Raw genomic sequence first — 57,671 nt, forward strand, 5'->3', positions numbered from 1 at the left:
GCGATGGGTGGAAACGCGATGGGCGGCACGGGGAATGGCGGGGCGCGGATTCCCGCCGCGCGGAACATGACGCGAGTGGCGGGGCGCGCCCTGCTGGTGATGGCCGCCGTGCTGGTCGCGGCATGGACGCACCTGCTCCCGGCGGCGGCGCAGGGCGCCAAGCCCACGCCCGCCTCGGCCCAAGCCGGCCAGTCGGGCCAGACGCCGGACGCCGTGGTGCGCGCGCTCTACCAGCATTATTTCGACACCGCTCCCGAGGCGGTGGTGAGCTTCGACTATAACGACCCCGCGACCACCAAGACCTATTTCGATCCGACCCTGGCGAAGCTGATGGTGGCGGACGCCAAGCGCGCCGAGCCGCGGCTCGATTTCGACCCCTTCATCGACGGGCAGGATTTCGAACTCTCCCCGGTGACCTACCAGACCAAGACGGTCTCGCCGGGCGAGGCGCTGGTGACGGCGCAATTCCTGAATTTCGACGAGACCAAGTCGATCGCCTACAAGGTGGTTCGCACCAGCGCCGGCTGGCGCATCGCCGACGTGCAATGGGGTGGCGGGCGGGAGTCCCTGCGCGCCCTGCTGGCCAAAGCCGGCAAATAAGCCTGCGACATTATCGGCCGATCTGCGCCCGCGGCCGGGTGTTTGCGCCGGCCTGCCGCGCTGCGGGAAAAATGCCTTTGCGAACAAATGGCAACAGGCGCGCGGCGCCGGGGCGCGACCATCCGGCGCGGCGCGGCCGGGGCCCGATCCCTTGACCTACGACTTCCGCTGCGTTTGACACCCCTGGCAGCGCTGCTATCACTGCCGCGCCGCGGCATCTGCCGCTTGGCTCTTGTTGCCCATAGGGCGCCCCGGGCGCCGGAGACTTGCCCCGCATGTCCAGTCGCGAACGCCATGACCGCATGGCCAACGCCATCCGCTTCCTCGCCATCGATGCCGTGGAAGCCGCGAATTCCGGTCATCCCGGCCTGCCCATGGGTGCCGCCGACATCGCCACGGTCCTGTTCTGCGACATCATCAAGTTCGATCCGGCCGATCCCAAGTGGCCGGACCGCGACCGCTTCGTGCTCTCCGCCGGCCACGGCTCCATGCTGCTCTATGCCTTGCTGCACCTGCTCGGCGTGGAAGGCGTGAGCATCGAGGAGATCAAGAAGTTCCGCCAGCTGGGTTCGCTCACCCCCGGCCATCCGGAAAACTTCATCACCCCCGGCATCGAGACCACCACCGGCCCACTCGGCCAGGGCATTTCCACCGCCGTCGGCATGGCCATGGGCGAGCGCCTGATGGCGGCCCGCTTCGGCCGCGAGGTGGTGGACCACTATACCTACGTGCTCGCCTCCGACGGCGACCTGATGGAAGGCATCAGCCAGGAGGCCATCGACCTCGCCGGCCACATGAAGCTCTCCAAGCTGATCGTGATGTGGGACGACAACCGCATCTCCATCGACGGCGCGACCTCGATTTCCGGCTCCACCGACCAGCTCGCCCGCTTCGCCGCCTCCAATTGGGCGACGACGCGCGTGGACGGGCACGACCCGGTCGCCATCCGCGCCGCGCTCGAAGCCGCCAAGGCCGCGGACCGGCCGACCCTGATCGCCTGCCGCACCACCATCGGCTTCGGCTCCCCCGCCAAGGCGGGTTCGGAAAAGGCCCATGGCTCGCCGCTCGGCGCCGCGGAGATCGCCGCGACCCGTGCCGCGCTCGGCTGGGAAGCCGGCGCGTTCGAGATCCCGGACGATGCGCGCGAGGCCTGGGCGCAAGCCGCCGCCCGCAGCGCCTCCGCGCGCAGCGCCTGGGCCGAGCGCCTCGCCGCGCTGCCCGCCGCCGACAGGGCCGAGTTCGAGCGCCGCGTCTCCGGCATCCTGCCGGCTGCGCTCGACGCGGCGGTGAAGGCCGCCAAGGCCAAGGCGGTGGCCGACGGCGGCGCCGTCGCCACCCGCAAGTCGTCCGAGATCGTGCTGGATGCCCTCACCCCGGTGGTGCCGGAAATGCTCGGCGGCTCGGCCGACCTCACCGGCTCCAACAACACCCGCGCCAAGGGCATGAAGGCGATTTCGCCCGACGATTTCGCCGGCACCTTCGTCCATTGGGGCGTGCGCGAGCACGGCATGGCCGCCGCCATGAACGGGCTGGCGCTGCACGGCGGCATCATTCCCTATTCCGGCACCTTCCTGGTGTTCTCGGATTATTCGCGCCCGGCGATCCGCCTCGCGGCGCTGATGGGGACCCAGGCGATCCATGTGCTGACGCATGATTCCATCGGCCTCGGCGAGGACGGCCCCACCCACCAGCCGGTGGAGCATCTCGCCGCCCTGCGCGCCATTCCCGGCCTGCTGGTGCTGCGCCCGGCGGACACGGTGGAGACGGCGGAAGCCTGGGAGATCGCGCTGAAGGCCAAGGACCGGCCGAGCGCCCTGATCCTCTCGCGCCAGAACCTGCCCCTGCTGCGCGCGAGCGACGATGCCAACCGCACGGCGGAAGGCGCCTATGAGATCAGCCCGGCCAGCGCGGAGGCCCAGGTCTCGCTGTTCGCCACCGGCTCGGAAGTCTCGCTCGCGGTCGAGGCCCAGAAGCTGCTGGAAGCGCAGGGTGTCGCCACCCGCGTGGTGTCGGTGCCCTCGTTCGAACTGTTCCTCGCCCGCCCGGCGGCAGAGCGGCGCGCGGTGGTCGGCAACGCCCCGGCCAAGGTCGGCATCGAGGCCGCCATCCGCATGGGCTGGGACGCGATCATCGGCTCGGATGCCGCCTTCATCGGCATGAGCAGCTTCGGGGCCAGCGCCCCGGCGAAGGAACTGTACAAGCATTTCGGCATTACGGCTGAGGCCGTGGTTGCCGCGGCCTTGGCGCAACTGCGCCAGGATTGAGCCGCACGGAGCTGTTTTAAGGAGCCCCGCGTCGTTCGCGGAGGACGCAGGGCTCCAACCGGATCGGGCGACGCGCAAGCGGGGCCTCACAAACGGCGCGGCGCATGGCGCGGCGTCTTGAATGGTCAAGATATGGCATCGGCCTGAAGGGTCGGCCAATGGAGGATGACATGACGGTGAAGGTGGCCATCAACGGTTTCGGTCGTATCGGGCGCAACGTGCTGCGCGCCATCATCGAATCGGGCCGCACCGACATTCAGGTCGTCGCCATCAACGACCTCGCTCCGGTGGAGACCAACGCCCATCTGCTGCGCTTCGACAGCGTGCACGGCCGCTTCCCGGCCCAGGTGGTGGTGGACGGCGACACGATCGATTGCGGCCGGGGCAAGATCAAGGTGACCGCGGTACGCGATCCCGCGCATCTGCCCCACAAGGAACTGGGCGTCGACATCGCGCTCGAGTGCACCGGCATCTTCACCAGCAAGGAAAAGGCCTCGGCCCATCTGACCGCCGGCGCCAAGCGCGTGCTGGTCTCCGCCCCGGCCGAGGGCGCCGACATCACGGTGGTCTATGGCGTCAATCACGAGAAGCTCACGGGCGAGCATGTCGTGGTTTCCAACGCCTCCTGCACCACCAATTGCCTCGCCCCGGTGGCGAAGGTGCTGAACGACGCGGTGGGCATCCAGCACGGCTTCATGACCACGGTGCACTCCTACACCAACGACCAGCCCTCGCTGGACCAGGTGCACAAGGACCTCTACCGCGCCCGCGCCGCCGCGCTCTCCATGATCCCGACCTCCACCGGCGCCGCCAAGGCGGTGGGCCTGGTGCTGCCGGAGCTGAACGGCAAGCTGGACGGCGTCTCGATCCGCGTGCCGACCCCGAACGTCTCGGTCATCGACCTGAAGTTCGTCGCCAAGCGCGCGACCACGGTCGCCGAGATCAACGAGGCCATCAAGCGCGCCGCCGAGAACGAGCTGAAGGGCGTGCTGAACTATACGCTGGCCCCCAACGTCTCCATCGACTTCAACCACGATCCCCATTCCTCCACCTTCCACATGGACCAGACCAAGGTGATGGACGGCACGCTGGTGCGCGTCCTTTCCTGGTACGACAATGAATGGGGCTTCTCGAACCGCATGGCGGATACGGCGGTCGCGCTCGGAAAGCTGGGCTGACCGGCGGCTGGGGGAGGCATCATCATGACCGCCATCGCCGACGCCGACATCACTGCCTTCCGCACGCTCGACGACGCGGACCTCACGGGGAAGACCGTGCTGGTCCGGGTCGACCTCAATGTCCCCATGGACGGGGACCGGGTCACCGACGACACCCGCATCCAGGCCATCATGCCGACGGTGCGGGACATCACCCGCAATGGCGGGCGGGCGATCCTGCTGTCCCATTTCGGCCGGCCCAAGGGCCGCGACGAGAGCCAGTCCCTCGGGGCCGTCATGCCGGCGGTGCGCGAGCGGCTCGGCGCCGCGGTGGGCTTCGTGCGCGACTGCGTGGGCCCGGAGGCGGAGAACGCCGTCGCCAGCCTGCCGGCGGGCGGCGTGCTGGTGCTGGAGAACACCCGCTTCCACGCCGGCGAGGAAAAGAACGCGGCCGATTTCATCGGCGCGCTCGCCAAGCTGGGCGATCTCTATGTGAACGACAGCTTCTCCACCGCCCATCGCTCCCATGCCTCCACCGAGGGGCTGGCCCACAAGCTGCCGGCCTATGCGGGCCGGGCCATGCAGAGCGAGATCGAGGCCCTCACCAAGGCGCTGGAAGCCCCCGAGCGCCCGGTGCTCGCGGTGGTGGGCGGCGCCAAGGTGTCCACCAAGCTGGAATTGCTGGGCAACCTCTGCCGCAAGGTGGACGTGCTGGTGATCGCCGGCGGCATGGCCAACACCTTCCTGGCCGCGCAGGGCCATGCGGTGGGCAAGTCGCTGTGCGAGCATGATCTCGCCGCAACCGCGCGCGACATTCTGGAAAAGGCCAAGGCGCGCGGCTGCGAGATCGTGCTCCCGGTGGACGCCGTGGTGGCGAAGACCTTCGCCGCCCATGCGCCCCATCGCGTCGCCGACATCGACGACGTGGCCGCCGACGAGATGATTCTCGACGCCGGCCCGGCCACCATCGAGCTGGTGAAGCGCAAGCTGGGCACGGTGAAGACGGTGGTCTGGAACGGGCCGTTCGGCGCCTTCGAGCTGGCGCCGTTCGATGCCGCGACGGTTGCGGTGGCGCAGGCGGTCGGCAAGGCCACCAGCGAGGGACGGCTGATCTCGGTCGCCGGCGGCGGCGACACGGTGGCGGCGCTGAACCACGCCGGGGCGGCGGACGACTTCTCCTATGTCTCGACCGCCGGCGGCGCGTTCCTCGAATGGCTGGAAGGCAAGTCGCTGCCCGGCGTTGAGGCGCTGCGTCGCTGAAGCGCGTTTGCTAAGATCAATTCCAGGGTCAAATCGGCTGCGAAAAGCGGCTTTTCAGATGGGTGGACTTAAATGATGACGGCTGAGCTTGACGCGATCGCACAGAAGATGGTGGCCGACGGCAAGGGAATCCTGGCCGCCGACGAGAGCACCAGCACCATCAAGAAGCGGTTCGACGCCATCGGCGTCGAGAACACCGAGGACAACCGCCGCGATTATCGCGAGCTGATGTTCCGCACCAAGGAAGCGATGCAGGATTATATCTCCGGCGTCATCCTGTTCGACGAGACGATCCGCCAGAAGGCCAAGGACGGCACGCCCCTGGTGCAGCTGATCCAGGACGCCGGCGCGATCCCGGGCATCAAGGTGGACGCGGGCGCCAAGCCCCTCGCCTTCTGCCCCGGCGAGACCATCACCGAGGGCCTCGACGGCCTCGGCGGCCGGCTGAAGGAGTATTACGACCTCGGCGCGCGGTTCGCGAAATGGCGCGCGGTGATCGATATCGGTGCCGGCATCCCGAGCTATACCGCGCTGCGCGCCAATGCCCATGCGCTGGCCCGCTACGCGGCCCTGTGCCAGGAAAACAAGATCGTCCCGATCGTCGAGCCGGAAGTGCTGATGGACGGCGACCACGGCATCGACCGCTGCTACGAAGTCACCGAATGGGTCCTCAAGACCGTGTTCGAGGAACTTTATTATCAGCGCGTGCGCCTGGAAGGCATGGTGCTGAAGCCCAACATGATCGTGCCGGGCAAGAAGGCCCGCACCCAGGCTTCGGTGGAGGAGGTCGCGGAAAAGACCGTGCGCGTGCTCAAGAGCTGCGTGCCGTCCGCGGTGCCGGGCATCGCCTTCCTCTCCGGCGGCCAGTCGGACGAGGACGCCACCGCCCATCTCGACGCCATGGTGAAGCTGGGCGGCCTGCCCTGGAAGCTCACCTATTCCTACGGCCGCGCGCTCCAGGCCGCGCCGCAGAAGGCATGGTCCGGCAAGGCGGAAAACGTCGGCGCCGCCCAGGCCGCCTTCACCCACCGCGCGCGCATGAATTCGCTGGCCGCCCTCGGCCAGTGGTCGAGCGCGCAGGAACAGAAGGCCGCCTGAGCCTGTCCGTCCCGCTTTTGAAAGGCCCGTCCCCGCCGGGGGCGGGCCTTTTTCGTGCCCGGCGCCGGGCGATGATTTGAGGGAAATGCCGGGAAACGCCTTCGCGCGCCCTTTGGCGGCGAGCGCCCCTTGCTTTTTCCCGCCCGCTGGGACTAGAGCCTGATCCGATCGGGTTGAAACAACCGGATCGGTGAATCAGTCTCTAAGCATTTATGAGAGAACGCGTTATCCGGTCAGCTTGCGATGCCAGCCGACCGGCGCGTGCCCGAGCCATCCTGCGCGGCCGCGTTCCTCGGCCGTGTTTTCGCCCGCTTCTTGGCAGACCGATCGGACCCATGTCGAACACACAGCAGGCGCAGGGCGCCCGGCTCATGCTGATCCTTCCCGCCGCGCCGGCCCTCGGCCGCAGCGCCGTCGCCGCGCGGGTGCGCGCCGGCGACATGGCCGCCGTCATCGCCCGCATGGGCGAGGGCAAGGGCGAGAAGGACCGGCTGCGCGGCCTGATGGCCCCGGTGCAGGAGGCGGATGCCGCCCTGATCGTCGATGGACGCGCCGACGTGGCGATCGACATCGACACCGACGGCGCCCATCTCGTGGGCGTCGCGGCGCTGAAGAAAGCCATCGGCATCCTCAAACCGGCGCGGATCGCGGGTGCGGGCGGCCTTGCCTCCCGCCACGACGCCATGGAGGCGGGAGAGGCCGGCGCCGATTACGTTCTGTTCGGCGGCTGGGAGGCGGATGCCCCGCCGTTCGAGGATGTGCTTGAGCTGGTGGCCTGGTGGGCGGAATTGTTCGAGGTCCCCTGCGTCGGCGTCGCCACCTCGGCCGAGGAGGCGGAAGAGCTGGCGCGCGCGGGGGCCGATTTCATCGCCGTGTCGGGCGACTGGATCACCGGTGCGGACGCGGAAGCCCGCATCGCCGAGATCGCCGCCCGCGTCGCCGCGGTGGAGAGCACGCCTTGAGGCGGCCGCCCGCGTTGAACCCTCTTCTCCGGCCCGGCACGCGCCCCGGGGAGCGGGACCTTGCTTTCCCGGGCGGAGAGGCGCGCCAGGCCGGCCATCCGCCTGGGACCGGCGATTCCCGCCCGGGCCGGACGCCGGCCCTTCGCATCGCCGTGGCCGGTCTGCTGCTGATGGGCCTCGCCGCGCCGCTGCCCGCCCGGGCGCAGACCGGCGAGAAGCCCCCCGTCGCGAACGGCGCCAAGACCGGCACCGGCGCGAAGACGGGGAATGGCGCCAAGCCCGCCGCCCCGTCGGCGGGGACGCCCGCTCCCGCCACCACGGCACCCGCCGCCGCGGCGCCGGCGCCGAGCGGCCCGGTGGATGTGGCGTTCGGCGCCTATCAGGCGGGCAATTACCTGACCGCCTATAAAGAAGCCATGAAGCGGGTCGAGGCCGGCACCGATCCCGCCGCCATGACGCTGCTCGGGGAATTGTACGCGCGCGGCTACGGCATCCCCTACGATCCCGCGAAGGCCACGCAATGGTACGAGCGCGCCGCCAAGGCCGGGTCGGGAAACGCCATGTTCGCGCTCGGCATGATGAACCTGACCGGCCAGGGCAAGGCGGTGGACGAGACCGCCGCGCAGAAATGGTTCGAGCAGGCGGCCAAGACCGGCAATCCGGCGGCGGCCTATAATCTCGGCCTGATCTATCTCCAGGGGCGCGGCGTCACGCAGGATTTCACCAAGGCGGCGAGCTATTTCAAGCAGGGCGCCGACGGCGGGGTCGCGGACGCGCAATATGCGCTGTCGGTATTGCTGAATGCCGGCAATGGCGTGCCGGTGGACAAGGCGGCGGCCATCAAATACCTGACCGCCGCCGCGCAGCAGGATCACGTGACCGCGCAGGTGGAACTCGCCATTGCCACCTTCAACGGCAATGGCGTGCCGAAGGACGAGACGGCCGGCGCCGCCTTGTTCCACAAGGCCGCCCTCGCCGGCAACCCGATCGCCCAGAACCGCTATGCCCGCGTGCTCTCGGCGGGCCGGGGGGCGCCTCAGGACAAGGTGGCCGCCGCCGCCTGGCACCTCCTCGCCAAGGCGCAGGGGCTGGGCGACCCCTATCTGGACGGGGTGGTGGACGGCCTTTCCCCCGACGAGCGCAGGAAGGCGGAAGCCATCGCCCGCAGGTGGATCGCCCTCACCCCGAACGCGGTGCAGCCTTGACGCAGCCGTGCGGGACGGGCAGAGGATCGCGCTCAATTCAATTGACGGCCGCAGGCGCGGCCTCCTTTTGCAGAACCGGCCTGGAGCGAAGTGCCTTCGCGCCGCCGGGTCTGCGCCCTCACAGCGGCACGGCCGGCGCATCGTCCCTGATGGACGGCGCCGGGGCCCGTGCCGCATGGCCGGAATGGTTTTTCGCACAATGATCCGCTCTCCGCTCATCACCGTCATGGTCCAGGCCGTCCGCAAGGCCGCGCGCGGGCTCACCCGCGATTTCGGCGAGGTCGAGAATCTCCAGGTGTCGGTGAAGGGCCCGGCGGATTTCGTCTCGGCGGCGGACCGCAAGGCCGAAGAGATCCTGTTCACGGAACTTTCCCGGTCCCGCCCCGGCTTCAGCTTCCTGATGGAGGAGCGCGGCCGGGTGGAAGGCACCGATCCGGCGAACGAATGGGTCATCGATCCGCTCGACGGCACCACCAACTTCCTGCACGGCATTCCCCTGTTCGCCATCTCGGTGGCGCTGGTGCGCAACGGCGCGCCGTTCGCCGGCGTCATCTTCAATCCCGTGACCGATGAGTTGTTCGTCGCGGAAAAGGGCCAGGGCGCCTATCTCAACGACCGCCGCCTGCGTGTCGCGGGCCGCCGCAAGCTCGCCGAATCGGTGGTGTGCTGCGGCCTGCCGCACATGGGCCGGGGCGATCACACCCGCTTCAATCGCGAGCTGGCCAAGGTGCAGACCCAGGTCGCCGGCCTGCGCCGCACCGGCGCGGCCGCGCTGGACCTCGCCTGGGTGGCGGCGGGGCGGTTCGACGCGTTCTGGGAGCGCAATCTCTCCGCATGGGACATGGCGGCCGGCATCCTCATGGTGCGCGAGGCGGGCGGCTATGTGTCCGATCTCGACGGCGGCGACCAGATCCTGGAAAAAGGCGACGTGATCGCCGGCAACGAGGACATGCGGCGCGACCTGCTGGCGCTTCTCAAGGCGGCCTGAGGCCGGTCGCGCGCGGCGCCGTGCCGATCCGCCACGGCCACGCCCTACCTTCACACCGCTCCAATTTGCCCGGCGCGTGCCGGGCGCGGTTCCATTTGCGGCCATCTGTGCCATAGTCCCCCTTCAGGGGAACGGCCTGCGGGAGCGAAAATGGCGCGTGTCGTTGATCCGTACGTGAAGGTGTCCTCGCCCCGCATCTTCCTGGTGCGGATGGTCATCTTCCTCCTGCTCTGCGCCGCCCTCGCCGCGGTGCTCTACCAGCAGATCCAGGCCGCCTTCCTGAACAATCCGGGCCTGAACGCCGTGATCTTCGGCGTGCTGGCCTGCGGCATCATCCTCGCCATCCGGCAGGTGTCGCGGCTGTTCGCGGAAGTGGAATGGGTGAATTCCTTCCGCCTCGCCGATCCGGGCCTCGCGGTTGCCCGCGCGCCCACCCTGCTCGCGCCCATGGCGGCGCTGCTGGGCGACCGCATGGGCCGCATGGCGATTTCCCAGGCGACCATGCGCTCGATCCTGGATTCCATCGGCACGCGGCTCGACGAAGCGCGGGACACGGCGCGCTATCTCACCGGCCTGCTGGTGTTCCTCGGCCTGCTCGGCACCTTCTGGGGCCTGCTGGAGACCGTCTCCTCCATCGGCGGGGTCATCTCCTCGCTGGAGGTGCGGCCCGACAGCGGCTCCATGTTCGACGAGATCAAGCGCGGCCTCTCCGCGCCGCTCGCCGGCATGGGCATTTCCTTCTCCTCCTCCCTGTTCGGCCTTGCCGGCTCGCTGGTGCTGGGGTTCCTGGATTTGCAGGCCGGCCAGGCGCAGAGCCGCTTCTATACCGACCTTGAGGACTGGCTCTCCACCACGGTGGAGGATCTCGGCGATCCGGTCGGCCCCATGCCGCGGGAGCGGGCGCCGGTGCTGTCCGCCCTGCCCCCAGGCAGCGGCGCGGCCGCCCTCCCCCTTGCCCTGCCGCCCCCGCCGCCGCTGGATGTCGCGCCTTTGGTGGACGCCATGGCGAAGCTGGAGCGCACGTTGAACGAGGCCGGCTCCCAGCGCGTGACCTCGGCGGTCGCCCAATTGGCCGAGAGCCTTCAGGGGCTCGTCACCCACATGCGCTCCGAACAGGCGCTGATGAAGCAGATGATCGAGGTGCAGACCGGCCAGCAGGAGGAATTGCGCCGCATCGTCGACCGGCTGGACCAGACCCTGGACGCCTATGACGGGGGCGAGCCGGGGCCGGGCCGCGGCGGCCGGGGGGCCTGAGCATGGCCCTCGGCCGGCGCAGCCGCGAGCGCACGATCGATTACTGGCCCGGCTTCGTGGACGCCTTGTCCACCTTGCTGCTGGTGTTCATCTTCCTGCTCTCCGTGTTCATGATCACCCAGTTCTTCCTGACCCAGGACATCTCGGGCAAGGACGACGCCATGCAGAAATTGCAGGCGCAGATCCGCCAGCTCACCGAGCTTCTGTCCCTGGAACGGGCGACCGGGCTGACCGCGGAAGGCGAATTGAGCGCCCTGCGCGCCAATCTCGACGCCGCCACCGCCGAACGCGACCGCCTCAAGGGCCAGTTGAGCGCCGCCCCGGCCGCGCCCGACCCCTCGCGCGAACAGGCCCTGTCGCGCGAAGTGGACATCCAGAAGGATGCCGCCTCCCGCGCGCTCGCCCAGATCGAATTGCTGAACCAGCAGATTTCCGCTTTGCGGCGCCAGATGGCGGCGCTGGAAGAGGCGCTCAACGCCTCCGAGCAGCGCGACAAGGAAAGCCAGACCCGCATCGCCGACCTCGGCCAGCGGCTGAACGTGGCGCTCGCCCAGAGGGTGCAGGAGCTGAGCCGGTTCCGCTCGGAATTCTTCGGCCGCCTGCGCGAGATCCTGGGCAACCGGCCGGACATCCGCATCGTCGGCGACCGCTTCGTGTTCCAGTCCGAGGTGTTCTTCGACCGCGGCTCCGCCACCCCGCGGCCGGAGGCCCTGGCCGCCCTCGACCAGCTCGCCGGCGCCATCCTCGATCTGGAAAAGCAGATTCCGCCCGATATCTCCTGGGCGTTGCGGGTGGACGGGCACACCGACAACCGCCCCATCTCGACCCCGCAGTTTCCCTCGAACTGGGAATTGTCGGCCGCCCGCGCCATCGCGGTGGTGCAATATCTGATCGCCAAGGGCGTGCAGCCGACCCATCTCATCGCCGCCGGCTTCGGCGAATACCAGCCGCTCGACCCCGGCACCACGGACGATGCCCAGGCCCGCAACCGGCGCATCGAATTGAAGCTGACCGAGCGCTGAGGCGCCCGACCGGCGCGCTCGCGCTTTCGGATATTTTGCGCAGGCCGATTGTATGGCGGCGGGGAGCCCGAGCATTATGCCGTATGCGACCGGAGCAGGCGGTCTCAGATCGGGGGGGCATATCGGCCATGCTGTTCAAGAACGAGTTCCATGAGGACTTCGGCACGTGGCCGCTGGCCTATATCCCCTATGGCGGCGCCGATTTCGGCGAGGTCAGGGCCGTGGCGGACGCCGTCGGCGATGGCGACGACGGGGCCTTCCATGACGCCTTCGTCGCCGCCGGCGACCGGCTCAAGGGACAGGGCGACGAGGCGCTCGCCAAGGGCCATGAGGCCAGCGCCCGCGAATCCTATCTGCGGGCGAGCACCTTCTATGCCGCCTCCTTCCATCCCATCTTCGGCGCGCCCGTGGATCCGCGCCTGCGCGCGGCGTTCCGCAAGCAGGTGGAAGCGCTCGACGCGGGCCTGGCGCTCGGTCCCCATCCGGTGCGGCCGCTGAGCATCCCGTTCGGGGCGACGCCCATGCCGGGCTATTTCATTCCCGCCCATGGCTTCGAGACCGAGGTACGTCCGCTCCTCATCCTCAATAACGGCTATGACGCCACCATCACCGACACCTATTTCGCCTCAGCGGTGGCGGCCTCGCGGCGGGGCTATCACGCCTTGCTGTTCGACGGTCCCGGCCAGGGCGCCATGCTCATCGAGCAGGGCGTTCCGCTGCGGCCCGACTGGGAGGTGGTGATCAAGGCGGTGGTGGACTATGCGCTGACCTTGCCGCTGGTGGATCCCGCGCGCATCGCGCTCTATGGCTGGAGCCTCGGCGGGCATCTCGCGCCCCGGGGCGCCTCCGGCGAGCCGCGCCTCGCCGCGCTCATCGCCGATCCCGGCACCTGGAGCATTTCCGATGGCTTTCGCAAGGTGGTGGTGGGCAAGTTCGGCGTCGCCCCCGAGGCGGCGGCCGATCTCGGTACCCTCGACCAGGCGGTGATCGACCGGCTCGACGCCATCATCCGCAAGGACCGCGTGCTGTATTGGAAAATCGTCCAGCGCGGCTTCTGGGTGCACGGCGTGGACAATCTGCGCGCCTTCTTCGCCTCCGCCGAGCCCTTCACCATGAAAGGGCGGGCCGGATTGATCACCTGTCCCACCCTGATCACCCAGACCGAGGGCGATGCGCTCGCCGAGGATGCCGGCGCCTTCCTGGACGCGCTGAGCTGCCCCAAGACCCTTCTGCGTTTCACGGCTGCCGAGGGCGCGGACGGGCATTGCGAGATGCAGAACCGCTCGCTGCTCAACCGGCGGGTTTTCGACTGGCTCGACGAGCAGTTCGCCTGACGCGCCTCACGCCTCGGTGGCGGGCGCCGCCCGGAGCGAAAGGCGCAGCGCGGCGAAGGCGGCGAGGCAAAGCGCGATCACGGCGGCGGTGACGGCGAAGCCGCCGGCCGCCGTCAGGCCGAACAGGGTGGTGGCGCCAGAGGTGAGGATGGGGCCGATCGCGGTGCCGATGTCCCCGGCCGCACGGTTGGTGCCGGTGACGGCGCCGGTCTGCTCGGGCGGAATGTCTTCCAGCGCCACGGTGGCCGCCGCCGTCACCAGCGCGCTGGTGCCGATCATGACGAAGGCCGTGCCCACCCACAGCGCCCACTGCACCGGCGCGAGCCACATCAGCACCACGCCGGCGAGTGTCAGCACGCTTGCGGCCAGCACGGTGCGGCTGGCGCTCCAGCTGTCGATGAGGCGGGCGTTCAGCGGCAGGAACACGAGATTGAGGGCGGTGCCCACGCCGATGATCAAGCCGTAATGCTGCGGCGACAAAGACAGCATGGTGGTCGCCACCGCCGGAACCACGACCCAGGAGACCGTGATGCGGGCGAGGAAGCCGGCGAAGGTCATGACCGTGCCGCTGGCGAGCCCGGCGGTGATGCGGATGGCGCCCACCGCCTTTTTGGCCGCGCCGGCGGCCTTCGGCATCAGCAGGGAGATGGGCAGGGCGAGCAGGCGCAGCAGTGCTTCCACCATGAAGGGCGCGCGTGGGCCGAAGGCGCCGACCACATAACCGCCGACCACCGGCCCCGCCGAATAGGAGAGCAGCAGCGCGCCCTGGAACAGGCTCTGCGCGGTGCCGCGCCCCTTCGGCCCGAAGATGTTGATGAGGGCGGTCATGGCCGCCGTGGAGAAGATGGCGATGCCCGCGCCCTGCACCACGACTGAAGCCATGAGCATGCCGTAGCCGAGGTTCGGCAGCCCCAGGAGCGCACCTGCGATCATGATGCCGAGGCCGATCACCGAGGAGAGGCGCGCGCCCACGCGGTCGATCGCGAAGCCCGCGGGCACTTCCACCAGGATGCGCGCGAACGCGAAGGCGGAGATGAGGGCGCCGTGCGCCACGGCCGGCAGGCCGGCCGTCAGGGCCGGGATCGCGGGGATCAGCATGCCGATGCCCAGCGTCGCGGCAAAGGCGGCGATGATGATGGCGAAGACCGGCGTGCGGTGTTCCGCGGGAATCATGGGACATCTCCACCTTCTGGCGCGATGCAAGACTAGCATGCGGCAGCGGGCGCACCATCGGCGCGCCCGCCGTCCGCTTTCCCTCGACGGTCCGGCTATTTCTGGCCGTACCGATAGATGACGGTCGCCGTGGCGAGGGTGTGATAGTGGAGCGCGAACCCGACCAGCGCTCCGGAGGTGGTGTTGTCCACCGGCAGCCGGTCCGTATCGACGGCGTGGAGCGTGAAGATGTAGCGGTGCGGCGGGTCACCCGCCGGCGGTGTCGGGCCGAAATAGCCGGCGACGCCGGCATCGCCGAGGCCGAACACGGCGCCCGCCGGCAGCCCCGCCCCGCCGACGGCACCGGCCCCTTCGGGCAGGCCTTCGGTCGAAGGCGGCAGATTGGCGACCAGCCAGTGCCAGAAGCCGCTGCCGGTCGGCGCGTCGGGGTCATAGACTGTCAGCGCCAGGCTCTTCGCCGATGCAGGCACGCCGCTCCAGGTCAGCGGCGGCGAGATATCGCCGCCGGTGCTGCCGAAGCGGTTGCCGACAAAGCGTTCCGGGATCAGGCCGTTGGCATCGATCGCCGGAGAGAGGATCGTGAAGGGATTGGGCATTGGGATACCTCGAAGGTCGATGGAGGTGCAACGCGATGACCGGCGATGGAGGGGCGCACCGTCTCCGGTGCGCGCCCTGTGTTGCGGCTCAGCTCCGGACGAAGGCGAGCAGATCCGCGTTGAGGACGTCGGCATTGACCGTCAGCAGGCCGTGGCCGTAGCCCGGATAGGTCTTCAGCGTGCCGTTCTTCAGCAGCGGGGCCGAGAGCCGGGCGCTGTCGTCGATCGGGACGATCTGGTCGTCCTCGCCGTGCAGCACCAGGGTCGGGACGGTGATCGCCTTCAGGTCCTCGGTCTGGTCGGTCTCCGAGAAGGCCTTGATGCCGTCGTAATGGGCCTTGGCGGAGCCCATCATGCCCTGCCGCCACCAATTGTTGATCACGCCCTGGTCGATCTTCGCGCCTTCGCGGTTGAAGCCGTAGAAGGGGCCGGTCGGCACGTCGAGGAAGAACTGGGCGCGGTTGGCGGCGAGCGCGGCGCGGAAGCCGTCGAACACCTCGATGGGCAGGCCGCCGGGATTGTTCGCCGTCTTCACCATCAGCGGGGGAACGGCGCTCACCAGCACCGCCTTGGCCACCCGGCCCTGGGGCTCGCCATGGCGGGCGACATAGCGGGCGACCTCGCCGCCGCCGGTCGAATGGCCGATGTGGATGGCGTTGCGCAGATCGAGATGCTGCACGACCGCCGCGGCGTCGGCCGCATAATGGTCCATGTCATGGCCGTCCCACACCTGGCTGGAGCGGCCGTGGCCGCGCCGGTCATGGGCGACGACGCGATAGCCCTTGGCGAGGAAGAACAGCATCTGCCCGTCCCAGTCGTCCGAGGACAGGGGCCAGCCGTGATGGAACATGATGGGCTGGGCATCCTTCGGACCCCAATCCTTGAAGAAGATTTCGGCGCCGTCGGTGGTCTTAACCGTGCTCATGATCTGCGCTCCTGGCTGTGCCGGGCTCTGTCGTCCCCGGCGGCTCATTTGATGGGGAGACACTAGGCGTCCGCGGCCCGCTTTCGGATTGGCGCGAGCGACAGATTTCAGGCCATAAGTGACAAATGACGAAACCGACGCCCTTGGCGGAAATCGCCGTCCTGATCTATCCCGGCGCGCAGCTCGGCGCGGTCCATGGGCTGACCGACCTGTTCTCGGTCGCCAACCTGCTGGTGAGCCGCCGTGTCGGCGCCGCATCGCCGCGCATTCGCATCAGCCATTGGCGCGGGCGGGAAAACGGCGCGGGCGCGGAACGCGTCTTCGACAGCGATCCGGGCGCTTCCGGCGAACCGGATTTCATCATCATGCCGCCGGCCGTCATCGCGCCCATCACGTCGGACGAGGCGGCGCCGCTGGCGCTCTGGCTGCGCGAGCGCCACGCGCGCGGGGCGACGCTCGCCTCGGTCTGCGCCGGCGCCTTCCTGCTCGGCGAAACCGGCCTGCTTGCGGGCCGCGCGGCCACCACCCACTGGTTCTATGCCAACGATTTCGCGGAACGGTTTCCGAACGCCCGGGTGGACATCGACAAGCTCGTCATCGACGACGGCGATCTCATCACGGCGGGCGGCCTCATGGCCTGGACGGACCTGGGGCTCAAGCTCGTGGACCGGCTGCTGGGACCGACCGCGATGCTGGAGACCGCGCGCTTCCTGCTGGTCGACCCGCCGGGCCGCGAGCAGCGATACTACAGCGTGTTCTCGCCCCGGCTGCGCCATGGCGACGAGGCGGTGCTGAAGGTCCAGCACTGGCTGCAGGCGACCGGCGCCCGCGACGCGACGCTTGCCGCGATGGCGGACAAGGCGGGGCTGGAGCCGCGCACGTTTCTGCGCCGCTTTCACAAGGCGACGGGGCTGAAGCCGACCGAATATTGCCAGCACCTTCGAATCGGCAAGGCGCGCGAGATGCTGGAGACCACGGCGCGCCCGGTCGAGCAGATCGCATGGGATGTGGGCTACGAGGACCCGGGCTCGTTCCGAAAGGTGTTCGTCAAGATGACCGGGCTGAGCCCCCGCGACTATCGCCAGCGGTTCGGGATCGCGGCCGGTCGCGAGGGCACCGGCGGGGAATCGGCGCTGCGGGAGGCCTCGACGACCGGCACCCCCTCGCCCCTCGCGGCCCCTCGTCGAGACCGGTAACGCGAAGCGGCGCTTCAAGGACGCAAACCCAACGCGGCCACGCTCCTTCCCCGATCCCGCGTGCCCCCCTGTGCGACACGCTTGACTCTCCCGCGCCGTTCCGGAATCTATAAGAACAAATAGGGAACAAGCGAGCCCTCTCCGGAGGCGGCTCGCGCGCTCCCTCGAACCCCCGGCATTTCGCGCGGGCGGCGGCGTTTGCGTCGCTCGCGGGGATGCGGCCTAGCGAAACGGACGGCCCATGTCCAATCCGAGCGCGACTCGCGCTGCGGGCGAGCTTGCGCGCCTGCGGCGCTGCATTTCCGCCATCGAGCGGCGCGTGGACGCCCCGCCGACCCGCCCCCCCGTGCCCTGGTCGGCGGGCGAGGCGGTGGAATGGGACGAGGAGGCGCAAAGCCAGGAAATCCGAAGCCAGGAGATCGGGAACCAGGAGATCTGGAACCAGGAGATCTGGAGCCAGGAGATCTGGAGCCAGGGGAATTGGACCGGCGGCGATCGAGGCCAGAAAAGCCGGGATGAGGAAGGCCGGGATGAGGAAAGCCCGGCCGGCGCGGCGCGGGCGGGAGCGCGAGCGTCCGCGCGCGGGATTTGCGTCCCGGCAAGGCCGATCCCGAGCGGCTCCGCCGGGGCGGCGCGCGCCCCCTCTGCCCCGTCTCCCCCGCAGACCTCCGGCGGCAATCCGGCGCCCGGCGGGAGCGAAACCGGCGCCCCCGTACAGGACCAGGCGCCGCTCGATGATGCCGGCCCCGCCCTTGCCCCGCCCCACCCGCTTCTGCCCCTCGGCATCCCCCCGCTGGATGGGGCGCTGGGGGGCGGGCTCGCCCTCGGCGCGCTGCACGAGGCCGCCGCCCGCGGCCCCGGTGCGGAAGGCGCCCTCACCGCCTTTGCCCTCGCGCTCGCCGCCCGCGCCGCGTTCCAGCTCAAGCGCCCGGTGCTGATGGTGCAGCACGAGCTGGCGGAGCTGGAGGCCGGCAGCCTCTATGCGCCCGGCCTCGTGGAACTCGGCCTGTGCGACGGCGCGCTGGTTCTGGTGCGGGTGCACAAGGCGCAGGACGTGCTGTTCGCCATGGAGGAGGGCCTCAAATGCGGCGGGCTTGCCGCCGTGCTCGGCGAAGTGGGCACGGCCTTTCCCGAACCCCTCACGGCGACCCGGCGGCTCTCCCTCGCGGCGCGCGCGCACCCGGTGCTCGGCCTGCTGCTGCGCCAGAGGCCGGACGGCGCCGCCTGCGCCGCCCTCACCCGCTGGGCGATCGCCCCCGCCGCCAGCACGCCGCGCGATTCTTATGGCGGGCTCGGCCTGCCGACCCTGGAGGCCGCCTTGACGCGCAACCGCCTCGGCCCGCTGGGACGCTGGACCCTCTGCCTTGCCGGCCCCGCCTTCCTTTCGGCCGCGCCCAGCCCCGCGCTTCCCCGCCAGGCCCGCGAGGCCGGATCATGACCCCGTCCCCCGCGCCCGGCCGGCGCTATCTGTGCCTGTGGCTGAACCACCTTTCCACCGACCGCATCGCGCGCAGCTTGCCGCTGGAGCTGCGCGCGGCCCCGCGCGCCACCCTGGTGCTGGAGAAAAGCGCGCTGCGGCTCGCCGCGCTCAACCCCGCCGCGCGCGACCTCGGCCTCGTGCCCGGCCTCTCCCTGGCGGACGCCCGCGCGCGCCATCCCGAGCTTCAGGTGGCGGACCATGCACCCGAGGCGGACGCGCGCCTGCTCGGCCATGTGGCCGACGCCTGCGAGCGCTATACGCCGCTGCTCGCCCTCGATGCGCCGGACGCCCTGATGCTGGATGTGTCCGGCTGCGCCCATCTGTTCGGCGGCGAGCGCGCTCTGGTGGGCGACCTGCGCGCACGCGTCGGCGCACGGGGCTATGCCACCCGCGCCGCGCTCGCCTCCACCCTCGGCGCGGCCTGGGCCCTCGCGCATTTCGGCGCCCGCCCGGCCCTGGTGGTGGAAGAGGGCGCCGACCTTGCCGCTCTGCTCGCCCCCTTGCCGCTCGCCGCCCTGCGGCTGGAGGCGGGCGCCCTCGCCGCCCTGGCCCGGCTCGGCTTCACGCGGATCGGCGATCTCGCCGGCAAGCCGCGCGCGCCGCTCACCGCGCGCTTCGGCACCGATTTGCTGCGGCGGCTCGACCAGGCCACCGGCCTCGCGCGCGAAGCGGTGGAGCATCGCTTTCCCCCGCCGCGCTTCTGCGCCGAGCGCAGCCTCTCCGACCCCATCGAGCGGACGGAAGACGTGCTGGGCCTCGCCCATCATCTGGCGACCAAGCTGGCCCCCGCCCTGGAGCGCGCGGGCAAGGGCGCGCGGCGCCTGGAACTGACCCTGTTCCGAGTGGATGGGCAGGTGACACGGCTGACGGTCGGCGCGAGCCGGCCGCTGCGCGATCCCCTCGCCATCCGCCGCCTGTTCGCGGAGAAGATGGCGCAGGTGGCGCATCTCGACGCCGGCTTCGGCTTCGATCTGCTGCGCCTCGGCGTCACTTTGGCCGAGGACATGGCGCCCCACCAGCACGGCTTCGATGCCCGGCAGGCGGAGGAAGCCGCGCTGGACGGCCTCGTGGACCGGCTTTCCGCCCGCTTCGGCGCCGCGCGGGTGCAGCATCTCGGTGTTCTGGACGCGCATCTTCCCGAAGAGGCCGGGCAGGCGACCGCCCTGGCGCGCCGGCGCCTGCCGTTCGATGCCGGCGCGCTCGCCGACCCGGCGCGGATTCAGGCGCAGATCCTGGCCGGGAGCGAAACCCTGGAAGCCGGGCCAGGCCAAGCTTTTGCCTCCATCGACAAAACCACCCCGCCCCTGCCGTCGCAGGGCGCGCCGGCGCCGGGCGGAAGGCAACGAGAGCAAGGGGGAGGAGAGTCGCAAGGGGAAGACAGCGGGCAGGACGAACGGGCGGGGCAGGCAATCCCCTTCCCCGCGCGCGCCCGCTCCGCTTCGCCCCCCGCCGATGGGGATCGCCCGTCCCCCGTCCTGATCCCCGTTTCGATCCCTTTGCCCCGCGCGTCCGCCATCCGGACCGGGGCGGCCGAAACGCGCCCGCCGGCCCCGGCAAGGTCCGCAGCAGCCGGGGGCGCTCGGGAAAGTCGCGCACCGCAAAGCCCCGCCGGCGCTCTTTCTCTCACAGCCGATGTCCCCCAGCCGAAAGACCCACCGGAAGACCCGGCGATGCGCCCGCCCGCGCATCCCCCCTTCGCCACGCCGCCGGCCCGCTCGGAAACCACCGGCGCGCACCTGGCGCCTTCTCCTCCCACCCTCAGGGACCGGGACCCGGCGGCGGACGTTCCCCTCGCTCCGGGCGCGATCCCGCCGGCGCGGGCGGCAGCGCGGCGCGCGCCGGCGCCTCCCGCGCCGGCCGAGCGGCCCGATGCCGATGGCGCCGTGCGGCCGCAGCGCCTGTTCGCCGTTCCCGAAGCGGTGGAAGCCGTGGCCGAGGTGCCGGACGGCGCCCCCGTGCGCTTCCGCTGGCGCCGCCGCCTCCACCTTGTGGCGCGCGTGGAAGGACCCGAGCGCATCGCCGCCCCCTGGTGGCGCGAACCCGCCCTGCGCCTCACGGGACTGCCGCCCGCCGCGGAGCCCGGCGCCGGGCGCCAAGGTGCGCTTTCCACTCCGACCCGGGATTATTTTCGCGTGGAAACAAAAGAGGGGCTGCGCCTCTGGCTGTTCCGCGCCGGGCTCTATGGCGCGGAAACCAGCCGCCCCGCCTGGTATGTGCACGGGCTGTTCGCATGAGCGGCGATCTTCTCACCCCCGCTTTCGCCGGCCGCTCCGGCCCGAGCGCCGCCTCGCCCGCCCCGCCGCCTTATGTGGAGCTGGCCGCCACCAGCAATTTCTCCTTCCTGCACGGCGCCTCGCACCCGGAAGATCATGTGCGGCAGGCGCACGCGCTCGGCCATCGCGGCATCGGCATCGCCGATCGCAACACATTGGCCGGCGTGGTGCGGGCCCATTCCATGGCGAAGGCGCTGGATTTTCCCCTCGCCATCGGCGCCCGGCTGGTGTTTTGCGACGGCACGCCGGACATCCTCGCCTATCCCGTCGACCGGCCCGCCTACGGCCGGCTCTGCCGCCTGCTCACCACCGGCAATATGCGGGCGGAAAAGGGGGATTGCCGCCTCACCCGGGCCGATCTGCTGGATTTCCAGGACGGCCTGTGCCTCGCCGTGCTGCCACCGCGCCGGCTGACGGAGGCGTTTGCGGAACTGATTAGCCAGCTAAATGAGGCCGCGCCGGACCGGACATGGCTCGCCGCCGCGATCGCCCATGGCGGGGATGATGCCCGCCGCCTCGCCCGCCTCGCCGACTTCGCGCGGCGCGCGCGCCTGCCCGTCCTGGCGGTGGGCGACGCGCTCTATCATGCGCCGGAGCAGCGCCCGCTGCATGACATCCTCACCTGCATCCGCACCCATGTGACGCTGGATGCCGCCGGCACGCGGCTCGCCCCCAATGCCGAGCGCCACCTCAAGCCGCCCGCCGAGATGGCGCGCCTGTTCCGCGCCCTGCCGGGGGCGATGGCGGAAAGCCTCGCCTTCTTCTCCCGGCTCGATTTTTCCCTGGACCAGCTCAAGCCCACCTATCCGCGCGAGGCGCGCGACGGCTTCGCCTCCCCGCAAGAAGCGCTGGAAGCGCTGGCCTGGGCGGGCGCGCGCACGCGCTATCCCGAAGGCATACCGGACAAGGTGAATACCACCTTGCGCCACGAACTCGGCCTGATCGGCGAGCTCGGCTATGCGCCCTATTTCCTCACGGTGGACGAGATCGTGCGCTTCGCCCGCGGCGCCGGCATCCTGTGCCAGGGGCGCGGCTCGGCGGCCAATTCCGCGGTGTGCTTCTGCCTCGGCCTCACCGAGGTGGACCCGATGAAATCCGCCCTGCTGTTCGAGCGCTTCATCTCCCGCAACCGCAACGAGCCGCCCGACATCGACATCGATTTCGAGCACGAGCGGCGCGGCGAGGTGCTGCAATTCGTCTACCGGCGCTATGGCGCGGCCCATGCGGGGCTCGCCGCCACCACCATCACCTATCGCACCCGCTCGGCGGTGCGCGAGGTGGGCAAGGTGCTCGGCCTCTCGGAGGATACGGTGGGCGCGCTCTCAGGCTCCATCTGGGGCTGGTCCTCCGACGGGGTGAAGGCGGAGGAGGCGGTGCGCCTCGGCCTCGACCCCACCGACCGGCGGCTGTCGCTGACGCTGGAACTCTCCCGCGCGCTGATCGGCTTTCCGCGCCACCTCTCCCAGCATGTGGGCGGCATGGTGGTGACCCACGACCGGCTGGACGAGACCGTGCCGCTCACCCGCTCGGCCATGGACGAGCGGCCCATCATCGAATGGAACAAGGACGATCTGGAAGCCGTCGGCCTGCTGAAGGTGGACGTGCTGGCGCTCGGCATGCTCACCGCCATCCAGAAGTGCTTCGCCTTGCTCAACGCCCGGTACGGACACGCTTTCAAGCGCATCTGCGACATCCCGCCGGACGATAAGCGCGTCTACGCCATGCTCCGGCGGGCGGATTCCATCGGCGTGTTCCAGGTGGAAAGCCGGGCCCAGCAGACCATGCTGCCGCGCCTGAAGCCGGAAAAATTCGAGGATCTGGTGGTGGAGGTGGCGATCGTGCGCCCCGGCCCGATCCAGGGCGGCATGGTGCATCCCTATCTGCGCCGCAAGCAGGGGCTGGACAAGGTGGTCTATCCCTCGCCCGAGCTGAAGGAGGTGCTGGAAGGCACGCTCGGCGTGCCGCTGTTCCAGGAACAGGCCATGCAGATCGCCATCGTCGGCGCCGGCTTCACGCCGGAGGAGGCCGACAAGCTGCGGCGCGCCATGGCCACCTTCAAGCATGTGGGCACCATCGACACGTTCAAGGACAAGCTGATCCGCGGCATGCTGGCCAAGGGCTATGAGCGCGCCTTCGCGGAAAGCCTGTGGCAGCAGATCAAGGGCTTCGGCTCCTACGGCTTTCCCCGTTCCCATGCCGAGAGCTTCGCGCTGCTGGTCTATGTCTCGGCCTGGATCAAGTGCCATTATCCCGATGTGTTCGCCGCCGGCCTGCTGAACGCCTGGCCCATGGGCTTCTATGCCCCCGCCCAATTGGTGCGCGACGCTGCCGAGCACGGCGTCGAGATCCGCCCCGCCGATATCAATTCATCGCACTGGGACCATACGCTGGAAGCGGAGGACGGCGCCGCTGCCCTTTCGGCCCCTCCCGCAGAGGCTGTCGATCACGGGCTCTCCCTCCTCAAGGCTATGCCCCCCCTCTCCCGCTTGCGGGGGAGGGCTGGGGAGGGGGAAGAGGGAGGACGTGCAGAATCGGAACGGCCCGGAGGAAGAGAAGGCGCACCGGTGTCCCGCCCGCAAAGCCCCCATTCCCCTCCCGCCGCACGCCCGTGCCCCGAGGCGGCGTGCCCCCTCCCCAACCCTCCCCCGCAAGCGGGAGAGGGCGCAAGGGTGGCGCGCGCCGCCGGGCGCATTCATCCCCGCCATGGCGACATGGCCGGCGATGTGAGGACAACCCATGCCCTGCGGCTCGGCCTGCGGCAGATCGAGGGTCTGCACGAGGAGGCGGGCCGGCGCATCGCGGCCCTGCGCGGGCCGGGCTATGATTGCGTGCGCGACCTGTGGCTGCGCACCGGCCTGTCACCCGCCGTGCTGGAGCGCCTCGCCGATGCCGACGCCTTCCGCTCCCTCGGGCTCGACCGGCGCGCCGCGCTCTGGGCCGTGCGCGGCCTGCGCCGCGCCGGCGACAAGGACGACCTGCCCTTGTTCCGCGCCGCCGCGGCGGCCCGCGAAGAGAGCATCCGCGAGGCGGAGGTGGCGCTTCCGGTCCTGCCGCCGGGCGCGCAGGTGATTGCTGATTACCGGCATCTGAAACTGTCGCTGAAATCCCATCCGCTGGCCTTCCTGCGCGCCCGGCTCACCCGGCGCGGCGTGACGCCTAACGGGCGCCTGCCGGAGCTGGCGAGCGGGCGCCGCCTCACCCTCGCCGGGCTGGTGCTGGTGCGCCAGCGGCCGGGCACCGCGAGCGGCGTCATCTTCATGACCATCGAGGACGAGCAGGCCTTCGCCAATGTCATCGTCTGGCCCCGCGTGTTCGAGGCCTTCCGCCCGCAGGTGATGGGCGCGCGCCTCGTGGGCGTCACCGGCCGGCTGCAGAACGAGAGCGGCGTCATCCATCTGGTGGCGGAGAAGATCGAGGATTGGAGCCATCTCATCGACGAACTGGACCGCGACGGCTCGCCCATAAATCCCGCCATGCCGCCCGACGAGGCCAAACGCGGCCCCGGCCGCGATCCGCGAGAGACAAGCGGCCCCGGCCGCGATCCAAGAGAGACAAGCGGCCCCGGCCGCGATCCGCGCGACCCCAAAGAGGCGCCGCACCGCCGGCGCCCCGCCCCCCTGGTGCCCGCCAATGCCCCCGCCTTGCCGAAAGGACGGAATTTCCATTGAGGCCACCGATCGCGCGGTCGATCCCGCGGCGGCAAGCCACCGGCTGTGACGGTATCGCGCGGCCGCGAAAGGCAAAACCTAATTGACGCGGAAACGCCCCTGGGCTCACCTCCGCCCATGACCTATGTGCTGCTCCTCGTCGCCATCACGGCGGAAGTCATCGCCACCTCCGCCCTCAAGGCGGCGGAGGGATTCAGCAAGCCGCTGCCCTCGGTGATCGTGGTGATCGGCTATGCGGTGGCGTTCTATTGCCTCTCGCTCACCTTGAAGGTGCTGCCGGTGGGCATCGCCTATGCCATCTGGTCGGGCGTCGGCATCGTGCTGGTGGCCGCCATCGGCCTCGTGGTCTACGGGCAGAAGCTGGATCTGCCCGCCGTCATCGGCCTCGGCCTTATCATCGCCGGCGTGCTGGTGGTCAACCTGCTGTCGAAGAGCGTGCCCCACTAGGACCCGATCGGGTTCGGCAGCCTCAGGCCGCGCGCGAACCCGGCAGCAGCAGGTCGATCACCCGCCCCGTGGCCCGCACCTGGGCCTGGAACACGGTGCGCGAAACCCCCTGCGCATCCGCCGCCGCCTCCCGCGCCAGGGAAAGCGCCGTGGGATAGGGCGCCGTCAATTGCGCCACCACTTCGTCGGATTCGAACTTCAGGTCGGCGTCGAACTTGCGCGCGATCTGCTGCATGCGGCGGTTGTGGGCGAGGCAGTTCATATAGAGCGTGCGGATGCCGCGATTGCGCGCGGTGAGCAGGGTGCGCTCCATCAATTGGGTGCCGAAGCCGCCGTTCTGGAACGCGCTCTCCACGCTGAACGCCGCCTCGGCCTCACGCGGCAGGACGCCGGAGAAGGGATAAAGCTCCGCCGCCGCCCGCAGCACGCCGTCGATGAAGCAGCCGTGGACCACCGCGCCGGAGCGGAACACGCGCTCGGCATAATGCTCGATGAAGGATTCCGATACGGCGGAGCCGAACCGGTTGCGCCGGCTTTCCTTATCCAGCCGCAGAAGATGTTCGCGGAACAGCTGGGCCTCTCCGGCCCAGAGCTTGCGGATGATTCCAGGCGCAACCTGATCGTTCATGGTGGTCTCCTGACCTATGGTCCGGACCCCCCGGTTCCTCTGTCCGCAATCTATGTGCAATGCAGCAAAGGTCAAGGACATTGACCCATCCGCCCCCCGTCAAGCCCCCGCCGCCTCCGCCGGCAATGGGCCTAATAATTTGACATCCCTCAATTTCCTACCGCCATGCGGCGCGCGCAAACCTGCTGCGCCGCAGCAATAGCCGGGCCTTTACGCGGTTTTAGCGGATCAGGATGGCGCGGAAATCATTCACATTGGTCAGCGTCGGCCCGGTCATCACCAGCCGGTCGAGCTTCTGGAAGAAGCTGTAGCCGTCATTGTTGCCGAGATGATCGACCGCCGAAACGCCGGCCGCGCGCGCTTGGGCGAGGATCTGGTCGTCGAACCAGGCGCCGGCATTGTCCTCGGTGCCGTCCACCCCGTCGGTATCGCAGGCGATGGCGGAAATGCCCTTGGCCTCCTTCAGCGCGAGCGCCAAGGCGAGCAGGAATTCCACATTGCGCCCGCCGCGCCCGGTGCCGCGCACCGTCACAGTGGTCTCGCCGCCGGACAGCAGCACGCACGGCGCCTTCGCCGGCTCGCCGTGGGTCGCCGCGCTGAAGGAGATGCCGGCGAAGACGGTGGCCGCCTCGCGCGCCTCGCCCTCGATGGCATCGCCGAGGATGACGGTCGAAAGGCCGAATTCCTTTGCCTTCTCCCGCGCCGCATGCAGCGCCATCATGGGGGTGGCGATCATGTGCACCTCCTGCCCCGGCAGGGCATCGCCGGACACCGTGTTGGCGCGGATCACCTTTTCCATCTGCGCGCTCACCGGCACGTCATAGGCGCGCATGAGGGCGAGCACCGCCTCGGGATCCGACTTTTCCGGAATGGTGGGGCCGGAGCCGATGGCGCGCGGGTCATCGCCCGGCACGTCGGAGATGAGATAGGTCACGCAGCGGGCCGGGGCGATGGCCGCCGCGAGGCGCCCGCCCTTGATGGCCGACATGGATTTGCGCACCTGGTTCATGATGCCGATGGGCGCGCCGGACTTCAGGAGGGCCTTGTTGAGGGCCTGCTTGTCTTCCAGCGTCATGCCTTCCGCCGGCAGGGTGAGCAGGGAGGAGGCGCCGCCCGACATCAGGCAGATGACCAGATCGTCCGGCCCGGCCGAGCGGGCCAGCTCCAGGATGCGCTGCGCCGCCTTGAGGCCCGCCGCGTCGGGCACCGGGTGGGAGGCCTCCACGATCTCGATCTGGCGGGTTTCGCAGCCATGGCCGTAGCGCGTCACGATCAGCCCCTCGCAGGGCTTCTGCCAGGCGTCCTCGAACGCGCGCGCCATGCGGGCGGAGGCCTTGCCGGCGCCGATGACGATGGTGCGCCCCTTCGGCGGCTCCGGCAGGCGCCCGTCGAACTTGCCCTCGGGCAGGGCGGCCGCGAGCGCGGTCTCGAACAGAGCGCGGAGAATTTCCTTATCGGACGGCATGGCGGCTCCCTTGGCCCCCGCGCGGGAGGGCGACATCCCGCGCCCTTAGGGCTTGTGGGATTCATTATTTCATCCCGTCACTAGCGCCCCGAAAGGTCGGGATCAATGGCCCGCGCCCGCGAAATCGCGGCGCGGCCTGCGGGCCGCACCGGGGTAGGCGGTTTAGACTTTCGTCTGAGCCATAAGAAAGCAGGTGGCCTTTGCCGCCGAAGGCGCTAGCCTTCCGGGAAAAGACACAACGATATCGGAGGAGCGTTCATGAAAAGCTGGAAGATGGCTGCCCTGTCGGTCGCGCTGGCCTGCGCGCCCGTGGCGGCGCAGGCGGCGGAATTCGTCAACATCCTCACCGGCGGTACCTCGGGCGTCTATTACCCCATGGGCGTCGCCATTTCGAACATCCTGTCCACCAAGGTGGCGGATGTGCGCCCCTCGGTGCAGGCGACGAAGGCCTCGGTGGAAAATCTCATCCTGATCCAGCAGGGCAAGGGCGAGATCGCCTTCACCCTCGCCGACAGCCTCGCCGACGGCTGGGCCGGCAAGGAGGAGGCCGGCTTCAAGGCGCCGCTCAAGAAAGTGCGGGCGCTCGCCGCCATCTATCCGAACTACATCCAGATCGTCGCGTCCAAGGACAGCGGCATCAAGACCCTGGCGGACCTGAAGGGCAAGCGCCTGTCGGTCGGCGCGCCGAAATCCGGCACCGAGCTGAACGCCCGCGCCATCCTCAACGCCGCCGGGCTCAAATATGAGGACCTCGGCAAGGTGGAATATCTCCCCTTCGCCGAATCGGTGGAGCTGATGAAGAACCGCCAGCTCGACGCCACCCTGCAATCGGCCGGCCTCGGGGTGTCCTCCATCAAGGACCTCGCCACCGCCGTCGAGATCAATGTGGTCGAGATTCCGAACAGCGTCGTCGACAAGGTGGGCACGCCCTATCTGAAGACCGTGATCCCCGCCGGCACCTATACCGGCCAGGACAAGGACGTCGCCACCGCCGCCGTGCCGAACTTCCTGGTGGTGCGCGAGGACATGAAGGACGCCGACGTCTATGCCATGACCAAGGCGATCTTCGAGAATCTGCCGGACCTCCAGGCCGCCCACGCCGCCGCCAAGGCGATTTCGCTCCAGGGCGCCATGAAGGGTTCGCCGGTGCCGTTCCATCCGGGCGCGGAAAAATACTTCAAGGAAAAGGGCGTCTCGCCCTGACCTCTGGGAAGATGACGTGAACGGGCGCGCCCCAAGCCCTTGATCTGGTGGATCAATTTTTCGAAACGGATGGGCGACCATCCGTTTCGGCTGATCCGCCAGCGGTGCGCCCGTTTCCCATTCCCGCCGCCGGACGCACGGGCAGGACCCGCCGGCCGGTCCGGCCCGGACGACCCGGAGCCAGCGATTTCTGGAGCCAGTGAAGATGAGCGCGCCGAGCCTTTCCGCCGATGCCGACGTCACGCCCCCGCAGAGTTTCGCGCCCATCGACGACATGGAGCACGGCCTGCCGCCAGGGTTCGGCGAGGGGCTGAAGGGCCAGATCCTGTTCTGGATCGCCATCGCCTTTTCCGCCTACCAATTGTTCGTCTCCACCTATGCCATCCTGCCGAGCCAGGTGATCCGGGGCCTGCATGTGGGCTTCCTGTGCCTGATCGCGGCGGCGCTGATCGCCAATCACCGCAGCACGTCGCGCCTCACCCTGGCGCTCGGCTGGGGCGTCGGGCTCGTCGGCTTCTCCACCGGGCTCTACCAATGGATCTTCTATAACGACCTGATCCTGCGGGCCGGCGAGATTTCCAACGCCGACTTCGTGATGGGCATCGCGCTGATCGTCGTGGTGTTCGCAGTCTCCTGGCAGATGATGGGCCCGGCCCTGCCGCTGATCTGCGGCGCCTTCCTGGCCTATGGCCTGTTCGGCCAGTATCTGCCGGCGCCGCTGGACCATCGCGGCTATTCGCTGGAGCAGATCGTCGAGCAGATGTCGTTCGGCACCGAGGGCATCTATGGCGTGCCGATCGCGGTCTCGGCCACCTATATCTTCCTGTTCGTCCTGTTCGGCACGTTCCTGGAGCGGGCCGGCATGATCCAATTGTTCAACGATCTCGCCCTCGGCCTGTTCGGCCGCGCGCGCGGCGGGCCGGCGAAGGTGGCGGTGTTCTCCTCCGCGCTCATGGGCACCATTTCCGGCTCGGGCGTCGCCAATGTGGTCACCGTGGGCCAGTTCACCATCCCGCTGATGAAGCGCTTCGGCTATTCCTCCTCGTTCGCCGGCGGGGTGGAGGCGACCGCCTCCATGGGCGGGCAGATCATGCCCCCGGTCATGGGCGCCGTGGCCTTCATCATGGCCGAGACCATCGGCGTGCCCTACGCCACCATCGTCAAGGCGGCGATCATTCCCGCCATCCTCTATTTCGCCTCCGCCTTCTGGATGGTGCATCTGGAGGCCGGCAAGCGCGGCCTCATGGGCATTCCCAAGGACAAGATCCCGCTCATCCTGCCGGCCCTGCGCAAGGGCTGGTACCTGCTGCTGCCGCTGATCGTCCTGGTCTATCTGCTGTTCGCCGGCTACACGCCCCTGTTCGCGGGCGCCGTGGGCCTGGCGCTGACCGTGGTGCTGATCCTCGGCCAGAGCATCGCACGCGAGACCGCCGCGCCGATGATCCGCCTCGCCTTCTGGATCGCGCTCGGGCTCGTGTGCGCGGCCTTCTTCGAATTCGGCGTGGTCGTGATCGTCGCCCTGGTGGTCGCCCTGGTGGTGGGCAACCTGATCACGCGCGGCGGGCGGGCAACGCTCGCCCTGTGCCGCGACGGGCTGGCGGAAGGCGCGCGCCAGGCGCTGCCCGTGGGCATGGCCTGCGCCATCGTCGGCACGGTGATCGGCGTGCTGACCCTCACCGGCTCGGCCACCATCTTCGGCGGCTGGGTGGTCTCCATCGGCAAGGAGACGCTGTGGCTGTCGCTGCTGCTGACCATCGTCACCAGCATCATTCTCGGCACCGGCATCCCCACCATCCCCACCTATATCATCACCGCCTCGCTGGCCGCGCCGGCCCTGCTCACGCTCGGCGTGCCGCTGATCGTCAGCCACATGTTCGTGTTCTATTACGGCATCATCGCCGACCTCACCCCGCCGGTGGCGCTCGCCGCGCTCGCGGCGGCGCCCATCGCCAAGGCATCGCCCGACGCCATCGGCTGGCAGGCGTGCCGGATCGCGCTGGCCGGCTTCCTGATCCCGGTGATGGCGGTCTACGAGCCCACCTTGATGCTCCAGCAGGGCGGGGAGATCGCCGCCCAGTACGGCTATTGGGTCGAGGTGGCCTATGTGTTCGCCAAGGCCTGCATCGTCATCGGCCTGCTGGGGGCGGTGGCCATCGGCTGGCTGTTCGGGCCGCTGTCGATCATTGAACGGGTGGTGGCGGCGATCGCGGCTTTGCTGTTCGTGGCCTCGGTGCCCATGTCGGACGCGGCGGCATTCGCCCTGTTCGCCGCCTTCCTCGCCTGGCACATGATCCGGACGCGCAACGCGCCGGCCCGCCCGGCGTGAGCCTCGTCTGCCTGGCCGGCGGCGGGGTGACGCTCCGCCTCGCGGCCCTGATCACCCTGGCCTGGACCCATTCGGTGCAGAAGACCACCTGGGAGGAGGATTGGCGCGCGACGCCCGCCGGCCTGGTGCTCGCCGAAATGCGCATCGAGGGGTCCGGCGCGGGCATGGAGCCGCCCGAAGGGGCGGTGCTGAAGGACGGGCGCTATGTCGCCCATCCCGCGCTGGCGCCGCAGAAGCAGATCGTGATGCGCCGTTCCGGCGCCACGGCGGATTATCGCGTCTGCATCGACGGCGCCTGCCGGCCCATGGGGGCGCTGTTGCCGGAAAGCGCCGACCCGGTGACGCTGTCGGCCTGCGAATGAGACGCCCTGTGCAAGGCCGGGGGCGCGGGCTTATATGGCGGCCATGAGCAGCCCTCTCGTGTTCGACCGGCCCTTGCTGCGCCGCCGCCTCGCCCGTGCCGCCACCCTCGGCCCGGCCGATTTCCTGCTGGAGCGCGTCGCCGAGGATGTCGGCGACCGGCTGCTGGCGGTGAAGCGCGATTTTCCCCGCGCGCTCGATCTCGGCAGCGCCACCCCTGCCGTGGCGGAGACACTCGCGCGCCATCCCGGCATCGAGACCGTGTTCCGCGCCGCCCCGCTCGCCGCCGCGGCGGGCCCCGGCTTTCCGGCCGTGGTGGCGGACGAGGAGGCCCTGCCCTTCGCCGAAGGCGCGCTCGACCTCATCGTTTCCGGCCTCTCGCTCCAGCATGTGAACGATTTGCCCGGCGCGCTCACCCAGATCCGCCGCGCGCTGAAGCCGGACGGGCTCTTCATCGCCGCCCTCGTCGGCGGAGCGAGTCTCGCCGAACTGCGCGAAGTCTTCGCCATCGCCGAGAGCGAGACCACGGGCGGCCTTTCGCCCCGCGTCGCGCCGTTCGCGGATGTGCGAGACATGGGCGCGCTGCTCCAGCGGGCGGGCTTCGCCCTGCCGGTGACCGACGTCGACCGGGTGGTGGTGCGCTATGGCTCGCCCTTCACCTTGTTCGCGGATCTGCGCCGCATGGGGGCGGCCAATGCGCTCGCCGAGCGGCGGCGCGTGCCGCTGCGCCGCGCGACGGTGCTGCGGGCGGCGGAACTCTATGCGGAGCGCTTCGCCGATGCGGACGGCAAGGTCCGCGCCACGTTCGAGATCGTCTGGCTGTCCGGCTGGGCGCCGCACGAGAGCCAGCAGAAGCCGCTGCGTCCCGGCTCCGCGCGCATGCGCCTCGCCGACGCGCTCGGAACCAAGGAAGTGAAGACCGCGGGGGATTCCCCGTCCGGGTCGGAACAGCCAGAATAGACCGCGTTTCGCGTCGCGCGCGAACATCTGAGGGGGAGCCATGTCCGGGTTCGTGTTCAACACCACGCCGAGCATCGTCTGCGCCAGCGGCGCGGCGCTGCGGGTGGGCGATCTGTTCGCGGCGCGGGGCGTGTCGCGCATCCTGATCGTCACCGATCCCGGCATCGTCAAGGCGGGCCTTCTGGCGCCGACCCTGGAAGCCCTGCGCACGGCGGAAATCGCCCATCGCATCTTCGACCAGGTGGTGGCCGACCCGCCGGAGGACGTGGTGTTCGCCGCCACCTCCGAAGCCGTCGCCATGGGCGCGCAAGGCGTGCTCGGGCTCGGCGGCGGCTCCTCGCTCGACGTGGCCAAGCTGGTGGCGCTGCTGGCGCTCGGCCAGGAGGCACTGACCGAAATCTACGGCATCGGCATCGCCAAGGGGCCGCGCCTGCCGCTGATCCTGGTGCCCACCACGGCCGGGACCGGCTCGGAGGTCACGCCCATCTCCATCGTCACCACGGGGGAGACGGTCAAGAAAGGCGTGGTCTCGCCCTGCCTGATCCCGGACGTGGCGCTGCTGGATGCCGACCTCACCCTCGGCCTGCCGGCCCATGTGACGGCGGCGACCGGGGTGGACGCCATGGTCCATGCCATCGAGGCCTATGCCTCGGCGAGCCCGAACAACAATCCCATCTCGCGCGGCCTCGCCAAGGAGGCGCTGCGATTGCTGGGGGCGAACATCCGCACGGCGGTCCACCAGGGCACCGACCGGCCGGCGCGCGAAGCCATGCTGCTCGGCTCGCTGCTGGCGGGGCAGGCATTCGCCAATTCGCCGGTGGCGGCGGTGCATGCGCTCGCCTATCCCCTCGGCGGGCATTACCACCTGCCCCACGGGCTCACCAACGCCCTTGTGCTGCCGCACGTGCTGCGCTTCAACCTGCCGGCCGCCGCGCGCGCCTATGCGCAGATCGCGCCCCATGCCTTCCCGGACATTGGTGAAGGCACGGACGCGCAGGTGGCGGAACGTTTTGTCGAGCGGCTGGCCGCTCTCGCCATCGATCTGGGCCTGCCCCGCTGCCTGAGGGAAGTGAACGTGCCGGAACACCATTTGCCCATGCTCGCCGCCGACGCCATGAAGCAGAGCCGCCTTCTGGTGAACAATCCCCGCCCCGTCCACGAGGCGGACGCGCTGGCCATCTATCAGGCGGCCTGGGCATGAGCGGCGCGGGACAAGAGGGCAAAAGCGCGGGGCGCGAGCAGCCGGCGCTGATCTCCGCCTTCCCGCACCTCCTCACCATCACCACCCGCTGGGCGGACATGGATGTCTACGGCCACGTGAACAACGTGGTTTTCTATTCCTATTTCGACACGGTGGTGAACGAGTATCTGATCGCCAAGGGCGCGCTGGATTTCGAGAAGAGCCCGGTCATCGGCCTCGTGGTGGAAACCCGCTGCGCCTATTTCGCCAGCCTCTCCTATCCGGCGGTGGTGCAGGCGGGCCTTCGGGTGGCGAAGCTCGGCTCCAGCTCGGTGCGCTATGAGATCGGCCTGTTCCAGGGCAGCGACCAGGCGGCCGCGCAGGGGCATTTCGTGCACGTCTATGTGGATCGCACCACCCGCCGCCCGGTGCCGCTGCCGGACGCGCTGAAGGCGGCCTTGCTGCCGCTGACCTGACTCCTCCCGTGTCCCGGCCAAGTGCAGCGACGGCACAGCCAGCGCGGAACGCGAGCCGGGACCCAGCGCAAGGGATTGCCGCAGGCGCTTCAGCGCGGAGAGCGCCGCATGTCGCGGGGGCACAGGCGCTTCAACCCATAAAAGCGCGCAGCGCGTTTGTCTGCTCCGCAGAAATCTCGCGCTGGGTCCCGGCTCGGCGCTCCGGCATCGCCGTCGCTGGGCCGGGACACCTCAAGGGGATCACCTGCCGGACGATCCGAAGGCCGCCTTGCTGCCGCTGACCTGAGTCCCCCCGTATCCCGGCCAAGTGCAGCGACGGCACAGCCGACGCGGAACGCGAGCCGGGACCCAGCACAAAACACCGCCGCAGGCGCTTCAACGCGGAGAGCGCCGCATGTCGCGGGGGCGCAGGCGCTTCAACCCATAAAAGCGCGCAGCGCGTTTTGTCTGCTGCGCAGAAATCTCGTGCTGGGTCCCGACTCGGCGCTCCGGCATCGCCGTCGCTGGGCGGGGACACCTCAAGGGGATCACCTGCCGGACGATCTGAAGGCGGCATTGCTGCCGCTCGCCTGAGTCCCCGTGTCCCGGCCAAGTGCAGCGGCGGCACAGCCGGCGCGGAACGCGAGCCGGGACCCAGCACAAGAGATCGCCGCAGGCGCTTCACCGCGGAGAGCGCCACAAAACGCCGCCGCAGGCGCTTCAACCCATAAAAGCGCGCAGCGCGTTTTGTCTGCTCCGCAGACATCTCGCGCTGGGTCCCGGCTCGGCGCTCCGGCATCGCCGTCGCTGGGCCGGGACACCTCAAGGGGATCACCTGCCGGACGATCTGACGGCCGCCTTGCTGCCGCTCGCCTGAGACCCCCCGTGTCCCGGCCAAGTGCAGCGACGGCACAGCCGGCGCGGAACGCGAGCCGGGACCCAGCGCAAAACACCGCCGCAGGCGCTTCAACGCGGAGAGCGCTGCATGTAGCAGGGGCGCAGGCGCTTCAACCCATAAAAGCGCGCAGCGCGTTTTGTCTGCTGCGCAGACATCTCGTGCTGGGTCCCGGCTCGGCGCTCCGGCATCGCCGTCGCTGGGCCCGGACACGAAGATGCGGATGCGGCGAGGCCTTCCCTACGGCCCCAGCAGGTCGATCAGCGCCGGGATCAGCGGCGCGTCGGCGGGCGGCATGGGCAGGTCGCGCAGCTTCGCCGGGCGCAGCCATTTCAACCCGGAATGCTCGCGCGCCACGATCTGCCCCTCCCAGCGGCGGCAGATCCACAGCGGCATCAGCAGGTGGAAGGTCTCATAGCCGTGGCTGGCGAAGGTGAGGGGGGCAAGGCACGCCTCCTTCACACTGATGCCGAGTTCCTCGTCCAGCTCGCGGATGAGGGTGTCCTCCGGCCGCTCGCCCGCCTCCACCTTGCCGCCGGGAAATTCCCAGAGGCCGGCCAGTTGCTTGCCTTCCGGGCGCTGGGCCACCAGCACCCGGTTGTCCACATCGACCAGCGCGCAGGCGGCGACGAGGACGATCTTCACGAGCGGTAGTCGCCGTTGATGGCGATGTATTCCTTGGTGAGGTCGCAGGTGAGCGCGCGGAACTTGCCGTCGCCGAGCCCGAGGTCCACCCGGATGTCGATCACATCGCCCTTCATATATTGGGACACCGTCGCCTCGTCGTAATCCGGGTCGCGGCCGCCGTGGGCGGCCACCTGGATGTCGCCGAAGGAGATGGCGAGCAGGTCGCGGTCCGCCGGCTCGCCGGCCTTGCCCACCGCCATCACCACCCGACCCCAATTGGCGTCCTCGCCGGCCACCGCGGTCTTCACCAGGGGCGAATTGGCGATCGACATGGCGATGCGCCGCGCCGACTTCTTCGATACCGCGCCGCTCACATGCACGCGCACCAGCTTGCGGGCGCCCTCGCCGTCGCGGGCGACCTGTTCGGCGAGATCGGCCATCACGCCCTTGAGCGCGGCGCGGAAGCCTTCCACGCGCGAATCGTCCCAGCGCTTGATGGTGCCGACGCCCTGCGCCTTGGCGGCGCCGGTGGCGAACAGCAGCAGCGTGTCGGAGGTGGAGGTGTCGCCGTCCACCGTCACGGCGTTGAAGGTGCCGCCCACGGCCTTCGACAGCATCTTCTGGAGCACGTCGGCGGCGATCGGCGCGTCGGTGACGATGAAGGAGAGCATGGTCGCCATGTCGGGCGCGATCATGCCGGCGCCCTTGGCGATGCCGGCGATGGTCACGTCCACTTCCCCCAGCTTCACCGTGGTGGTGGAGAGCTTGGGGAAGGTGTCCGTGGTCATGATGGCGCGCGCCGCCTCGGTCCAGTTCTCGCTGGCGAGGCGGGTGGCGGCGTCCGCGAGGGGGGCTTCGAACTTGTCGGCATCCAGCGGCTCGCCGATCACACCGGTCGAGGCCAGGAACACTTCCGAGGGCTTGCAGCCCAGCGCGGCGGCGGCATATTCGGCCGTGGCGGCGGTGGTGTCGCGGCCGGCCTCGCCGGTGAAGGCGTTGGCATTGCCGGAATTCACCACCAGGGCCCGCGCCCGGCCGCCGCGCAGCGCCGCGCGACACCATTCCACGGGCGCGGAGGGGCACAGCGAACGCGTGGTGACGCCGGCGACCGTGGTGCCGGGCGCGAACGCCATCAGCAGCACATCCGTGCGGCCCTGGTATTTGACGCCGGCGGAGGCGGTCGCGAACCGGACGCCCCCGACGGGCGGGACATAGGGAATCAGCCGGGGGGCGAGCGGGGACAGGGGAGCGGACATCGGCATGGCCTTCCGTGAATGGCGGGCGACATGTGCCGCAGGCCGCGCCCGCAGGCAAGCGCTTCGCGCGCAGAGCGGCCCTTCGCACGCGCATTCCGGTTCCTGCATGGGCATTCTGGATGGCCTGCGTGCGGCGGCCTTGCCTCGCTGTGCCACCCATGCCACGGTCGGCGCCATCTCGCACTGCTTTCCCTCAGGGGCCATGCCACTGCTTTCCCTAACGGATCTCGCCCAGACCGATCTTGGCCCCTGGCCGGCCCTCGGCTACCAGGGCAGCCCGCTCGACCGCGCCGCCCATCTGCGCGGCACGGTGGACGACCTCGCAAAGCGGGCGGATGCCCGCTTCTATCTCCTCGGCGGCGAATGGGTGGTGCTCCATCCCGGCGAGCCGCTGCGCGACCCGCTCTTCACGGCCGACGCGGCGACCGCGCTCGGTGCCGGCAAGCGGATCTTCCTCGGCCTCGCCGACGGCGCGCCGCGCTTCGCCGCGCGGGTCGATCCGGCGGAGAAGGACCGGCTGGAGGCGCGCGGCCTGCTGGTGCCGGATCTGCGCTCCACCGCCGTGCAGGGCCTGGTGTCCACCGACCATCTGGCGGCGCTCGCCTGCGGCAAGGCCATGCTCGCCTGGCACGGGCGGCATCGCTTCTGCGCCAATTGCGGCACCCGCACCCGCGCCATCGAAGGCGGCTGGCGGCGCGATTGCCCGAGCTGCGGGGCCCAGCATTTTCCCCGCACCGATCCCGTGGTGATCATGCTGACCTATCGCGGCGATGAATGCCTGATGGGCCGCGCGCCGCATTTCGCGCCGGAAATGTGGTCCTGCCTCGCCGGCTTCGTCGAGCCGGGCGAGACCATCGAGGAAGCGGTGCGGCGCGAGACGCTGGAGGAAACCGGCATCACCACCGGCGCGGTGCGCTATCGCTGGTCCCAGCCCTGGCCCTATCCCATGTCGCTGATGTTCGGCTGCATCGCCGAGGCGACCTCGCAGACCATCACGATGGACTCGAACGAGCTGGCGGGCGCCCGCTGGTTTTCCCGTGCGGAAACCGCGAAGATGCTGGTGCGCGCGCACCCCGACGGGCTGTTCGTTCCGCCGGCGAACGCCATCGCCCATCATCTGATCCGCGCCTTCGTCGAGGGCGCCACCGTCTGAAAGAGCACCCGTGCCGGATCAACACCCCAGCTCCGGACCCGAGATCCAGAACCGGCCGCAGCAGGACGACGCACGGCCCGCGCACCCTCGCTCCCCCCGCCTGCATTGGCGCGGCGCCCTGCGCGCGGCCCTGCGGCCGGTGCGCAGGTTGATCGCCCCGGAGCGCGGCACCGCCCCCCGGCCGGTGCGCCGGCCCTCCACCCTGGTCTATGGGCTGGAGGACAAGGTTCCGCTCTCCGCCCTCATCCCCCTGTCCACCCAGCATGCCATGCTGGCCCTGACCTTCCTGATCTATCCCATCGTCGCCGCCACCGAGGCGCGGCTGCCGGAAGACCAGGTCGAGGCCATGCTGAGCGCCTGCGCCATGTGCATCGGGTTGACCACCATCATCCAGTGCGCGCGGACGCGCTTCGGCAGCGGCTATCTGGGAATCCATATTCCCGCCGCCGGCGCCATTCCGCTGGCGGTGCAGGCGCTCACCATCGGCGGTCTGGGCCTGATGGCGGCGACGACGATCCTGGTCGGCGTCTGCCAGCTCTTCATGGCCCGGCTGGTGCGGCCGCTGCGCGTGCTGCTCCCGCCCGAGGTGTGCGGCGTCGCCGTCACCATGCTCGGCGTCTCGCTGGCGAGCCCGGCCCTGCGACGCGCGCTCGGCCTGGAAACCGGCAGCACGCAGGTGGAGCTCGGGCCGCTCGCCGTCTCCATGGTGACGCTGGCGCTGATCGTGTGCGTCACCGTGTTCGCGCCGCGCCGCTTCAAGCTGTTCGCGGTGCTGGTGGGCGCCTCCAGCGGCTGGGCGCTGGCCTCCCTCAGCGGCGTCGACCCCATCGACCTGGGCGCCACGCTGGCCAAGGCGGATTTCGTCGCCCTGCCGCACCTGCAATTGCCCTCGCTGGCGCTGGAGCCGCGCCTGTTCCCGCTGGTGGCCCTGCTGGTGATGATGGGGCTGGTGGACGTGCTCGGCGTCACGGTCTCGCTGGAAAAGATGAACGATGCCGAATGGCGCCGCGCCGACATGAGCGCGGCCGGGCGCGCGGTGACCGCGTGCGGCATCGGCAACATCCTCAACGGCATGACCTCGGGCTTCCAGTCCGGCCTGTCCTCCTCGGCGGTGGGCCTCGCCTTCGCCACCGGGGCGACCGCGCGCAGCATCGGCATTCTCGCCGGCGGCGTGATCTTCGCCACCGCCTTCTTTCCGAAGGCGATCATGGCGCTGACGCTGATCCCCTCGCCGGTGATCGGCGGCATCCTGCTCTACACCTCCGCCTATCTGCTGGTGGCGGGCATGGATCTCATCCTCTCCCGCCGGCTCAGCGAGCGGCGGGTGTTCCTGGTGGGACTCTCGGTGCTGGCGGGCCTCTCGGTGGCGCTGCTGCCGCTGAAGGGGCAATTGCCGTTCTGGATCCAGCCACTGTTCTCCACCCCGCTCACCGTGGCGGCGTGCAGCGCCATCGCGCTGAACCTGCTGTTCCGCATCGGCATTTCCAAGGAAAGCTCGTTCCAGGTGCCGGAGGGGGCGAACGCCTTCCTCACCGCCCAGGATTTCCTGGAACGCCAGGGGGATTTGTGGGGCGCGCGGCGCGACGTGATCGCCGCCGCGATCCCGGTCGCGGCGCAGGCGCTGGAGGTGATCGTCGACACCGGCATCGCCGAAGGGCCGGTGGAATTGCGCGCCCGCTTCGACGAGAGCCACCTCGACGTGTTCGTCCTCTATGACGGGGAGGTGCTGGAGGTGCCCAAGGAGCGCCCCTCCCCCGAGGCGCTCTTGGGCGACGCCAAGGAGGTCGCCGGCTTCGCCGCCTATCTGCTGGTGAAGCTGGGCGACCGGGTCACCTTCGGCCGGGCGGCCGGGCGCGCGCGCATCACCCTGCGCTTCGATCATTAGGGGCGCGGACGGCGTTTCGCGAAGATTCGTGGAGCTTGCGCGGAACACGCGGTTTCTTCGCCCGAAGGAGCGCGGAACAAGGCTTCTCCGCGCGCTTCGTCTTCCCCGCGCCGATGTTTCACGTGAAACATCTGGCCCGGCCGGGCCCTAGTCGCCGCGCACGATGGTGCGGCGGAAAGGGTGCGCGGGATACACGCCGAGAATGCGTAACTCCCTGGAAAAGAACGCCAATTCTTCCAGTGCCCGCTTCACCGGGAGATCGTCCGGGTGGCCCTCCACCTCGGCATAGAACTGGGTGGCGGTGAACTCCCCGTCCATCTGGTAGGATTCCAGCTTGGTCATATTGACCCCATTGGTGGCAAACCCACCCATGGCCTTGTAGAGCGCCGCCGGCACATTGCGCACGCGGAACACGAACGAGGTCATCACCGGCCCGTTGTCCGCCGCCGCCCATTCGCCCTCGCGCGCCAGAATCACGAAGCGCGTGGTGTTGTGGCTCTCGTCCTCGATATTCTCCGCCAGGATTTCCAGCCCGTAGAGCTCCGCCGCGAGGCGCGAGGCGATGGCGGCGCGGGTGACGTCCCCCGCCTCGGCGATCTCGCGCGCGGAACCGGCCGTATCGGCTCCGATCACCGCCGTCAAACCGAGCGTGCGCAACGCCTTGCGGCACTGGCCGAGGGCCATCACATGGCTCTGGGCGGTCTTCAGCGTGGCGAGGCTCGCCCCCTTCACCGCCATCAACTGATGGGACAGCGGCAGGAAGAATTCGCCGATGATCTTCAGGCTGGCGCGCGGCAGCAGATGGTGGATGTCCGCCACGCGGCCGGCGACCGTGTTCTCGATCGGGATCATGGCGAGATCGGCCGTGCCGCCCTCCACCGCCGCGAACGCATCTTCGAAGGTGTGGCAGGGCACCACTTCGTAATCGGGATAGGTCTCGCGGCAGGCGATATGGGAATTGGCGCCCGGCTCTCCCTGGAAAACGATGCGGCGGGTCATGCCTGCGTCCTCATGCCAAAATCCTCATGCCAGATCTCCCGATGAGCGCTCCGCCGCGAGCAGCGCACGCGCCCGTTCCAGATGGGCCGGTGTATCCACGCCCAGCGGCACCGCGTCCACCACCGCCACATCGATGCGCATGCCGGCTTCCAGCGCGCGCAGCTGCTCCAGCTTCTCGCGCTGCTCCAGCGGCGAGGGCGCGAGCGCCACGAACCGCGCGAGCGCCGCGCGGCGATAGGCATAAAGGCCGATGTGGTGGTACAGCGGCCCCTCGCCAAAAGGCGCGGTGGCGCGGGTGAAATAGAGCGCCCGCAACAGGCCGGGCGCGATCGGGGAACCGACCACCTTCACCACGTTCGGGTCGGTGCGCTCCTCCTCCAGCACGATCTGCGCGGCCAGCGTCGCGATGTCCACCGCCGGATCGGCGAGCGGCGCGAGGGCCCGGGCGATGGTGGCGGGGGCGATGGTGGGCAGGTCGCCCTGCACATTGACCACGATCTGGACCCGCCCCTGCGGGTCGAGCTGCGTCAGCGCCTCATGGATGCGGTCGGAGCCGGAGGGATGGTCGGCGCGCGTCATCACCGCCTCCAGGCCGGCGCCGCGCACCGCCTCTGCAATCTCCGCGGCATCGGTTGCAACCGCGACGCGGCCGATATTGGCTGCGACTGCTCGCCGCGCCACTTCCACGATCATGCTGCGTCCGCCCACGTCGGCGAGCGGCTTGCCGGGCAGGCGGGTGGCGGCCAGACGGGCGGGGATCAACACCAGAACTTCCGCAGCGTTCATGATCGTGGCAACCTTGGGGCGGGAATGCGCCGCGACTGGCGCGAAACGTGGCATTGGGGCGCGCCTTATACGGGTTGCACGGCGCCAATCAAAGTGATTAGTGTCCGACCGGCTGCGCCTTAATTGGGGCGACGGCCCAAGTTTTTGCCGGTCGACCGCGAATTTAGGGGCTCCGAGGAGCGAAGCGCCGATGGATAGTTTCGAATTGAACAAAATCGCGGGGGCGCTGCTCGGCACCCTGACGCTGACGATCGGCCTCGGCATCGTTTCCGAAATTCTCTTCGCACCAGAAGCGCCCGCCAAGCCCGGCTATGAGATCGCCGTGCCGGAAGGCCCGGCCGGCGGCAATGTCGCGGAAGCCAAGCCCGCCGATGTTCCGATCGAGCAGCTGTTCGCCACGGCTTCCATCGAGAAGGGCGCGAACGTCGCCAAGCGCTGCGCCTCGTGCCACAACTTCCAGGAAGGCGCCGGCGCCAAGGTCGGCCCCGACCTCTACGGCGTCGTGGACCGCAAGAAGGCGAGCGTGCCGGGCTTCGCCTATTCGGCCGCCATGCAGGCCAAGGGCGGCGATTGGACGCCGCAGGACCTCAACACCTTCCTGACCAATCCCAAGGCCTATATCCCGGGCACGGCCATGGCGTTCGCCGGCATTCCGAAGGAAAGCGAGCGCGCGGACCTGATCGCCTATCTCAACTCGCTCGCGCATTCGCCCAAGCCCCTGCCGACGGCTTCCGCCGCGGCCCCGGCTGATGCCAAGCCTGCCGACGCCAAGCCTGCCGACGCCAAGCCTGCCGACGCCAAGCCCGCCGACACGAAGCCCGCGCACTGAGGCGGCCGCCATCGGTTGCGGCGCGCTAACCATGGCGCGCCGGGCCGGAGCGGCCATCCGGCGAGCGGTTCGGTCCGAAACGCTCCGGCAAGAATGCGCCGGCAAGGGCCTGGTAAAAAAGCCCAAAAAAAAGCCGGCCGCAGGGCCGGCTTTTTCGTTTCCGCTTCAGATGGCACCCATCTGGCGCCACATGGGAAGGCGATTCTCGAAGCACCATTGCACGCTTTCGGCGACGACGGCCCGGGCCTCGCCGGGGTTTTCGATGCGCTTGCCGTCGCGCATCAGCGGCACCGCGTCCGCCGCCATGCAGGCTTCCACATGGGCCAGCACCGCCGGCAATTCCGCCGCCACACCCTGGGCAAGGCCGTCATAGACCAGGGCTTCCATGGTGGTGAGGGTCAGGCCCGAACCGGTGAGCGGCGCCGCCACCACCGCCGTTTTCGCCCGCTTCTCCGCGACCTCGCGTACGGCGGCGCGGTTCAGCGCAAGGCTTTCTGCATTCGCGCCGGTCTTCAGGCCGAACGGCACGGGGAGCGCCTGCGCGCTGCCGACGAGGATGCCGGCCAGCTCCACGAGGGAAGGACTGCCCACCTGTCCCCGCAGCGCCGGCAGGTCCGCAAGCTCGCCGAGCGTGCGCGGCCGCTCGGCCAGCGCCTCGAACACCGGGCGATAGAAGCGCTCTTCCAGCTGCGCCTTGCCGGCGGGCACGTCGAGCGTGGTCTTCGTGTCGGCCAGCGGCACACTCAGGGCGAGGGCGAAGTCGCGCAGCCGTGCGTCGCGCACCGCATCCGGCATGCGGCGGGCGCCGCGCACGAAAATGTCGCGGCGGAACGGCCGGTTCACCAGATAATCCTTCACGCTCTCCCGCAACGGCCCGGCGGGCACGGTGGCGAGAATGTCCCGCTGGGCGGGCTTGAACAGCAGGTCTTGAAAATTCTCGATCAAGGTCGCCGAGCCGACAAAGCCGAGCTTGGCCTCGCCCAGCAGGCGCGCGGTGTCCATATGGTAGAGCGGCTGCCAATTGGCATTGAGATATTCATGGGCGAGATAGACCGCCTTCTCGTCGCCCGCATGCTTGGCGGAACCGGCGCGCAGCTGCTCGAACAGGGTGGACGAACCCAGCACGCCGGACCCGGCCTTCTCCAGCCGTTCGGCGAAATCCAGCGCCTGCATGGCCTGCACGTCGCTGCGCTCATGGCTGAGCGCCGCATGTTCCAGCATCAACCGCTGGAGCGGCAGAATGGCGGTCCAGCCGGGCATGGCGTTGTAGCTCAGCGACACGAGGCCGCCCGGCTTCACCCGCCGCGCCAGGAAGGCGGTGATGGCGGCGCGGTGTTCGGCGCTCACCCAGGACCACACGCCGTGCAGCGTCACCATGTCGAACGCCGGCAGGTCGGCCTTCTCCGGGTCCAGCATCTCCTCGAAGCTCAGTTCGAGGAACTCCACATTCTCGATGCCCGCCGCCCGCGCGGCGCCGCCGGCCCGGGCGATGTGGGCCGGGTTGAAATCCACCGCCACCACGCGCGCCGCCGGATTGGACGCGGCGACGACATTGGCGGTGACCCCCTGCCCGCAGCCCAGCTCGCAATAATCGAACGTATCGCCGAGCAGCGGCGGTTCGATCCCGTTGATGAGGCAGGCCAGGATCAGATGCCCCGGCGTCTGCTCCACATACATGCCGGGAAGATATTCGATGTCGCTGACATAGCCGGAAGCCCAGGAGGTCATGAGGTGCACGCTTCGATGTGAAAGGGAAGGAACGGGCCGGGATCAGTCGAGCCGGCCGGCGGGAAAGACGGCGTCGGAGCGGTCGACCGGGCTCGGCGCCGACAGGATCCAGGCGGTTTGCCCAAGCCGGGCGGCGCCGGCATCGTGCGCGGCGCTGGCGAGGCGCGCCGCCGGCACCGCGTCGGCCTTGATGATGACGTTGATGTCGAAATCGAATTCCAGCCCGCAATACAGCCGCACCAGATCCACGATGCGGTTGGATTCCGGGCCGCCGGGCAGCAGGTCTTGCAGCCCCGCCCGGTCCACCGGGCCGATCACGACGCGGAAGCAATCCTGCGCCGCCCAGGCCCGTGCCCCGAGCATGGCGCTGGAATCGAGACGGCAATGCAGGCCCTGCGGCGCGCCGGGAAACGGCAGGCGGGTCTGTTCGGACGGCGCGACGGACAGCCAGCCGCCGACAAAGGAGACGATCGACACCGGATGCGCCAGCTCGTTCACCAGCAGCGCCTCGAGCCCGGACATGGGCCGCGCCTCGCTCGAGAACAGGCCTGCGTGGTGCAGCACCACTTCGTCCGCCACCGCGAGGCAGTCGTGCAGCGCCGGCGGGCTGAGGCCGACCAGGGCGCGCAGGACGTTGGCGAAGGGATCGGGGGTCTTGGGCGTGCGCTGCTCGTGGGACGCGGCGAGCCGGTATTTGGTGGAGGCCCGATAGAATTGGGTCACCGCGCGGTGCTGGAAGATGTCCAGGAAGGCCGCAAAGGCGGAATTCTTCTCGTGCAGGCTCTGGGTCGCGAGATTCGTATAGCCATAGGGCATCACGCCCAGCGGCCCGATGAGGCCGAACAGGGCGACCGTGAGCTGCACCGGCCCGTCGCCCTCCGACGCCACTGCGCGGGTGATGGTGGCGGTGGGATATTTGAGCGAGGGCTCGGAGACGAAGCGCACCGCGTCGAGATGCACGTCGCGCTCGTCGCCGAAGGCGGACGACCAGCTGCCGCGCTGGTCGTGGTTCGGGCCCTGCTTGTCGCGCCACCGCCGCTCCAGCACGCGGACCGCCTGGATCAGGTCGAAGCTCTCCGGCGCGGCGATGAGCTGCTCGATTACAGTAGCGGACGGTATCCGGCGCGAGCGGGCCATGTGCACAGGGTTCCTGACTGTCCCTTGATCGTGGCGGTCAGCCGCGTGAAGGAATTGATGGAGGCATAGAGCCCGAAGAACTGATCCAGCACCATGGCGAAGAGGAACATGGAGCTGCCGCTGAAATTGGCGGGATCGAACTCGATGCCGATGTCGATACCGCGGCAGATGGCGTCGCCCCAGGCCACGTCCCCGGGCCGCACCGGCGCCCGGGCCGTGCCGCGCCGGGCGGTCAGTTCCACGATCCCGTCGATCAGCCGGTAGCTCTCGGCGGAATCGCGGAAATCATAGAGCCGCAGGATTTCCTTCAGCGCCTCCAGGCCGTGGGCGCCGGAAATGGACAGATGGTTGAGCAGCAGGTGCGAGACCAGCTGCCAGCGATGCCCCTGCCCGGACCCGAGGCGCAAGGTGCGCGTCGGGGGCGAAATGCAGCTGATCTCGCCCACCGTGCCGATGCCGTGCACCGGCTTGAGGTACGGATGCCCGCCGCCATAGGGCAGCTTGGAGGGCAGGTCGCGGTTGAGGCACAGGGTTTCCAGCGAGATCACCCAATCCTGCTGGCCGGTCGGGTCGCGGTCCAGATCGACGAAGGAGAGGAACACCTCGGTGCCGGGGTCGCGCCCGCCCGCGGGCCGGCGCGAGGCGGCCCAATAGGCCGGCGCGTTCACCTCGCGGCCGGCGCGGCGGCGGGCATAGAAGGGCAGCACGGGTCGCTGCTCGCCATCGGCATCGGTGCCGATGACGGAGAGGATGGAATGCACCTCCAGCACGCCCTGCCGCCGGGCATCGGGAATGACGCGATGCTCATAGCGGTTCTGCGCGAGCACCAGGGGCTCGGCGCGCTGGGGAAACAGATTGATGATCGGGGTGCAGCCGAGCGCGAACAACTCGCGCGAGACGGTGCGCTCCAGCGTCACGTCCGTGCGGTCGAAATAGAAGAACACATCCATCGCCGCGCCGGCGTCGCGCAGCACCTTGGCGGACAGGTCGATGTCGAAGAACAGGAATTTCTCGGGAAAGACGAAGAATTCGGTCAGCAGGCGATAGGCATGCTGCGACTGCGGGGGATAGGGCAGCATGTTGTCTTCGGCCGCGAACCCCACGGGCGAAACCGCGCTCGGCGGCAGGATCACCGGATTCTGGTCGCCCACCCCGTCCGCCAGGGCGATGGAGACGGTGTTGTTCAGGATGAATTGCTGGAGCGTGTAGACTTGGTGCGGCTGGCCGCGCAGGTACACCCGCAGCTTGTCGGGCTGGAGCTGGGTGAAGGTGACGCCGGGGGTGGTGCAGGCGAGGGAGAGGCGCAGCACCGCGGCCGCGCCATCGGCGGCGGGGTTGGGCGGCGCCACCAGCGGGCGCCCGGTCATCGAGGCGTCGTTCAGCACGATCGGCCAGAGCGTCACCGGATAGCGGGTGCGGAAGCGGCAGACCTCGCCCTGCACCGCTTCCGATTCCAGCTCGGTGTCGGCGGGAATGAGCTGGGGCCCGGTCATCTCCGCCTTGGGCTGGAACTGCACCGTCGCCATGGACGGGATGGGCGCGAGATAATGCGGATAGAGCACTTCCAGCAGCGCATTCACCAGCTCGGGAAATTCGTCGTCGAGCTTGCGGCCGATGCGGGCATTGAGGAAGGCGACGCCCTCCATCAGCCGCGCCACATGGGGATCGTCGATGGCATCGCCGGACAGGCGCAGATGACCCGCGATCTTGGGATTGGCATTGGCGAATTCGCTCGCCATCTGCCGCAGATAGGCGATCTCGCGGTTGTAATAGGACAGAAGATCGTCAGTCACTGCGCGCACTCGTGAGGGAAATCGTATTGCCGAGCGGGTCGATGAGGGTATCGAAGATCATGGGCTCGGGGGAGGGCTCGATCAGGATCTCCGCCTCGATGCGCATGCGCAGCGAGCGATCGCTCGAATCCACGTTGGGCACGGCGCTGACCCGCATGTTCGCCAGCCGCGGCTCCCATTGGCGGATGATCTGGCCGATTTCCTCCACCACCTGGGCGCGCCGCTGCTCCGTCGACAGATTGACGGTGGACAGGCACATGACGCCGAAATTGATCAACGAGGTGTCCAGCTCGGCGAGATCCGCCGCCCAGCCGATCACCCGCCGGTCGGTGTTGAGCAATTCCTCCAGGTCGCGCCGCAGCCCGTCGCGGAAAGCGGCCACCGTGGGCCGCTCCGTATCGAGGAGACGGTCCACGAGCGAAAGGCCGAGCGGGGCCATCTGCTCCGGGCGCTTCATGCGGCGGGGGCATCCTGCTGCGCGGAAACCGCCTGGGTGAAGGCGAGCGCGCGCAGATCCAGGATCGAGACGCTCTCCTCGCCCACCAGGAAGCAGCGCAGGCCCTCGCCGGTGACGAAGCCGGCGCGGTCCTCGATCCAGTCGGTGGCGCGGCCGAGCCGCAGCGCCTCGCGCAACGCGCCGGCGCGCACGGGATAGGTGGCGGGAACCACCACCTCGCCTTCCGGCCCGCCGCGCACGCTCATCTGAACCGTGCGCCAGGCGCTGTCGAGCGGGCGGCTCGGCGCCGTGAACACCGCTTCGTCCACCTGCTCCAGGGGAATCCAGAAATATTTGCCGGTCACGGTCATCACTTCGAAGATCCCCGCGGTGAGATCGTCGAGATCGCGGAAATCCTCGAACGGCACGCCGTTATGGGTGCCGCCGACCACCGGGCGGGCCTCCTCCGCGCGGGCGAGGCAGGCGCCGGCCTCGTCGGGGCGGCCCTCGCGCAGATGCATCAGCGCTTCCAGGCGCAGCGTCACATGCTCGGGCGGGGTGCCGGCGAATTCGGGCATGCGGCCCTCGGTCCACACCTGGCGGCGCGCCATGTCGGCGCGCACCAGCTGGCGCAGCGCGGCGACGCGCACGGCGGTGGAGGGATCCTGGGTGGAGATGGCGTCGAACTGGCGCTCGGCGCGCTCCAGATCGCCGGCGATGCACAGCAGCTCGGCCAGCAGGCTGCGTCGCTGAATGTCCTGCGGGGCGGCCTTCACCTCTTCGTTGGCGGCGGCGATGGCGTCACTCAGACGGCCGGCTTCGAAAATCTTCAGCGCGGAATCGGTCATGGGAGAGTCTCCTGGACGTCGGTTCAGCCGGTCCGCGACGCGGCGATGGCCACGTCCGTGACGAGCTTGAAGGTGGTGAAGATCTGGTCGAGTTGGAAATGCGGTCGCAGATGCATGACGCAGGCGAAGGTGCCGGGGCGGCTCGGCACCGCCTTCACCTCGACGCTCGCCTCGCGCAGCGGGAAACGGGCCTTCATGTCGGGGCCGGCATCGTCATTGCCGAGGCAATAGGAGTGCAGCCACGTCTGGAGGTCGCGCTCGCACGCCTCGGCATTCACATAGGCGCCGATCCGGTCGCGGATCTTCACCTTGGCGTAATGGGCGAAGCGCGAGACGCACAGGATATAGCGCAGCATGGCCGAGAGGCGCGCGTTCACATTCGCCGCCGAATGCCCGCCCTGCGGCACCTTCTGGATCGACGGGCTGGAATGGAACACCAGATAGGGCGTGTCCTTGCAGACATTCACCGTCATGAAGCCCATCTGCCAGAGGTCGAACTCGGTCTGGTTGGCGATCGCCAGCTCGCTGCCGAACCGGTCCACCACGCCCGGCGTATCGGTTTCCGCGCTCGGCGCCTGGATGCCGGTGACGAGCCCGTTGTCGATCTCGTCGCGCCGCGTGCCGCAGATGTCGGCGAACCAGCCATGCAGGTCGAAGGCGCGGATCAGCACCTCGCCGAAGGGATAGACCGCGCTGCCCCAGCACATGTCATCCTCGGTGAGGCCGCGCAGATCCTCGCGATAGCGAAAGCCGACGCCGGCGACCCCATCCTGGGTATAGGGCTTGCGCATGAGCACGCGCGGCAGCACGAGCCCGAGGAAGCGCACGTCGTCGGTGCCGCGCAGGCGCTCGAACCGGGCATATTCCGCCCCGCGGTACAGCCCGCTCAGGCTCGGCAGGTGGCTCAGCTCGGAAAAGCTGTCGAGGCCGAGCATGCGCGGGGAGGCGCCGAGGATCGCCGGCGCGAAGGCCGCCGCGGCGACGCCCGCGAGCCCCGCGAGCCCCGCCACATCGTCGGTGGGATGATCGAGCGTCGGGCGGTGCTGCACCTGGTAGTCGCACAGCAGCACGCCGTACGGCAGGCCGCCGGGCATGCCGAATTCCTCGTTGTAGACCTTGCCGAAGAGGTGACTCTGGTCGAAGTCCGAGGCGCGGTCGAAATCGGCGCACACCTCGCTCCAGGACAGGTTGAGCACCCGCACCACCACCTTCTGGGCCGAGGCGGCGCAGGCGCCGAGATAGGCCAGCCCGCGCCAGGAGGCTTCGAGCGCGCGGAAGCGCTCGTGGTGCAGCACCGCGTTCAGCTGGTCGGTAAGCAATTCGTCGAGAAACGCGATGTCGCGGTCGATCAGGCCGGCGAGGGCCGTGCCCTTGGGCATCTGCCTCAGATCCTCGCCGAACCACGCGATGAGCGCGCGCAGGGGATCGTCCTCGGCCAGGAACGCGGTCAGGCGCGCGTCATCGGCGCGGCCGAGCGCCATGTCGATGGCATGGCGGCGCAGGGGCGTCGGCAGCGGGGCCAGCAGGTCGAGATCCGACCGCCGCCCCGCACCCGCCATGGGACCGGGCCCGGAAGGCGAAGCCTCCGGGCCCGGTTGCAGCTGGTCCACCAGGGAGTCCAAACGGGTGTCCTCCCGTGGCGCTCAGTCGGTTCAGGACGCGGTCGGGATGCGGGCCACCATGCGCAGCGAGGTGGTCAGCTCTTCCATCTGCAACCACGGGCGCAACCAGGCGACCGCATTGTAGGAGCCGGGCTTGCCGGGGATCTCGCGCACTTCGACCTTGGCCTCGGCGAGCGGATACTTGGCCTTCATGTCCTGGCCGGCATCGGGATTGCCGTTGACGTAGTTGATGATCCAGCGGTTCAGCCACTTCTCGCAATCGCTGGCTTCCATGAAGGAGCCGACCTTGTCGCGTCCCATGATCTTCAGATAATGGGCGAAGCGCGAGGTGGCCATCATGTAGGGCAGGCGCGCCGAGATCGCCGCATTGGCGGTCGCCTCGGGGCGGTCGTACTTCTTGGGCTTCTGCGTGGTCTGCGCGCCGAAGAACACGGCATAGTCCGTGCCCTTGTAGTGGCAGAGCGGCAGGAAGCCGAGCTTGGAGAGTTCGGCCTCGCGACGGTCGGTGATGCCGATTTCCGTCGGGCACTGCTGGTCGCTGTCGCCGTCGTCGGAGACGAACACGTGGCTCGGCAGGTTCTCCACCTTGCCGCCGCCCTCGGCGCCGCGGATGGCGGTGCACCAGCCGTGCTGGGCGAACGCGTCGGTCAGGCGCACGCCGAGCACATAGGCCGAGTTCATCCAGGTGTAGTCGGAATGGTTCATGGCGCGCGGCACGCCATTGACCACCGGGGCCTCCTCATAATCGAACGCTTCCACCGGCTTGGTGTCGGCGCCGTAGGGCAGGCGGGCGAGGGTGCGCGGCAGCGTCAGCGTGACGAAGCGGGAATCCTCGCTGTCGCGGAACGAGCGCCACTTGGCGTATTCGATGGAGTCGAAGATCTTCTCCAGGTCGCGCGGCTTGGACAGCTCGGTGTAGTCGTCGAAGCCGAACAGCTTGGGGCTGGAGGCGGCGATGAACGGAGCGAACGCCGCGGCGGCCACGGAGGACATCTGCGTCAGCAGCTCGATGTCCTCGGGATGGTTGGAGAATTCGTAATCGCCGATGAGCGCGCCATAGGGCTCGCCGCCGGGGCTGCCGAACTCGGTCTCGTAGATCTTCTTGAAGATCGTGCTCTGGTCGAATTCGGAGGACTTGGTGAGGCTCTTGTAGAGCTCTTTCTTGGTGCAGTTCATGACGCGGATCTTCATGCCCGCGCCGGTTTCCGAATTCATCACCAGATAGTTCAGGCCCCGCCAGGTGCCTTCCAGCTTCTGGAAGTCCGGGTGGTGCATGATGGCGTTCAGCTGGGTCGAGATCTTCGCGTCAATGCCCTTGATGGCATTGTTGATGGTCTGCGACAGGTTCTTGGAATAGGTCACCGTGCCGGACATCGCTTCGCGGGTGAAGGTGCGCAGCAGTTCGGCGGTGCGGTCGGGATCGGTCTGCTTGGTGGCAGCAATCGCCTGGTCGAGGAAGGATACCGCGCCGGCTTCGGCGACGGCACCTTCCGGGGCGGCGCCTTCCTGGGTCTGAGCGTCGGCCATGATCAGCCCTCCTTCTTTTCGGTTTCGGCTTCGAGCCCGAGCTGGCTGCTCAGCGTCTTCAGGTCTTCTTCCTTGGTCAGGATCTGCTCAAGCAGGCTTTCCAGGTTTTCCGAACGGTCGGCCTTGGAGAGCAGGTCGCGCAGCTGGTCGCGCGCTTCCATCAGCTTGCGCAGGGGTTCCACGCGCTGCACCACGGAGGCCGGGTCGAAATCGTCCATGGACTTGAAGCCCAGCTCGACCAGCATCTGGCTGCCGTCGTCGGCGAGGGTGTTGTCCACCTTGATCTTCAGGCCGGGGGTCATGCGCGCCAGGATCTGGTCGAAATTGTCCCGGTCGATCTGGATGAACTTGCGATCGTTCAGCGGCTTCAGCGGCTCGGTGGGATCGCCCGAGAAATCGCCGAGCACGCCGACAACGAAGGGCAGTTCCTTCTGGACGACCGCGCCCTCGGTCTCGACATCATAGGTGATGTGGACACGCGGCTTGCGCACGCGGTTTAGCTTTTCGTGAATGCTGGGCATCGCGCTTCAACCCCTTGTTCTCGGCTACGCAGTTGGCGTTACGATCTCCGACATCCGGCACGGCGGCCGGGCGCGGTCAACTCTCCACTTCCGGCGCCTTCAGGCCGGAGGCGATGTAGAAATACCGCCGGGCATCGTGGTCGATGATCAGCTCGTCCAGGAGCTGGGCGAGCGGCATGCGCCCGCGCCGCACGATCTCCTCCAGCGTGTAGGAAATGGGCGAATGCGGCTCATGCTCGCGGAAATAGGCGGCGATGCGCAGGATCTGCCGCAACGCGTCCTCGCGGTTCGAGGGCGCGCCGAACGCCGCCGTCGCGCCGCCCTGGGCGGCGCCGGCGCCAGCGCCCTCTTCGCTCGGGGCGTCGGACTGGGAGGTGTGCATCTCGCTCTGCTGCGCGGCCTGGGCCAGCTTGTCGGCCGCGAACACCCGCACCGCTTCCAGCACGCCCGTGAGCACACCGCGAATGGTGCCGGCGGGCGGGGCGTCGCGACCCACATGGACGCTGAAGGCTTCGGAAAGCGCGTTCAGCGCTTCCAGGCAGGCTTCGAGCTCGGCCACGAGATTGGAATAGAAGGAGGCCGGCGTCGACTGCACCGACGCGGTAAAGGCATCGAGCGTCAGCCCGCCCGCCGCCAGCCGCGCGTCGCGCTTGGCCGGATCGGCGATGTGGACGATATCGTTCGCCTGCTCATACTGCCAGAAGGCGTAGGGCGGATCGCCCGCCGTGATCGGCAGCTTGCGCAGCGGCTGGATCAGAGTGCCCTGCCCGTCCACACCGTTGAGGCCGATGAAGGGCGCGAGACGCGCCTCGTTCCCGTCCTCGTCGGGCAGCGGATGGATTCCGTCCCAGAAGGTGCTGACGAGGCCCTCGGCCGCCTTGAGCGCGGTATAGAGGCCGCTATAGCCGTCGATCCGCACCATGCCTTCGATCATCCAGGCCATCACCTCGAGGTCCTTGCCCTCCAGGGACAGGATCTCGCCCGACAGATCGACCACATCGCCCCATTCCTGGAGCGGGGGCGCGCCGTCGTTGTCGACATCATTGGCGCGCTCGGTGCGCCGGGCCGTGGCGCGGGCATCCTTCACGCGCAGGTAACGCGAGGTCACGGAAATGTCGGCCCGCGGATCGGTGCCGCACGGCGCCTCTTCGCTGATGGGCTGAAGCAGAACTTCAGGATCAAAAGTGGTTGCAATGGCCATGGGTTACCGAGCGTGCCCTAGATGTGCTGCACCCGATGTCGATGCGCGCAGTCGCAGCGCCGTCGCATCGGGAAATACGCTATCGGATGTGTCGGCTGGAAGCTAGGCCGGAGACCAAAACACCATTGTGACAGCGCAATATTTGTTGGCTCGAAGGATTGTGCAATGCGAATGGTGGTGATCATGGCACCAGCGAGGGCAGGCATTTGAACCCGGTCATCGGGTTCTGGCGGAACGGATTGTTGACGCTCGCCGCGTCCAGCGTGAAGCCCGCCGAGCGGGGGCCGAGATTCACATTGAAGGAGAATCGGTTCGCCGTGAGGCGCGTGAGGCCGCGCGCATTCAGGAAGCGGAACAGCGCCCACGGCCCGTTCACGGTCAGCGAGGAGGGCTGGCCGCTTTCCTGCGCGCCGAACTCGACGCGCATGATGCCGGTGGCGCCGGGCCATTTCACCGCGAGCGCCTGCGGCGGCCCGTATTGGTAGATGATCGACTGGCCGTCGATCTCCAGTTTCACCCGCATGGCGCCGGGATCGAGGCGGGTCGGCGTGACGTCGAAATTGAGCTGCGGCGCCGTGGCGCCGGCGGGGAAGAACATGGCCCGGATACGCGCCGCCTGCTCGAAATAGCCGAGCGCGGCGACCGTGATGTCGGGCCGCGCGCTGGCATTGGACAACAGCTTCCAGGGCGCGATGCTGGTATCGACGAAGGGCTTCAACTGCTTGTCGAAAAACTGCTCCAGCAGGCCGCCGGGGGCGAACATGCGGGTGAAGTCCGGCAAGGTCGCCTCGTTCTGCGAATTCTCGAACGGATAGCGCCCATTGATGGCCGCCTGGCAGAATGGCAGCACCTGCGCCTTCCAGGCGGCGTTCATGTCCTCGCGCACCCCGGCGTTGGTGATGGTGGAGGTCTGCCGCACCAGGGCCATGATGGATTCCGCCAGCGCCGGCGGCGCCGTCAGCGTGCTCAGCTTCAGCTGCCCGAGGATCTGCGCGAACGCGGGTCCCGAGGTCAGCTCGGTCACCTGGGAGGGGCTGGCGTCGCCCGCGCTGGCGGCGGGGCCGATGGCCATGCGCAGCTGGGTCAGCGCCTTGACCACATCGTCCACCGGGCTCGGCGTACCCGATACGAACTTCTCCAGGCCGGCGAAACGGTCGGTCACCGGCTGGCCGGGCGAGGGACCGCCGCCGAGCAGGCTCTCCAGCTCCGCCTTGGCGGCGGAGGCGTTCTGCACCGTAGTGGGCTTGGCGGGCGGGGCGAGGGTGGTCTGCTGCGCCACCGCGCTCAAATACATCTTCAGCGGCGAAGGCGGGCCGATCAGCGCCTGAAGCACCGCCATTTCCTGCTGGAGCGTGTTGAAGGGCGCGATGGTGACATCGCTCAGCAGGTCCTCCCACTGGGCGGCATAATCGCTGGTGTAGAGCGCGAGCATGTCCTTCTTCAGCTGATCCGTGCGCACCAGGGCGGGGGTATTGGGATTGGCCGGGGTGCGGACCCAATCCTCGCGCACCAGGGCTTCCGCCACCTTGGAAATGGCCGGCAGCACGACGGTGAAGAAATTGGCCGCCGTGTACATGCCGGCGATGCCGTCTGAGAGCGACTTGCCGCTGCGGCGCACCAGGGCGTAGGGGGCGAGGGGCCCCGCCGCTTCGGCCAGCGTCCAGGGCGTCAGGTCCTTCACTTCCGGCAGGTCTTCCAGGATCGCGAGGCCGCGCTCCGCCGCCGGGTACTGGTTCAACACCGCCCGGGCGCGGGCCACCAGATTGTTGTTGAGATCGAGCTTGGGAAAGCCGGCCTGCAACAGGTTGGTGAGCTGCGTGACCAGCGCGGCCCGCAGCGGCGCCTGGGCCGGGCCGGGATAGGCGCTGGCCCAGTCCTGCCGCATCCAGGCGATCACCAGATCCTTGTCGATGGGCGCCACGCCGCCGAACATCAGATAGACCATCAGCGCGCCATAGAGCGCGCTGGGCTTGCCCATGTTCGCTTCGACCTGCCGTTGCAGGCGCAGGTCGAGACGGGGAAGGAACAGCGTTTCCAGGGCGTCGGTATATTCCGAGCGGGTCGCCGCCGCCAGCAGCGGCGTCTGGCTCAGTCCCGCCGTGAGGCGCAAGGGCACGCCCTGATTGCGTTCGTTCCACCCGGTCGGCATGGCGGCGAGCGTAGTGAGCGCGGGTATGGTGGCGGAGAGATCCCCGTCGTCGCCGGGCTTCACATTGGTGCTGTTGCCGAGCGGCGCGATCACCACTTTCGCCTTGTCGGCGGCGCGATCCACCTGCTCGATCAATTCGCGATTGCCGATGAAGCTCATCGCCCACCAGACCGAGAGCCCCGCCGCCAGACAGGCGGTGAGCGCGGTGAGCCCCCACATCGTGCGCTTCTGGCGCCGTCTCAGCTCGGCATCCACGCCGACGAGGCCGGCCTCGCCGAAGATCACCTTCTCCAGCGCATCATGGATGAAGAAGCCGGTCCGGCGGCGCTCGACCACGGCGGTGCCGCCTTCCGGGCGCTCCTGCGGGATCAGGCGATAGGGGCTTTCGCTGGCGACGTCCTCGGCGTCGGCGCTGGTCAGGTAGAGGCCGCGCAGCAGCAACGGCCGTTCATAGCCGCTGGGCTTGAACATGTCTTCCAGCAGGTCGCAGATCGCCGGCTTCACCGCCGCCAGATAGGGCAGGAACATGAAGGTGTCGAAGCGCCGTTCGGTCTCGGCCTCGGTGTTCACCCGGTTCAGCACGCGCGGCAATTGCCACTGCAGGAGGTTGTCGTATTCCCGGTTGAGGAAGGCGAACATGGTCTCGCCGTCGGCGGTGAGGCCGTTCTCGTCGCACAGCGGGAAGGTGAGGCCGAACACGCGGTTGCGCTCTTCCACCGTGATGCCGTCGAAGAAGGCATGGAAGCCGGGGATGCGATCGGCCTTGGTGATGATCACGTAAACCGGAAAGCGCACCTTGAGGCGGGTCTGCAAGCCCACCAATTGCTGGCGGATGTCGGCGCCATGGGTGAGGCGGTCGGTCTCGCTCCAGTTCTCCAGGTCTTCCAGGCTGAGGGTCAGGATGACGCCGTTGATCGGCTGGCGCGGCCGGTGCTTCTTCAGCAAGCCGATGAAATTGTTCCACACCTGCCGGTCGCTGCCGGAGGCGACGCCATCGCCGCGAAACGGCCCCTGGGTATCCACCAGGACCGCCGCATCGGAGAAGAAGAAAGCGCAGCTGTTGCCGGCGGCGATCTGCCCGCCCGGCCCGTCGCGGCGGTCATTCACCGGAAAGCGCAGACCCGAGCGGCGGATCAGCGAGGTCTTGCCGGATCCGGCGATTCCGGTCACCAGGTACCAGGGCAATTGATAGACGTAGGAGCGTCCCCAGCGGTGCGACAGGCGCATGCGGCGCAGCACGCCCAGCGCGCGCTGCATGCCCTCCGCCATGGCCGATGTCTGCGCCTCCGCATGTTCATCGCGCGCGGGAACCACGCCGGCGGGCATCAGCCCCTTCTTGTCCTGCGGCAGGCCCGCGGTCGCCGGCGCCGGCGTGGCCGGTCGCCAGCTCAGCACGATGAGGACGCACACCAGCGCCAGGACCAGCAGTGCCAGCACGCGGGGCGTCACGGCCGCCAGCGGGGCTTCCCCGGCGATGCTGAGATGCGGGGCAAGGAACCAGATGGCCACGGCGACCAGAGCGGCCACCACGATCAGCACCACCCAGCGCCAGAATGCGCGCGATGTCAGCATTTTCACCATGGAGATTGTCCCCTCACCTGGGCTCTGCGGGGCGCTATTGGGGAGTCAGCACGATTTCGACGCGCCGGTTGGCCTGGCGGCCTTCGGGCGTCGCATTGGACGCGATGGGATCGGCCGACCCGCGCCCGGTGGCACTGATCCGCGCCGGGCTGCCCATCTCCGCGGCCAGGAAATCGGCCACCCGTCCGGCGCGCGCCTGGGAGAGAACCTGGTTGTTGGGATAGGTCGCGGTATTGATGGGCACGTTGTCGCTATAGCCGATCACCTCGATCGTGCCGGGCGTCTTCATCAGCGCCTGCCCGATATGATTGATCACGCTGGTGAATTGCGCGCGGATCCCGGTGCTGGCGGTGGCGAACACCTCGCCCACGGTGCGGATCACCACCTTGTTGTCCTGCTTGATCACCTGCAGCACGCCGGCCTTCTGCTCGGGCGCCAGGAAGGTGGAGATGATCTGGTAGGGATCGGGCGCGGGCACCGCCGGCTTGGGCGGGGCCGCGGGTGCGGGCGCCGGCGCCGGCTGGGCGGGCGCCGCCGCGACCGGGGTCGGCGGCTTGGCCACATGGGGCGCCGGGGCGACCAGCAGGGCGGATACCTTCTCGGCCGCAAGGCTGCTGTCGTGCCGCAGGACCGCGGCGAGCGCGACGAAGCCGGCCACCAGCAAGGTGCCGAGGATCGCTCCGCCCACCCAGATCGGCAGGAGGTCGCGCAGCTGATGCTGCTCGACGCTGACGCCGCGCCATTTGGGCGAGAGATCGGTCTTCACCGGCCCCTGCGCGCTGCGCAGGGTCTGGAAGATCTCCTCGCACAGATGGGCCAGCTCGCCCGCCCCGTTCGCCGCGAGGCGATATTTGCCCTCGAAGCCGAACTCCAGGCAATAATAGAAGAATTCGATTTCCTTCAGCACCGATTGCGGCGCCGCCATCATCTGGTTGAGCAAGGCGAAGAAGCGCTCGCCGCCCCAGGTCTCGCGGAAGAACATGGAAATCATGCTCTTCGAGGACCAGAAGCTGTCCTTGCCCCAATTGGTTTTCAGCACCCCGTCGTCCACGGTCGCGGCGAGGGCATACAAGGTGATGCGCACCTGCTGGGAATTCAGGCCGTTGGCGGTTGCCTGGGCCTCGAAATCCTGGAGCCCCTGCACCAGGGTCTGGTGCAGCCATTCGATGTCGGGGGTCTGGGTGGTGGCCTCGACGCTGGCCAGAAGATCGAAGATCGG

At 69.0% G+C, this 57,671-nt stretch carries 45 protein-coding genes (1 of these 45 only partly in view); 25 read left to right on the top strand and 20 right to left on the bottom strand.

Translation table 11 applies throughout. The features are described 5' to 3' along the window. Positions 1 to 3 precede the first annotated feature (3 nt). The 11 genes from V5F84_RS01415 (at position 4) to V5F84_RS01465 (ending at position 13,144) form a co-directional block, all read left to right on the top strand. On the top strand, positions 4 to 600 hold the full coding sequence (locus V5F84_RS01415; protein ID WP_394045346.1) for a DUF3828 domain-containing protein: 597 nt from the start codon (positions 4 to 6) through the stop codon (positions 598 to 600). 275 nt (positions 601 to 875) lie between these two features. Next, the gene (gene tkt / locus V5F84_RS01420; protein WP_394045344.1) at positions 876 to 2,864 is read left to right on the top strand and encodes a transketolase; all 1,989 of its coding nucleotides are present in this window, start codon (positions 876 to 878) and stop codon (positions 2,862 to 2,864) included. A 170-nt stretch (positions 2,865 to 3,034) separates the two neighbouring features. After that, on the top strand, positions 3,035 to 4,042 hold the full coding sequence (gene gap, locus V5F84_RS01425; RefSeq protein WP_394045342.1) for a type I glyceraldehyde-3-phosphate dehydrogenase: 1,008 nt from the start codon (positions 3,035 to 3,037) through the stop codon (positions 4,040 to 4,042). Between the two features lie 48 nt (positions 4,043 to 4,090). After that, complete coding sequence (locus V5F84_RS01430; protein WP_394045437.1) at positions 4,091 to 5,281, top strand: phosphoglycerate kinase; 1,191 nt, start codon at positions 4,091 to 4,093, stop codon at positions 5,279 to 5,281. A gap of 72 nt (positions 5,282 to 5,353) precedes the next feature. Further along, the gene (locus V5F84_RS01435; protein ID WP_394045340.1) at positions 5,354 to 6,379 is read left to right on the top strand and encodes a class I fructose-bisphosphate aldolase; all 1,026 of its coding nucleotides are present in this window, start codon (positions 5,354 to 5,356) and stop codon (positions 6,377 to 6,379) included. 335 nt (positions 6,380 to 6,714) lie between these two features. After that, positions 6,715 to 7,341, top strand: coding sequence for a thiamine phosphate synthase (locus V5F84_RS01440; protein WP_394045338.1), 627 nt, complete (start codon positions 6,715 to 6,717; stop codon positions 7,339 to 7,341). A 152-nt stretch (positions 7,342 to 7,493) separates the two neighbouring features. Then, the gene (locus V5F84_RS01445; protein WP_394045336.1) at positions 7,494 to 8,546 is read left to right on the top strand and encodes a tetratricopeptide repeat protein; all 1,053 of its coding nucleotides are present in this window, start codon (positions 7,494 to 7,496) and stop codon (positions 8,544 to 8,546) included. Positions 8,547 to 8,745: 199 nt separating this feature from the next. After that, complete coding sequence (locus V5F84_RS01450) at positions 8,746 to 9,534, top strand: inositol monophosphatase family protein (protein WP_394045334.1); 789 nt, start codon at positions 8,746 to 8,748, stop codon at positions 9,532 to 9,534. Between the two features lie 150 nt (positions 9,535 to 9,684). Continuing rightward, the gene (locus V5F84_RS01455; RefSeq protein WP_394045332.1) at positions 9,685 to 10,788 is read left to right on the top strand and encodes a flagellar motor protein MotA; all 1,104 of its coding nucleotides are present in this window, start codon (positions 9,685 to 9,687) and stop codon (positions 10,786 to 10,788) included. A gap of 2 nt (positions 10,789 to 10,790) precedes the next feature. After that, positions 10,791 to 11,810, top strand: a complete 1,020-nt coding sequence (locus V5F84_RS01460) for a peptidoglycan -binding protein (protein ID WP_394045330.1) — start codon at positions 10,791 to 10,793, stop codon at positions 11,808 to 11,810. 128 nt (positions 11,811 to 11,938) lie between these two features. Further along, on the top strand, positions 11,939 to 13,144 hold the full coding sequence (locus V5F84_RS01465) for an alpha/beta hydrolase family protein (RefSeq protein ID WP_394045328.1): 1,206 nt from the start codon (positions 11,939 to 11,941) through the stop codon (positions 13,142 to 13,144). 6 nt (positions 13,145 to 13,150) lie between these two features. On the opposite strand, the gene V5F84_RS01470 is transcribed toward V5F84_RS01465, so the two are convergent. The 3 genes from V5F84_RS01470 to V5F84_RS01480 all read right to left on the bottom strand — a co-directional run bounded on the left by V5F84_RS01470 (position 13,151) and on the right by V5F84_RS01480 (position 15,838). Further along, entirely contained in the window at positions 13,151 to 14,317 is a 1,167-nt protein-coding gene (locus tag V5F84_RS01470) for an MFS transporter (RefSeq protein WP_394045326.1), read from the bottom strand. Positions 14,318 to 14,412: 95 nt separating this feature from the next. Further along, on the bottom strand, positions 14,413 to 14,913 hold the full coding sequence (locus V5F84_RS01475) for a YbhB/YbcL family Raf kinase inhibitor-like protein (protein WP_394045324.1): 501 nt from the start codon (positions 14,911 to 14,913) through the stop codon (positions 14,413 to 14,415). A gap of 88 nt (positions 14,914 to 15,001) precedes the next feature. Further along, positions 15,002 to 15,838, bottom strand: coding sequence for an alpha/beta fold hydrolase (locus tag V5F84_RS01480; RefSeq protein ID WP_394045322.1), 837 nt, complete (start codon positions 15,836 to 15,838; stop codon positions 15,002 to 15,004). 125 nt (positions 15,839 to 15,963) lie between these two features. On the opposite strand from V5F84_RS01480, the gene V5F84_RS01485 reads away from it, so the two are divergent. The 5 genes from V5F84_RS01485 (at position 15,964) to V5F84_RS01505 (ending at position 24,902) form a co-directional block, all read left to right on the top strand. Continuing rightward, positions 15,964 to 17,034: a GlxA family transcriptional regulator gene (locus tag V5F84_RS01485; protein ID WP_394045320.1), complete on the top strand. Its 1,071-nt coding sequence runs from the start codon at positions 15,964 to 15,966 to the stop codon at positions 17,032 to 17,034. 241 nt (positions 17,035 to 17,275) lie between these two features. After that, positions 17,276 to 18,472 carry an ImuA family protein gene (locus V5F84_RS01490; protein ID WP_394045318.1) on the top strand — a complete coding sequence of 399 codons (1,197 nt, stop codon included), beginning with the start codon at positions 17,276 to 17,278 and terminating at the stop codon, positions 18,470 to 18,472. Continuing rightward, positions 18,469 to 20,748, top strand: a complete 2,280-nt coding sequence (locus tag V5F84_RS01495) for a Y-family DNA polymerase (RefSeq protein WP_394045316.1) — start codon at positions 18,469 to 18,471, stop codon at positions 20,746 to 20,748. Before V5F84_RS01490 ends, V5F84_RS01495 begins: the two co-directional genes overlap by 4 nt. Then, positions 20,745 to 24,455, top strand: a complete 3,711-nt coding sequence (locus V5F84_RS01500) for an error-prone DNA polymerase (RefSeq protein ID WP_394045314.1) — start codon at positions 20,745 to 20,747, stop codon at positions 24,453 to 24,455. The genes V5F84_RS01495 and V5F84_RS01500 overlap by 4 nt, the downstream gene beginning before the upstream one ends. A 117-nt stretch (positions 24,456 to 24,572) precedes the next feature. Next, positions 24,573 to 24,902 (top strand): SMR family transporter, encoded by a 330-nt coding sequence (locus V5F84_RS01505; RefSeq protein ID WP_394045312.1) that lies wholly within the window; start codon positions 24,573 to 24,575, stop codon positions 24,900 to 24,902. A 22-nt stretch (positions 24,903 to 24,924) separates the two neighbouring features. Here the strand turns inward: V5F84_RS01505 and V5F84_RS01510 are convergent, their stop codons facing one another. Next, on the bottom strand, positions 24,925 to 25,530 hold the full coding sequence (locus tag V5F84_RS01510) for a GNAT family N-acetyltransferase (protein WP_394045310.1): 606 nt from the start codon (positions 25,528 to 25,530) through the stop codon (positions 24,925 to 24,927). A 220-nt stretch (positions 25,531 to 25,750) separates the two neighbouring features. Then, a complete protein-coding gene (locus tag V5F84_RS01515; RefSeq protein ID WP_394045308.1) occupies positions 25,751 to 26,995 on the bottom strand; it encodes a glycerate kinase type-2 family protein in 1,245 nt (414 codons plus the stop codon). Positions 26,996 to 27,253: 258 nt separating this feature from the next. Here V5F84_RS01515 and V5F84_RS01520 point away from each other — a divergent pair, with 258 nt between their 5' ends. The 6 genes from V5F84_RS01520 (at position 27,254) to V5F84_RS01545 (ending at position 33,500) form a co-directional block, all read left to right on the top strand. Beyond that, entirely contained in the window at positions 27,254 to 28,198 is a 945-nt protein-coding gene (locus V5F84_RS01520) for a TAXI family TRAP transporter solute-binding subunit (protein WP_394045306.1), read from the top strand. Between the two features lie 205 nt (positions 28,199 to 28,403). Then, positions 28,404 to 30,524 carry a TRAP transporter permease gene (locus V5F84_RS01525; protein ID WP_394045304.1) on the top strand — a complete coding sequence of 707 codons (2,121 nt, stop codon included), beginning with the start codon at positions 28,404 to 28,406 and terminating at the stop codon, positions 30,522 to 30,524. Then, the gene (locus tag V5F84_RS01530; protein WP_394045302.1) at positions 30,521 to 30,886 is read left to right on the top strand and encodes a DUF1850 domain-containing protein; all 366 of its coding nucleotides are present in this window, start codon (positions 30,521 to 30,523) and stop codon (positions 30,884 to 30,886) included. The genes V5F84_RS01525 and V5F84_RS01530 overlap by 4 nt, the downstream gene beginning before the upstream one ends. A 34-nt stretch (positions 30,887 to 30,920) precedes the next feature. Beyond that, a complete protein-coding gene (locus tag V5F84_RS01535) occupies positions 30,921 to 31,844 on the top strand; it encodes a methyltransferase domain-containing protein (protein ID WP_394045300.1) in 924 nt (307 codons plus the stop codon). Between the two features lie 40 nt (positions 31,845 to 31,884). Next, on the top strand, positions 31,885 to 33,045 hold the full coding sequence (locus tag V5F84_RS01540) for an iron-containing alcohol dehydrogenase (protein WP_394045298.1): 1,161 nt from the start codon (positions 31,885 to 31,887) through the stop codon (positions 33,043 to 33,045). Then, positions 33,042 to 33,500: an acyl-CoA thioesterase gene (locus V5F84_RS01545; protein WP_394045296.1), complete on the top strand. Its 459-nt coding sequence runs from the start codon at positions 33,042 to 33,044 to the stop codon at positions 33,498 to 33,500. Before V5F84_RS01540 ends, V5F84_RS01545 begins: the two co-directional genes overlap by 4 nt. A gap of 1,114 nt (positions 33,501 to 34,614) precedes the next feature. On the opposite strand, the gene V5F84_RS01550 is transcribed toward V5F84_RS01545, so the two are convergent. Together V5F84_RS01550 and argJ are read right to left on the bottom strand one after the other, a co-directional pair. Then, positions 34,615 to 35,019: a (deoxy)nucleoside triphosphate pyrophosphohydrolase gene (locus tag V5F84_RS01550; RefSeq protein ID WP_394045294.1), complete on the bottom strand. Its 405-nt coding sequence runs from the start codon at positions 35,017 to 35,019 to the stop codon at positions 34,615 to 34,617. Further along, positions 35,016 to 36,257 carry a bifunctional glutamate N-acetyltransferase/amino-acid acetyltransferase ArgJ gene (gene argJ, locus V5F84_RS01555; RefSeq protein ID WP_394045292.1) on the bottom strand — a complete coding sequence of 414 codons (1,242 nt, stop codon included), beginning with the start codon at positions 36,255 to 36,257 and terminating at the stop codon, positions 35,016 to 35,018. Before argJ ends, V5F84_RS01550 begins: the two co-directional genes overlap by 4 nt. A 202-nt stretch (positions 36,258 to 36,459) precedes the next feature. On the opposite strand from argJ, the gene nudC reads away from it, so the two are divergent. Together nudC and V5F84_RS01565 are read left to right on the top strand one after the other, a co-directional pair. Next, the gene (nudC, locus tag V5F84_RS01560; protein ID WP_394045290.1) at positions 36,460 to 37,410 is read left to right on the top strand and encodes an NAD(+) diphosphatase; all 951 of its coding nucleotides are present in this window, start codon (positions 36,460 to 36,462) and stop codon (positions 37,408 to 37,410) included. A gap of 10 nt (positions 37,411 to 37,420) precedes the next feature. After that, positions 37,421 to 39,295, top strand: a complete 1,875-nt coding sequence (locus tag V5F84_RS01565) for a uracil-xanthine permease family protein (RefSeq protein ID WP_394045288.1) — start codon at positions 37,421 to 37,423, stop codon at positions 39,293 to 39,295. A 147-nt stretch (positions 39,296 to 39,442) separates the two neighbouring features. On the opposite strand, the gene V5F84_RS01570 is transcribed toward V5F84_RS01565, so the two are convergent. Both V5F84_RS01570 and V5F84_RS01575 read right to left on the bottom strand, forming a co-directional pair. After that, positions 39,443 to 40,294 carry a prephenate dehydratase gene (locus tag V5F84_RS01570; RefSeq protein ID WP_394045286.1) on the bottom strand — a complete coding sequence of 284 codons (852 nt, stop codon included), beginning with the start codon at positions 40,292 to 40,294 and terminating at the stop codon, positions 39,443 to 39,445. Between the two features lie 24 nt (positions 40,295 to 40,318). Then, positions 40,319 to 41,080, bottom strand: coding sequence for a 3-deoxy-manno-octulosonate cytidylyltransferase (locus V5F84_RS01575; RefSeq protein ID WP_394045284.1), 762 nt, complete (start codon positions 41,078 to 41,080; stop codon positions 40,319 to 40,321). Between the two features lie 190 nt (positions 41,081 to 41,270). On the opposite strand from V5F84_RS01575, the gene V5F84_RS01580 reads away from it, so the two are divergent. Further along, positions 41,271 to 41,909, top strand: a complete 639-nt coding sequence (locus V5F84_RS01580; RefSeq protein WP_394045282.1) for a c-type cytochrome — start codon at positions 41,271 to 41,273, stop codon at positions 41,907 to 41,909. A gap of 165 nt (positions 41,910 to 42,074) precedes the next feature. Here V5F84_RS01580 and V5F84_RS01585 read toward each other — a convergent pair whose 3' ends face one another. From V5F84_RS01585 to icmH, 11 genes are all read right to left on the bottom strand, one after another. After that, positions 42,075 to 43,637, bottom strand: a complete 1,563-nt coding sequence (locus V5F84_RS01585; protein ID WP_394045280.1) for a methyltransferase regulatory domain-containing protein — start codon at positions 43,635 to 43,637, stop codon at positions 42,075 to 42,077. A gap of 42 nt (positions 43,638 to 43,679) precedes the next feature. Then, on the bottom strand, positions 43,680 to 44,774 hold the full coding sequence (gene tssG, locus V5F84_RS01590; RefSeq protein WP_394045278.1) for a type VI secretion system baseplate subunit TssG: 1,095 nt from the start codon (positions 44,772 to 44,774) through the stop codon (positions 43,680 to 43,682). Further along, positions 44,738 to 46,567, bottom strand: coding sequence for a type VI secretion system baseplate subunit TssF (gene tssF / locus V5F84_RS01595; RefSeq protein WP_394045276.1), 1,830 nt, complete (start codon positions 46,565 to 46,567; stop codon positions 44,738 to 44,740). The genes tssG and tssF overlap by 37 nt, the downstream gene beginning before the upstream one ends. Beyond that, positions 46,560 to 47,024 carry a type VI secretion system baseplate subunit TssE gene (gene tssE, locus V5F84_RS01600; protein ID WP_394045274.1) on the bottom strand — a complete coding sequence of 155 codons (465 nt, stop codon included), beginning with the start codon at positions 47,022 to 47,024 and terminating at the stop codon, positions 46,560 to 46,562. Before tssE ends, tssF begins: the two co-directional genes overlap by 8 nt. Beyond that, positions 47,021 to 47,851, bottom strand: coding sequence for a type VI secretion system accessory protein TagJ (locus V5F84_RS01605; RefSeq protein WP_394045272.1), 831 nt, complete (start codon positions 47,849 to 47,851; stop codon positions 47,021 to 47,023). Before V5F84_RS01605 ends, tssE begins: the two co-directional genes overlap by 4 nt. A 23-nt stretch (positions 47,852 to 47,874) precedes the next feature. Continuing rightward, a complete protein-coding gene (gene tssC / locus V5F84_RS01610; RefSeq protein WP_394045270.1) occupies positions 47,875 to 49,473 on the bottom strand; it encodes a type VI secretion system contractile sheath large subunit in 1,599 nt (532 codons plus the stop codon). A gap of 30 nt (positions 49,474 to 49,503) precedes the next feature. Next, positions 49,504 to 51,000 carry a type VI secretion system contractile sheath large subunit gene (tssC, locus tag V5F84_RS01615; protein WP_394045268.1) on the bottom strand — a complete coding sequence of 499 codons (1,497 nt, stop codon included), beginning with the start codon at positions 50,998 to 51,000 and terminating at the stop codon, positions 49,504 to 49,506. Between the two features lie 2 nt (positions 51,001 to 51,002). Then, positions 51,003 to 51,521 carry a type VI secretion system contractile sheath small subunit gene (gene tssB, locus V5F84_RS01620; protein ID WP_394045266.1) on the bottom strand — a complete coding sequence of 173 codons (519 nt, stop codon included), beginning with the start codon at positions 51,519 to 51,521 and terminating at the stop codon, positions 51,003 to 51,005. Positions 51,522 to 51,597: 76 nt separating this feature from the next. Beyond that, positions 51,598 to 52,722: a type VI secretion system protein TssA gene (gene tssA, locus V5F84_RS01625; RefSeq protein ID WP_394045264.1), complete on the bottom strand. Its 1,125-nt coding sequence runs from the start codon at positions 52,720 to 52,722 to the stop codon at positions 51,598 to 51,600. A gap of 181 nt (positions 52,723 to 52,903) precedes the next feature. Next, positions 52,904 to 56,452: a type VI secretion system membrane subunit TssM gene (gene tssM, locus V5F84_RS01630; RefSeq protein WP_394045262.1), complete on the bottom strand. Its 3,549-nt coding sequence runs from the start codon at positions 56,450 to 56,452 to the stop codon at positions 52,904 to 52,906. A 34-nt stretch (positions 56,453 to 56,486) separates the two neighbouring features. Further along, positions 56,487 to 57,671: the 3' portion of a type IVB secretion system protein IcmH/DotU gene (gene icmH / locus V5F84_RS01635; protein WP_394045260.1), read on the bottom strand. 324 nt of this gene lie beyond the right edge of the window; only the last 1,185 of its 1,509 coding nucleotides appear in the window; the start codon falls outside the window, past its right edge; it ends in the stop codon at positions 56,487 to 56,489.

The sequence above is a fragment of the Roseixanthobacter liquoris genome (assembly GCF_043195135.2).
GTDB lineage: Bacteria > Pseudomonadota > Alphaproteobacteria > Rhizobiales > Xanthobacteraceae > NCEH01.

Bases quoted from the DNA above. Each gene is read 5' to 3' on its own strand.
- V5F84_RS01455 (WP_394045332.1), top strand. From the start codon at position 9,685: ATGGCGCGTGTCGTTGATCCGTACGTGAAGGTGTCCTCGCCCCGCATC.
- V5F84_RS01520 (WP_394045306.1), top strand. From the start codon at position 27,254: ATGAAAAGCTGGAAGATGGCTGCCCTGTCGGTCGCGCTGGCCTGCGCG.
- V5F84_RS01540 (WP_394045298.1), top strand. From the start codon at position 31,885: ATGTCCGGGTTCGTGTTCAACACCACGCCGAGCATCGTCTGCGCCAGC.
- V5F84_RS01450 (WP_394045334.1), top strand. From the start codon at position 8,746: ATGATCCGCTCTCCGCTCATCACCGTCATGGTCCAGGCCGTCCGCAAG.
- tssG (WP_394045278.1), bottom strand. From the start codon at position 44,774: ATGGCCCGCTCGCGCCGGATACCGTCCGCTACTGTAATCGAGCAGCTC.
- V5F84_RS01510 (WP_394045310.1), bottom strand. From the start codon at position 25,530: ATGAACGATCAGGTTGCGCCTGGAATCATCCGCAAGCTCTGGGCCGGA.
- V5F84_RS01415 (WP_394045346.1), top strand. From the start codon at position 4: ATGGGTGGAAACGCGATGGGCGGCACGGGGAATGGCGGGGCGCGGATT.
- argJ (WP_394045292.1), bottom strand. From the start codon at position 36,257: ATGTCCGCTCCCCTGTCCCCGCTCGCCCCCCGGCTGATTCCCTATGTC.
- V5F84_RS01440 (WP_394045338.1), top strand. From the start codon at position 6,715: ATGTCGAACACACAGCAGGCGCAGGGCGCCCGGCTCATGCTGATCCTT.
- V5F84_RS01535 (WP_394045300.1), top strand. From the start codon at position 30,921: ATGGCGGCCATGAGCAGCCCTCTCGTGTTCGACCGGCCCTTGCTGCGC.
- V5F84_RS01465 (WP_394045328.1), top strand. From the start codon at position 11,939: ATGCTGTTCAAGAACGAGTTCCATGAGGACTTCGGCACGTGGCCGCTG.
- nudC (WP_394045290.1), top strand. From the start codon at position 36,460: ATGCCACTGCTTTCCCTAACGGATCTCGCCCAGACCGATCTTGGCCCC.
- V5F84_RS01435 (WP_394045340.1), top strand. From the start codon at position 5,354: ATGATGACGGCTGAGCTTGACGCGATCGCACAGAAGATGGTGGCCGAC.
- V5F84_RS01570 (WP_394045286.1), bottom strand. From the start codon at position 40,294: ATGACCCGCCGCATCGTTTTCCAGGGAGAGCCGGGCGCCAATTCCCAT.
- V5F84_RS01490 (WP_394045318.1), top strand. From the start codon at position 17,276: ATGTCCAATCCGAGCGCGACTCGCGCTGCGGGCGAGCTTGCGCGCCTG.
- V5F84_RS01515 (WP_394045308.1), bottom strand. From the start codon at position 26,995: ATGCCGTCCGATAAGGAAATTCTCCGCGCTCTGTTCGAGACCGCGCTC.
- V5F84_RS01575 (WP_394045284.1), bottom strand. From the start codon at position 41,080: ATGAACGCTGCGGAAGTTCTGGTGTTGATCCCCGCCCGTCTGGCCGCC.
- tssE (WP_394045274.1), bottom strand. From the start codon at position 47,024: ATGAAGCGCCCGGAGCAGATGGCCCCGCTCGGCCTTTCGCTCGTGGAC.
- V5F84_RS01505 (WP_394045312.1), top strand. From the start codon at position 24,573: ATGACCTATGTGCTGCTCCTCGTCGCCATCACGGCGGAAGTCATCGCC.
- V5F84_RS01585 (WP_394045280.1), bottom strand. From the start codon at position 43,637: ATGACCTCCTGGGCTTCCGGCTATGTCAGCGACATCGAATATCTTCCC.
- V5F84_RS01500 (WP_394045314.1), top strand. From the start codon at position 20,745: ATGAGCGGCGATCTTCTCACCCCCGCTTTCGCCGGCCGCTCCGGCCCG.
- V5F84_RS01525 (WP_394045304.1), top strand. From the start codon at position 28,404: ATGAGCGCGCCGAGCCTTTCCGCCGATGCCGACGTCACGCCCCCGCAG.
- V5F84_RS01485 (WP_394045320.1), top strand. From the start codon at position 15,964: ATGACGAAACCGACGCCCTTGGCGGAAATCGCCGTCCTGATCTATCCC.
- tssB (WP_394045266.1), bottom strand. From the start codon at position 51,521: ATGCCCAGCATTCACGAAAAGCTAAACCGCGTGCGCAAGCCGCGTGTC.
- V5F84_RS01580 (WP_394045282.1), top strand. From the start codon at position 41,271: ATGGATAGTTTCGAATTGAACAAAATCGCGGGGGCGCTGCTCGGCACC.
- V5F84_RS01545 (WP_394045296.1), top strand. From the start codon at position 33,042: ATGAGCGGCGCGGGACAAGAGGGCAAAAGCGCGGGGCGCGAGCAGCCG.
- V5F84_RS01495 (WP_394045316.1), top strand. From the start codon at position 18,469: ATGACCCCGTCCCCCGCGCCCGGCCGGCGCTATCTGTGCCTGTGGCTG.
- V5F84_RS01470 (WP_394045326.1), bottom strand. From the start codon at position 14,317: ATGATTCCCGCGGAACACCGCACGCCGGTCTTCGCCATCATCATCGCC.
- tssM (WP_394045262.1), bottom strand. From the start codon at position 56,452: ATGGTGAAAATGCTGACATCGCGCGCATTCTGGCGCTGGGTGGTGCTG.
- tssA (WP_394045264.1), bottom strand. From the start codon at position 52,722: ATGGCCATTGCAACCACTTTTGATCCTGAAGTTCTGCTTCAGCCCATC.
- gap (WP_394045342.1), top strand. From the start codon at position 3,035: ATGACGGTGAAGGTGGCCATCAACGGTTTCGGTCGTATCGGGCGCAAC.
- V5F84_RS01460 (WP_394045330.1), top strand. From the start codon at position 10,791: ATGGCCCTCGGCCGGCGCAGCCGCGAGCGCACGATCGATTACTGGCCC.
- tkt (WP_394045344.1), top strand. From the start codon at position 876: ATGTCCAGTCGCGAACGCCATGACCGCATGGCCAACGCCATCCGCTTC.
- V5F84_RS01480 (WP_394045322.1), bottom strand. From the start codon at position 15,838: ATGAGCACGGTTAAGACCACCGACGGCGCCGAAATCTTCTTCAAGGAT.
- V5F84_RS01605 (WP_394045272.1), bottom strand. From the start codon at position 47,851: ATGACCGATTCCGCGCTGAAGATTTTCGAAGCCGGCCGTCTGAGTGAC.
- V5F84_RS01475 (WP_394045324.1), bottom strand. From the start codon at position 14,913: ATGCCCAATCCCTTCACGATCCTCTCTCCGGCGATCGATGCCAACGGC.
- tssC (WP_394045268.1), bottom strand. From the start codon at position 51,000: ATGGCCGACGCTCAGACCCAGGAAGGCGCCGCCCCGGAAGGTGCCGTC.